General features: G+C 72.9%; 62 protein-coding genes and 1 riboswitch (2 of these 63 only partly in view). Of the genes, 26 read left to right on the forward strand and 36 right to left on the reverse strand.

What is annotated here, in order from left to right; translation table 11 throughout:
- Positions 1-68 carry the 3' portion of a CoA-binding protein gene (locus SAM23877_RS06330; protein ID WP_053127749.1) on the forward strand. The gene continues 340 nt to the left of window position 1, outside the view, so 68 of the gene's 408 nt are visible here — the last part of the coding sequence; its start codon lies beyond the left edge, outside the window; its stop codon occupies positions 66-68.
- A gap of 115 nt (positions 69-183) precedes the next feature.
- Positions 184-375, forward strand: coding sequence for a hypothetical protein (locus SAM23877_RS06335; RefSeq protein ID WP_053127751.1), 192 nt, complete (start codon positions 184-186; stop codon positions 373-375).
- Positions 376-411: 36 nt separating this feature from the next.
- Here the strand turns inward: SAM23877_RS06335 and SAM23877_RS06340 are convergent, their stop codons facing one another.
- The 3 genes from SAM23877_RS06340 to SAM23877_RS06350 form a co-directional block, all read right to left on the reverse strand.
- Positions 412-969, reverse strand: coding sequence for a YbaK/EbsC family protein (locus SAM23877_RS06340; RefSeq protein ID WP_053127753.1), 558 nt, complete (start codon positions 967-969; stop codon positions 412-414).
- A gap of 43 nt (positions 970-1,012) precedes the next feature.
- Positions 1,013-1,585, reverse strand: coding sequence for a helix-turn-helix domain-containing protein (locus tag SAM23877_RS06345; protein ID WP_053127755.1), 573 nt, complete (start codon positions 1,583-1,585; stop codon positions 1,013-1,015).
- A 214-nt stretch (positions 1,586-1,799) separates the two neighbouring features.
- Entirely contained in the window at positions 1,800-2,603 is an 804-nt protein-coding gene (locus tag SAM23877_RS06350; protein WP_053142218.1) for an acyltransferase, read from the reverse strand.
- Positions 2,604-2,710: 107 nt separating this feature from the next.
- On the opposite strand from SAM23877_RS06350, the gene SAM23877_RS06355 reads away from it, so the two are divergent.
- Entirely contained in the window at positions 2,711-3,247 is a 537-nt protein-coding gene (locus tag SAM23877_RS06355; protein WP_053142221.1) for a gamma carbonic anhydrase family protein, read from the forward strand.
- Positions 3,248-3,288: 41 nt separating this feature from the next.
- Here the strand turns inward: SAM23877_RS06355 and SAM23877_RS06360 are convergent, their stop codons facing one another.
- Positions 3,289-3,915, reverse strand: a complete 627-nt coding sequence (locus SAM23877_RS06360; RefSeq protein WP_053142223.1) for a DedA family protein — start codon at positions 3,913-3,915, stop codon at positions 3,289-3,291.
- A gap of 108 nt (positions 3,916-4,023) precedes the next feature.
- Positions 4,024-4,461 (reverse strand): DUF4442 domain-containing protein, encoded by a 438-nt coding sequence (locus SAM23877_RS06365; RefSeq protein WP_053127757.1) that lies wholly within the window; start codon positions 4,459-4,461, stop codon positions 4,024-4,026.
- Between the two features lie 153 nt (positions 4,462-4,614).
- Here SAM23877_RS06365 and SAM23877_RS06370 point away from each other — a divergent pair, with 153 nt between their 5' ends.
- Entirely contained in the window at positions 4,615-5,637 is a 1,023-nt protein-coding gene (locus SAM23877_RS06370) for a DUF8017 domain-containing protein (protein ID WP_053127759.1), read from the forward strand.
- Positions 5,638-5,654: 17 nt separating this feature from the next.
- On the opposite strand, the gene SAM23877_RS06375 is transcribed toward SAM23877_RS06370, so the two are convergent.
- From SAM23877_RS06375 to SAM23877_RS06385, 3 genes are all read right to left on the reverse strand, one after another.
- Positions 5,655-6,500: a spermidine synthase gene (locus SAM23877_RS06375; protein WP_053127761.1), complete on the reverse strand. Its 846-nt coding sequence runs from the start codon at positions 6,498-6,500 to the stop codon at positions 5,655-5,657.
- 316 nt (positions 6,501-6,816) lie between these two features.
- A complete protein-coding gene (gene tuf / locus SAM23877_RS06380) occupies positions 6,817-8,007 on the reverse strand; it encodes an elongation factor Tu (protein ID WP_053127763.1) in 1,191 nt (396 codons plus the stop codon).
- A gap of 269 nt (positions 8,008-8,276) precedes the next feature.
- A complete protein-coding gene (locus SAM23877_RS06385) occupies positions 8,277-8,999 on the reverse strand; it encodes a DNA alkylation repair protein (RefSeq protein ID WP_053142225.1) in 723 nt (240 codons plus the stop codon).
- Between the two features lie 49 nt (positions 9,000-9,048).
- On the opposite strand from SAM23877_RS06385, the gene SAM23877_RS06390 reads away from it, so the two are divergent.
- The 3 genes from SAM23877_RS06390 to SAM23877_RS37125 all read left to right on the forward strand — a co-directional run bounded on the left by SAM23877_RS06390 (position 9,049) and on the right by SAM23877_RS37125 (position 11,200).
- Positions 9,049-9,828, forward strand: a complete 780-nt coding sequence (locus SAM23877_RS06390) for a TVP38/TMEM64 family protein (RefSeq protein WP_053127765.1) — start codon at positions 9,049-9,051, stop codon at positions 9,826-9,828.
- Positions 9,829-10,081: 253 nt separating this feature from the next.
- Complete coding sequence (locus SAM23877_RS06395; RefSeq protein ID WP_053127767.1) at positions 10,082-10,957, forward strand: undecaprenyl-diphosphate phosphatase; 876 nt, start codon at positions 10,082-10,084, stop codon at positions 10,955-10,957.
- A 63-nt stretch (positions 10,958-11,020) separates the two neighbouring features.
- On the forward strand, positions 11,021-11,200 hold the full coding sequence (locus SAM23877_RS37125; protein ID WP_079030047.1) for a hypothetical protein: 180 nt from the start codon (positions 11,021-11,023) through the stop codon (positions 11,198-11,200).
- A gap of 95 nt (positions 11,201-11,295) precedes the next feature.
- Here the strand turns inward: SAM23877_RS37125 and SAM23877_RS06400 are convergent, their stop codons facing one another.
- Entirely contained in the window at positions 11,296-12,045 is a 750-nt protein-coding gene (locus SAM23877_RS06400; RefSeq protein ID WP_053127769.1) for an SDR family oxidoreductase, read from the reverse strand.
- 177 nt (positions 12,046-12,222) lie between these two features.
- Between SAM23877_RS06400 and lnt the strand changes: the two genes are divergently transcribed.
- Positions 12,223-13,797, forward strand: coding sequence for an apolipoprotein N-acyltransferase (gene lnt / locus SAM23877_RS06405; protein ID WP_053127770.1), 1,575 nt, complete (start codon positions 12,223-12,225; stop codon positions 13,795-13,797).
- Here lnt and SAM23877_RS06410 read toward each other — a convergent pair.
- Positions 13,721-14,626, reverse strand: a complete 906-nt coding sequence (locus SAM23877_RS06410) for a Gfo/Idh/MocA family protein (RefSeq protein WP_053127772.1) — start codon at positions 14,624-14,626, stop codon at positions 13,721-13,723. The genes lnt and SAM23877_RS06410 overlap by 77 nt on opposite strands.
- 19 nt (positions 14,627-14,645) lie before the next feature.
- Positions 14,646-15,821 (reverse strand): FAD-dependent monooxygenase, encoded by a 1,176-nt coding sequence (locus SAM23877_RS06415; RefSeq protein WP_053127774.1) that lies wholly within the window; start codon positions 15,819-15,821, stop codon positions 14,646-14,648.
- A 95-nt stretch (positions 15,822-15,916) separates the two neighbouring features.
- On the opposite strand from SAM23877_RS06415, the gene SAM23877_RS06420 reads away from it, so the two are divergent.
- The 3 genes from SAM23877_RS06420 to SAM23877_RS06430 all read left to right on the forward strand — a co-directional run bounded on the left by SAM23877_RS06420 (position 15,917) and on the right by SAM23877_RS06430 (position 17,691).
- On the forward strand, positions 15,917-16,525 hold the full coding sequence (locus SAM23877_RS06420; RefSeq protein ID WP_053127776.1) for a TetR/AcrR family transcriptional regulator: 609 nt from the start codon (positions 15,917-15,919) through the stop codon (positions 16,523-16,525).
- A gap of 43 nt (positions 16,526-16,568) precedes the next feature.
- On the forward strand, positions 16,569-17,081 hold the full coding sequence (locus SAM23877_RS06425) for a DinB family protein (protein WP_053127778.1): 513 nt from the start codon (positions 16,569-16,571) through the stop codon (positions 17,079-17,081).
- Positions 17,082-17,193: 112 nt separating this feature from the next.
- A complete protein-coding gene (locus SAM23877_RS06430; protein WP_342342857.1) occupies positions 17,194-17,691 on the forward strand; it encodes a hypothetical protein in 498 nt (165 codons plus the stop codon).
- Positions 17,692-17,801: 110 nt separating this feature from the next.
- Here the strand turns inward: SAM23877_RS06430 and SAM23877_RS06435 are convergent, their stop codons facing one another.
- The 5 genes from SAM23877_RS06435 to fabG form a co-directional block, all read right to left on the reverse strand.
- Complete coding sequence (locus tag SAM23877_RS06435; RefSeq protein ID WP_053127780.1) at positions 17,802-18,344, reverse strand: hypothetical protein; 543 nt, start codon at positions 18,342-18,344, stop codon at positions 17,802-17,804.
- 122 nt (positions 18,345-18,466) lie between these two features.
- Positions 18,467-19,150 carry a uracil-DNA glycosylase gene (gene ung / locus SAM23877_RS06440; protein ID WP_053127781.1) on the reverse strand — a complete coding sequence of 228 codons (684 nt, stop codon included), beginning with the start codon at positions 19,148-19,150 and terminating at the stop codon, positions 18,467-18,469.
- Positions 19,151-19,233: 83 nt separating this feature from the next.
- The gene (locus SAM23877_RS06445; protein ID WP_053127784.1) at positions 19,234-20,820 is read right to left on the reverse strand and encodes an ABC transporter substrate-binding protein; all 1,587 of its coding nucleotides are present in this window, start codon (positions 20,818-20,820) and stop codon (positions 19,234-19,236) included.
- 208 nt (positions 20,821-21,028) lie between these two features.
- Positions 21,029-21,790: an SDR family oxidoreductase gene (locus SAM23877_RS06450; protein WP_053127785.1), complete on the reverse strand. Its 762-nt coding sequence runs from the start codon at positions 21,788-21,790 to the stop codon at positions 21,029-21,031.
- Positions 21,791-21,825: 35 nt separating this feature from the next.
- Positions 21,826-22,587, reverse strand: a complete 762-nt coding sequence (fabG, locus tag SAM23877_RS06455) for a 3-oxoacyl-ACP reductase FabG (RefSeq protein WP_053127787.1) — start codon at positions 22,585-22,587, stop codon at positions 21,826-21,828.
- Positions 22,588-22,858: 271 nt separating this feature from the next.
- Here fabG and SAM23877_RS06460 point away from each other — a divergent pair, with 271 nt between their 5' ends.
- Positions 22,859-23,668, forward strand: a complete 810-nt coding sequence (locus tag SAM23877_RS06460) for a hypothetical protein (RefSeq protein WP_053127789.1) — start codon at positions 22,859-22,861, stop codon at positions 23,666-23,668.
- 20 nt (positions 23,669-23,688) lie between these two features.
- Here SAM23877_RS06460 and SAM23877_RS06465 read toward each other — a convergent pair whose 3' ends face one another.
- Both SAM23877_RS06465 and SAM23877_RS06470 read right to left on the reverse strand, forming a co-directional pair.
- Entirely contained in the window at positions 23,689-24,072 is a 384-nt protein-coding gene (locus tag SAM23877_RS06465; protein ID WP_053127791.1) for a DUF3037 domain-containing protein, read from the reverse strand.
- Complete coding sequence (locus SAM23877_RS06470) at positions 24,069-24,830, reverse strand: HipA family kinase (protein WP_053127793.1); 762 nt, start codon at positions 24,828-24,830, stop codon at positions 24,069-24,071. The genes SAM23877_RS06465 and SAM23877_RS06470 overlap by 4 nt, the downstream gene beginning before the upstream one ends.
- Before the next feature lie 191 nt (positions 24,831-25,021).
- Here SAM23877_RS06470 and SAM23877_RS06475 point away from each other — a divergent pair, with 191 nt between their 5' ends.
- Both SAM23877_RS06475 and SAM23877_RS06480 read left to right on the forward strand, forming a co-directional pair.
- A complete protein-coding gene (locus SAM23877_RS06475) occupies positions 25,022-25,516 on the forward strand; it encodes a Rieske (2Fe-2S) protein (protein ID WP_053127795.1) in 495 nt (164 codons plus the stop codon).
- Positions 25,513-25,980 (forward strand): pyridoxamine 5'-phosphate oxidase family protein, encoded by a 468-nt coding sequence (locus SAM23877_RS06480; protein ID WP_053127797.1) that lies wholly within the window; start codon positions 25,513-25,515, stop codon positions 25,978-25,980. The genes SAM23877_RS06475 and SAM23877_RS06480 overlap by 4 nt, the downstream gene beginning before the upstream one ends.
- A gap of 35 nt (positions 25,981-26,015) precedes the next feature.
- On the opposite strand, the gene SAM23877_RS06485 is transcribed toward SAM23877_RS06480, so the two are convergent.
- On the reverse strand, positions 26,016-26,918 hold the full coding sequence (locus SAM23877_RS06485; RefSeq protein WP_053127799.1) for a LysR family transcriptional regulator: 903 nt from the start codon (positions 26,916-26,918) through the stop codon (positions 26,016-26,018).
- Between the two features lie 75 nt (positions 26,919-26,993).
- Between SAM23877_RS06485 and SAM23877_RS06490 the strand changes: the two genes are divergently transcribed.
- Positions 26,994-27,965: a DMT family transporter gene (locus SAM23877_RS06490; protein WP_053127801.1), complete on the forward strand. Its 972-nt coding sequence runs from the start codon at positions 26,994-26,996 to the stop codon at positions 27,963-27,965.
- Between the two features lie 205 nt (positions 27,966-28,170).
- Here the strand turns inward: SAM23877_RS06490 and SAM23877_RS06495 are convergent, their stop codons facing one another.
- The gene (locus SAM23877_RS06495) at positions 28,171-29,508 is read right to left on the reverse strand and encodes an aminotransferase class I/II-fold pyridoxal phosphate-dependent enzyme (protein ID WP_053127803.1); all 1,338 of its coding nucleotides are present in this window, start codon (positions 29,506-29,508) and stop codon (positions 28,171-28,173) included.
- 35 nt (positions 29,509-29,543) lie between these two features.
- Here SAM23877_RS06495 and SAM23877_RS06500 point away from each other — a divergent pair, with 35 nt between their 5' ends.
- Complete coding sequence (locus tag SAM23877_RS06500; protein ID WP_053127805.1) at positions 29,544-30,230, forward strand: pyridoxamine 5'-phosphate oxidase family protein; 687 nt, start codon at positions 29,544-29,546, stop codon at positions 30,228-30,230.
- 163 nt (positions 30,231-30,393) lie between these two features.
- Here the strand turns inward: SAM23877_RS06500 and SAM23877_RS06505 are convergent, their stop codons facing one another.
- The 3 genes from SAM23877_RS06505 to SAM23877_RS06515 form a co-directional block, all read right to left on the reverse strand.
- The gene (locus SAM23877_RS06505) at positions 30,394-31,356 is read right to left on the reverse strand and encodes a DMT family transporter (RefSeq protein WP_053127807.1); all 963 of its coding nucleotides are present in this window, start codon (positions 31,354-31,356) and stop codon (positions 30,394-30,396) included.
- Positions 31,357-31,544: 188 nt separating this feature from the next.
- Positions 31,545-32,549 (reverse strand): EamA family transporter, encoded by a 1,005-nt coding sequence (locus SAM23877_RS06510; protein ID WP_053127808.1) that lies wholly within the window; start codon positions 32,547-32,549, stop codon positions 31,545-31,547.
- A 110-nt stretch (positions 32,550-32,659) separates the two neighbouring features.
- Positions 32,660-33,199 carry a Clp protease N-terminal domain-containing protein gene (locus SAM23877_RS06515; RefSeq protein WP_053127810.1) on the reverse strand — a complete coding sequence of 180 codons (540 nt, stop codon included), beginning with the start codon at positions 33,197-33,199 and terminating at the stop codon, positions 32,660-32,662.
- A 218-nt stretch (positions 33,200-33,417) separates the two neighbouring features.
- Between SAM23877_RS06515 and SAM23877_RS40170 the strand changes: the two genes are divergently transcribed.
- Positions 33,418-33,585 (forward strand): hypothetical protein, encoded by a 168-nt coding sequence (locus tag SAM23877_RS40170; protein WP_079030049.1) that lies wholly within the window; start codon positions 33,418-33,420, stop codon positions 33,583-33,585.
- 71 nt (positions 33,586-33,656) lie between these two features.
- On the opposite strand, the gene SAM23877_RS37135 is transcribed toward SAM23877_RS40170, so the two are convergent.
- The gene (locus tag SAM23877_RS37135) at positions 33,657-34,313 is read right to left on the reverse strand and encodes a PadR family transcriptional regulator (protein ID WP_079030644.1); all 657 of its coding nucleotides are present in this window, start codon (positions 34,311-34,313) and stop codon (positions 33,657-33,659) included.
- Between the two features lie 171 nt (positions 34,314-34,484).
- Between SAM23877_RS37135 and SAM23877_RS06530 the strand changes: the two genes are divergently transcribed.
- The gene (locus SAM23877_RS06530; protein WP_053127816.1) at positions 34,485-35,294 is read left to right on the forward strand and encodes a PhzF family phenazine biosynthesis protein; all 810 of its coding nucleotides are present in this window, start codon (positions 34,485-34,487) and stop codon (positions 35,292-35,294) included.
- An 85-nt stretch (positions 35,295-35,379) separates the two neighbouring features.
- Here the strand turns inward: SAM23877_RS06530 and SAM23877_RS06535 are convergent, their stop codons facing one another.
- Positions 35,380-36,207 carry a CPBP family intramembrane glutamic endopeptidase gene (locus SAM23877_RS06535; protein ID WP_053127818.1) on the reverse strand — a complete coding sequence of 276 codons (828 nt, stop codon included), beginning with the start codon at positions 36,205-36,207 and terminating at the stop codon, positions 35,380-35,382.
- 128 nt (positions 36,208-36,335) lie between these two features.
- Complete coding sequence (locus SAM23877_RS06540) at positions 36,336-37,853, reverse strand: glutamate-cysteine ligase family protein (RefSeq protein WP_053127820.1); 1,518 nt, start codon at positions 37,851-37,853, stop codon at positions 36,336-36,338.
- Positions 37,854-38,408: 555 nt separating this feature from the next.
- Here SAM23877_RS06540 and SAM23877_RS06545 point away from each other — a divergent pair.
- From SAM23877_RS06545 to SAM23877_RS06575, 7 genes are all read left to right on the forward strand, one after another.
- Complete coding sequence (locus tag SAM23877_RS06545) at positions 38,409-38,993, forward strand: hypothetical protein (RefSeq protein WP_053127822.1); 585 nt, start codon at positions 38,409-38,411, stop codon at positions 38,991-38,993.
- Positions 38,994-39,265: 272 nt separating this feature from the next.
- Positions 39,266-39,469 carry a DUF5999 family protein gene (locus tag SAM23877_RS06550; protein WP_053127824.1) on the forward strand — a complete coding sequence of 68 codons (204 nt, stop codon included), beginning with the start codon at positions 39,266-39,268 and terminating at the stop codon, positions 39,467-39,469.
- 279 nt (positions 39,470-39,748) lie between these two features.
- Positions 39,749-40,144, forward strand: a complete 396-nt coding sequence (locus SAM23877_RS06555; RefSeq protein WP_053127826.1) for a TOBE domain-containing protein — start codon at positions 39,749-39,751, stop codon at positions 40,142-40,144.
- 210 nt (positions 40,145-40,354) lie between these two features.
- Positions 40,355-41,194 (forward strand): molybdate ABC transporter substrate-binding protein, encoded by an 840-nt coding sequence (modA, locus tag SAM23877_RS06560; protein ID WP_053127828.1) that lies wholly within the window; start codon positions 40,355-40,357, stop codon positions 41,192-41,194.
- The gene (locus SAM23877_RS06565; RefSeq protein ID WP_053127830.1) at positions 41,191-42,078 is read left to right on the forward strand and encodes an ABC transporter permease; all 888 of its coding nucleotides are present in this window, start codon (positions 41,191-41,193) and stop codon (positions 42,076-42,078) included. Before modA ends, SAM23877_RS06565 begins: the two co-directional genes overlap by 4 nt.
- Positions 42,075-43,169: an ABC transporter ATP-binding protein gene (locus tag SAM23877_RS06570; RefSeq protein WP_053127832.1), complete on the forward strand. Its 1,095-nt coding sequence runs from the start codon at positions 42,075-42,077 to the stop codon at positions 43,167-43,169. The genes SAM23877_RS06565 and SAM23877_RS06570 overlap by 4 nt, the downstream gene beginning before the upstream one ends.
- 26 nt (positions 43,170-43,195) lie before the next feature.
- Complete coding sequence (locus SAM23877_RS06575) at positions 43,196-43,615, forward strand: TOBE domain-containing protein (protein ID WP_053127834.1); 420 nt, start codon at positions 43,196-43,198, stop codon at positions 43,613-43,615.
- Between the two features lie 61 nt (positions 43,616-43,676).
- On the opposite strand, the gene gcvP is transcribed toward SAM23877_RS06575, so the two are convergent.
- A complete protein-coding gene (gcvP, locus tag SAM23877_RS06580) occupies positions 43,677-46,562 on the reverse strand; it encodes an aminomethyl-transferring glycine dehydrogenase (protein WP_053127836.1) in 2,886 nt (961 codons plus the stop codon).
- A gap of 178 nt (positions 46,563-46,740) precedes the next feature.
- A riboswitch (glycine riboswitch) is annotated at positions 46,741-46,836 on the reverse strand.
- A gap of 138 nt (positions 46,837-46,974) precedes the next feature.
- Here gcvP and SAM23877_RS06585 point away from each other — a divergent pair.
- Positions 46,975-47,352, forward strand: coding sequence for a PRC-barrel domain-containing protein (locus SAM23877_RS06585; protein WP_053127838.1), 378 nt, complete (start codon positions 46,975-46,977; stop codon positions 47,350-47,352).
- Positions 47,353-47,373: 21 nt separating this feature from the next.
- On the opposite strand, the gene SAM23877_RS06590 is transcribed toward SAM23877_RS06585, so the two are convergent.
- The 9 genes from SAM23877_RS06590 to SAM23877_RS06630 all read right to left on the reverse strand — a co-directional run.
- Positions 47,374-48,810, reverse strand: coding sequence for a DNA polymerase IV (locus SAM23877_RS06590; RefSeq protein ID WP_079030053.1), 1,437 nt, complete (start codon positions 48,808-48,810; stop codon positions 47,374-47,376).
- Positions 48,811-48,855: 45 nt separating this feature from the next.
- A complete protein-coding gene (locus SAM23877_RS06595) occupies positions 48,856-49,539 on the reverse strand; it encodes a MerR family transcriptional regulator (protein ID WP_079030054.1) in 684 nt (227 codons plus the stop codon).
- Between the two features lie 193 nt (positions 49,540-49,732).
- Positions 49,733-50,206 (reverse strand): bifunctional nuclease family protein, encoded by a 474-nt coding sequence (locus SAM23877_RS06600; protein ID WP_053127842.1) that lies wholly within the window; start codon positions 50,204-50,206, stop codon positions 49,733-49,735.
- Positions 50,207-50,290: 84 nt separating this feature from the next.
- Positions 50,291-51,028: a transcriptional regulator FtsR gene (gene ftsR, locus SAM23877_RS06605; protein WP_053127844.1), complete on the reverse strand. Its 738-nt coding sequence runs from the start codon at positions 51,026-51,028 to the stop codon at positions 50,291-50,293.
- Positions 51,029-51,071: 43 nt separating this feature from the next.
- On the reverse strand, positions 51,072-51,899 hold the full coding sequence (locus tag SAM23877_RS42060) for a zinc-ribbon and FHA domain-containing protein (protein WP_079030055.1): 828 nt from the start codon (positions 51,897-51,899) through the stop codon (positions 51,072-51,074).
- Positions 51,900-52,089: 190 nt separating this feature from the next.
- Positions 52,090-52,962: a DUF881 domain-containing protein gene (locus SAM23877_RS06615; protein WP_053127848.1), complete on the reverse strand. Its 873-nt coding sequence runs from the start codon at positions 52,960-52,962 to the stop codon at positions 52,090-52,092.
- Between the two features lie 5 nt (positions 52,963-52,967).
- Positions 52,968-53,300 carry a small basic family protein gene (locus SAM23877_RS06620; RefSeq protein ID WP_003977440.1) on the reverse strand — a complete coding sequence of 111 codons (333 nt, stop codon included), beginning with the start codon at positions 53,298-53,300 and terminating at the stop codon, positions 52,968-52,970.
- Positions 53,297-54,133, reverse strand: coding sequence for a DUF881 domain-containing protein (locus SAM23877_RS06625; protein ID WP_053127850.1), 837 nt, complete (start codon positions 54,131-54,133; stop codon positions 53,297-53,299). Before SAM23877_RS06625 ends, SAM23877_RS06620 begins: the two co-directional genes overlap by 4 nt.
- A gap of 167 nt (positions 54,134-54,300) precedes the next feature.
- Positions 54,301-54,522 carry the 3' portion of a mannose-1-phosphate guanyltransferase gene (locus SAM23877_RS06630; RefSeq protein WP_053127852.1) on the reverse strand. The gene runs 2,274 nt beyond the window's last position, so only the last 222 of its 2,496 coding nucleotides appear in the window; the start codon falls outside the window, past its right edge; it ends in the stop codon at positions 54,301-54,303.

Genomic DNA, 54,522 nt, shown 5'->3' on the forward strand with positions numbered 1-54,522 from the left:
CCCGGGCGGCGGGCCTGGACATGGTGATGGACCGCTGCCCGGCCATCGAGATCCCGCGGCTCGGCTGAGCCGGCGGACCCTCCCCGCCGGGCGGTCACCGAGGTGACCAGGGCGCGCCGGCGGCCCGCGCGGGGGCGACGCCCGGGAGGGGCGACGACACGGCCTGTCCGGCTGCTCGGCCGCGTGTCCCACCCGGGTGTGGTGTGGGACCGCCAGGAGTTCTCCCGGCTGCTCGCCGGGCTGTACCACGGCACGGCGTCGGGCGATCGGCACCGGGCGGGCGCCGCGCCGGCCCGGCTCCGGCGCCTGTTCGACTCGCCCGTCGCGGTGGCGGCGTTCACCGAGCCGTACGCCGGCGCCCGCACCACCGGCTGAGCCCGCCCGTCACACGCGGCGCGGACCCCCGCCCGGTCAGGCGACGCCGAGCCCCTCCAGGACCACCGCGCCCGGCAGTTCGGCGAAGGCCTTGCCCGGCACCAGCAGCTTGCCGCGCCGGCGTCCGCTGCCGACAAGGACGTACGGCAGGTCGACGACGGCCGCGTCCACCAGCACGGGCCAGTCTCCGGGCAGGCCGACCGGGGTGATGCCGCCGTACTCCATGCCGGTCTCGCCGGTCGCCGTGTCCATCGGGGCGAAGGAGGCCTTGCGGGCCCCGAGGTGGCGGCGAACGACACCGTTGACGTCGACCCGGGTGGTGGACAGGACCACGCAGGCGGCCAGGGTGCTGCCGCCGCCCCGCTTGCCGGTGACCACCACGCAGTTCGCGGACTGTTCGAGCAGCTCCCGGCCGTAGTGCTCGACGAAGACGGCGGTGTCGGCCCACTGCGGGTCGGTGTCGACGTAGAGCAGCTGGTCGGCGGGGGTGCCGCCGCGCCAGTGGCGTACGGCGTCGGCGACCGGGCGGGTCAGCTCGTCGAGGCGGTCCGGGGCGGGCGTGGCGCTGTCGAAGTTCCCGATGGGTGGGTGCATGGCGGCACGCTAACAACGGCGGGCGGTGCGCAGGACGGCCGTCTCAGCGGACGGGCGGCACCGAGACCGCCATGACCATCTCCATCGGCCCGTCGCCCTCGTTGCCGTAGGTGTGCGGGGTGTCCGACTCGAAGGAGGCGCTGGCGCCCGTCGGCACGCGGTGGGGCACTCCGTCGACGGTGAGGGTCAGTTCCCCGGCCGTGACGTGCACGAGCTCGACCGTCCCGGTGGGATGCGGGTCGGACGGGCTGCTCTCGCCCGGCATCAGCCGCCACTCCCACAGCTCCAGCGGGCCGGGTGCCTCCACACCGGCGAGCAGCCGGCTGAAGCTGCCGGCGTCGGTGTGCCAGAGCCGGATCGCCCGCTCCGCGGGCACGACGCGCACCGTGGGCCCCTGTTCCCGGTCGAGCAGCGTGGTGATGCTGATCCCGAGCGCGTCACCGATCTTCACCACCGTGCCGAGGCTGGGATTGGTGCGGGCCTGCTCGATCTGGATGAGCATGCCGCGACTGACGCCGGCCCGGGCGGCGAGCGTCTCCAGGGTGAAGCCGCGCTCCCCGCGCCAGCGCTTGACGTTGCGCGCCAGGGACTGGGTCAGCAGGTCGAGGTCCGCCACGTTCCGTCCAGATCCTTGTCCACTGTTTCGGGTGCCGCGGTGCAGTCCGTCGGCATACGGTCGGCTGCACCCGGACGTTCACCGCACTGTACTGCGGGGCGACCGGACCATGACAGCGCCGTCCGCCCTGGCCACCAGCCTTCCGTGAGGTCCGGCCGACTTCGGCGGCGGTGCCGGGTTCCCTTTCCGGCGACGGGCCGAACCGGGCGAACGCTCAGCTCTCGGCGGCCGGTTCCGCGACCCTGCCCGCCGGTCCGGCCCGGTCGTCCAGCTCGGCGAGGCGTGCCACCGCCTCGTCGTCCAGCTGCGACAGCGCCCGCAGCTCCCCCGGCGTGACCCCGGCGGGGATCGGCACCGGAGCCGGGGTCCGCAGCGGCGGCTGCCAGCCCTCCTCGGGCGTCCAGCGCCGTACGACGCGGGCGGGCGCGCCCGCCACCACGGCGTGGTCGGGCACCGCGCCCCGGACCACGGCTCCGGCCGCCACCACCACGTTCCGCCCGATCCGCGCGCCGGGCAGGATCACCGCACCGGTGCCGACCCAGCAGCCGGAGCCGATCTCCACCGGGTCCATCCTGGGCCACTGCTTGCCGATGGGCTGGTGCGGATCGTCGTAGGAGTGGTTGGTGGACGTGACGTAGACGTACGGGCCGAAGTAGCAGTCGCTGCCGATGCTGACCGTGGTGTCCGCGATGACGTGGCTGCCGCGCCCGAGGACGACCCCGTCGCCGATGCGCAGGATCGGCTCGGGGCCGAGGTCCAGGTCCGGCATGAGGCCTGCGGTGAGGGTGACCTGCTCGCCGATGATGCAGTGGGCGCCCACGTGGATCCAGGGCTCGCCGAAGACCGTGCCGAGCGGGAAGGCCAGTCGGGTGCCCGTGCCCAGGGCGCCGAAGCGGAAGCGGCCGGGGTGCGCGGCGGTGACGGAGCCGGTGCGCTGCACCCAGGCCCAGCCCGCGTGGACGGCCCGCTGCGCGAGGCGGCTTCGCCAGGACGAGAACGTGTTCTTGCGCTTCGGCACCCGCTCACGGTAGTCGGCGCGCGGTGCGGGCACGGTGCGGGAGTGCTGTGATCTTCACCCCACCGGGTGGCGTACGGTGCCGTACATCACCCGAGCAGGAGGCGATGATGACGCAGAAGGCGCTGATCACGGGCATCGGTGGCAGGGAACCGAAGGTGGACGCGGAGGCCTTCGTGGCGCCGACGTCCTCGATCGTGGGGGACGTGACGCTGCACGCGGGGGCGAGCGTCTGGTACGGGGCGGTGCTGCGCGGCGACGTCGAGCGGATCTCCGTCGGCGCGAGCAGCAACATCCAGGACAACTGCACGCTCCACGCCGACCCGGGCTTCCCCGTCACCGTCGGCGAGCGGGTCTCCGTCGGGCACAACGCCGTGGTCCACGGAGCGACCGTCGAGGACGACTGCCTGATCGGCATGGGCGCCACGGTCCTCAACGGCGCGGTGATCGGCGCCGGTTCGCTGGTCGCGGCCCAGGCCCTGGTCCCGCAGGGGATGCGGGTGCCCCCGGGTTCACTGGTCGCCGGGGTGCCGGCGAAGGTGAAGCGGGAGCTGACGGAGGAGGAGCGTCAGGGGGTCACGCTGAACGGCACCATGTACGCGGCCCTTGCCGTGGAGCACCGGGCGGCGGTGGGAGAGGGCCGGTAGCGGGGAGGACAGGAGCGGCCCGCGCCCCGAGGCGTGCGCCGCTACTCGGCGGCGGCGGCGAGCGGCTGGGCCCGCTTCGCCTTCCTCTTCAGGACCAGCATCGAGGTCACACCGATGGCCACGGCGAGCACGAGGCCCAGCCAGGAGAACCGCTTCAGCCAGGACTCGGCGACGACGCCGACGTAATAGATGACCGCGGTGGTGCCGCCCGCCCAGACGATGCCGCCGAGGACGTTGGCGATCAGGAACTTCCAGTACGGCATCCGCAGCACACCGGCCAGCGGGCCGGCGAAGATGCGCAGCAGGGCGACGAAGCGGCCGAAGAAGACGGCCCACATGCCCCACTTCTGGAAGGAGCGTTCGGCGGTGGCGATGTGCCCCTCGCTGAAGTGCCTGGGGAACCTGCGGCCCAGCCGGGCCAGCAGTGGCCGGCCGCCCTTGCGGCCGATGGCGTACCCGATGGAGTCGCCGATCACCGCACCCGTGCTGGCGCAGACCCCCAGGACCAGCGGGTCGACGCCGCCGTGCTGGGAGGACAGCAGGGCCGCCGAGACCAGGATGATCTCGCCCGGCAACGGGATGCCCAGACTCTCCAGAGCGATGACGAGTCCGACGACGGCGTACACGGCCGCCGCGGGCACCGTGTCGAGCCACTCCTGGACGTGCAAGGCCACACCCTCCGATTCGCACCCCTGCTGCGTTCCGGGTGGGCCTTCCGCCGCTTCCCGGGTCTCCTGGATCGAGGAGACCCGGGAAGCCTACCGGTTCACCGGGCGTCAGCCGTTGGGGCGCAGGGTCCAGGTGACGGTCATCTCGCCGGTCACCGCGCCGTCCTCCCGCTGGATGGCGACGCTCACCGGGAACTCCGGGCGGCTGCCCGCGTCCAGCTCCGCGACCACGTCGGCGACGGGGCGGCCCAGCGTCGCGGTGGCCGTGACCGGCCCGAGCGCGATCTTCTTGAAGGCGATCTCCGCGGTGACCGGCAACGGCACCGCCCGGGAGAGCTGGTCGCCGAAGGCTGCCAGCACGATCGCGCCGCTCGCCGACTCGCCGAGCGTGAACATGGCTCCGGCGTGGGGTCCGCCGACGTGGTTGCGGTACTCGCTCTGGTCCGGCAGGGCCAGCACGGCCTTCTCCGGAGTGGTCTCCAGGTACTCGAGGTTCAGGGTCCTGACCATCGGCACCGTGGCGGCGAGCAACTCGCCGATCGACATCTGATCTGCGCTCATGGCAGCAGGTTACCCACGAGTAGCAATCGAGGGCCAGGCGTCCGGGGGGATCGCCGCGGGCTCGTCCGCCACTTCGGTACGTCCCTGACAAGGCCCGGTGACCGAATCGTGTCCTGGGCGGCATTAGGGTGACTGCTCATGTGGCCAGGACAGCAGCCGCCCGGGGGCGAGCAGAACCCGCAGAACAATCCGTACCAGCAGCCGGGGTACCAGCAGCCGAATCCCTATCAGCAGCCGGGATACCAGCAGCAGCCCGGCCCGTACGGGCAGCAGCAGTGGGGCGCTCCGCAGCCCCCGACGGCTCCGCAGCCGTCCGCGGGCGGAGGCGGCGGTGGCGGCAACCGGACCAAGGTGGTCGCGATCGTCGCGGCGCTCGCCGTGGTGGTGGCCGCCGGCGTCACCGGGTTCCTGGTGCTGGGCGGTGACAAGGACGACCAGGCGGACGGGGGCAAGGACGACAAGCCTTCGGCCAGCGCGTCCGCGAGCAAGTCCGAGACCCCTTCCACCGACCCGAGCGCTTCCGGTGGCGAGGACAATCCGCGCGGCGGCGACGACGTGAAGGCGACCGTCGACGGCTGGAAGGTCGTCGCCAACCCGCGCTTCGGCACCATGTTCGACGTGCCCGCGGACTGGGAGATCGACAGCACGGACACGAGCGTCGGCTTCGAGTGGGAGGAGGACGGCAAGACCGAGCGCACGACGGTCACCGCCCCGGCCTACCTGAAGTCCGAGTGGTGCACCACCGACGAGAACAAGGACGGCCGCAAGGAGAGCACCTCCCTCGCCACCGCGGGCACCCGCGGGGAGAGCGGCGCCAAGGACGCCGCCCAGGCGGCCGAGACGCGGGTGCCGTGGTGGATCTACGGCGGGTTCACCGAGCCGGACAAGAAGAGCGTGAAGTACGGCAAGCCGAAGCCGTACACCACGACGTCCGGCATCGAGGGCAGCGTCATCACGGCGCACTCGGAGGGCGCGCCCAAGAAGGGGAAGTGCGACACCGAGGGCAAGGCGATCACCTTCGCGTTCAAGAACGGCGCGGGCGACTTCGTCACCTGGAACCTCTACGGCGCGAAGGGTGTCGACGAGGAGATCCCGGAGGCGACGGTGCAGAAGATCCTGAGCACCGTGCGCCTCACGGAGGCCCCGCCGACCGACACGTAGCCCGCCGCGCGGCGCCTCTAGCCGATGCCGAACGCCCCGGCGGGCGGTTCCGGCGACGGCACGGCGTCCTCGTCCCGCACCGGCCGCGCGTCTCCGACGAAGGCCCGCAGGGCGGACCCGTGCTCGACCCTGGCCGGGAAGGCGTCGGCGGCCGTACGCCGGGCCAGGGTCGCGGTGTCGAGCGGCCGGTGCGCGGCGACGAGGACCGCGTTGCCGAAGCGGCGCCCACGCAGCACACCCGGTTCGGCGATCAGCGCCAGCTCCTCGAAGAGCGTCGCGAAACCCGCCAGCTGGGCCCGCAGGAAGGGGAACGGCGCCGCGTCGGCGAGGTTGGCCACGTACACGCCGTCGGCGCGCAGGACCCGTGCCGCCTCGCGGACGTAGCCCACGGAGGCCAGGCGCGCGGGCACCCGGGAGCCCCCGAAGACGTCGGCGACCAGGACGTCGGCCGAGTCCGCGGGAGCGGCTTCCAGCCAGGCGCGGGCATCGGCCCCGTGCGTGGTGACGCCGGCGCCGTCCGGGAGCGGCAGGTGCTCGGCGACGAGGTCCAGCAGGGCCCGGTCGGCCTCCACGACGTCCTGCCGCGAGCCCGGCCGGGTCCGTGACACGTACCGGGGGAGGGTCATCGCACCCCCGCCCAGGTGCAGCACCTCCAGCGCACGCCCCGGCTCGGCCACGGTGTCCAGGACGTGGCCGAGCCGGCGCGTGTACTCGAACTCCAGGTGCTCCGGCTCGTCCAGGTCGACGTACGACTGCGGGGCCCCGTCGACGGTGAGCAGCCAGGCCCGCCTCCGGTCGACGTCGGGCATGAGCTTGGCGGTGCCGTGGTCGGTGACGCGGCTGACGGGTATGGCTTCGTTCACCCCCCGATTGTGCCTGGGGCCGAACGCCCCGGCAGGAGCGGCTCCGCCGCGGACCCGACGGCCACACCGGACCCGCGGCGTCCCGCGCCCCGGACCACGTTCGGGCCACGGACCCGCGACGTCCCCCGCGCCCGGCCGCTCCAGGGCGGCAGGACCGCGACGCCGCGCGCGCCCGGCCACGGAGCGGCCACCGACCCGCGAACCTCCCGCACGCTCGGCCACCGACCCGCGACATCCCGCACGCCCGACCACGAAGCGGCCACGAAACGGGCACGGGCCGGCCACCGCCGCGACGCCCCCGCGCCTCCGGCCGCGTTCAGGCCACGGCGGTCACGGTCCCCGCCGCCACGGTCCGCCCGCCCTCACGCACGGCGAACCCCAGACCGGACTCCAGCGGCACGTCCCGGCCCAGCTCCACCGTCATCGTGACGGTGTCCCCGGGCCGGGCGACGGCCACCTCACCGAGGTCCACGTCCCCGACCACGTCCGCGGTCCGGATGTAGAACTGCGGCCGGTACCCCGTGGTGACCGGCGTCGACCGCCCGCCCTCACGCGCCGACAGCACGTACACCCGCGCCGTGAAGCGCCGGCCGGGCACCACACTGCCGGGGGCGGCGACCACGTGCCCGCGCCGCACCGTGTCGCGGGCCACACCGCGCAGCAGCAGCGCCACGTTGTCCCCGGCCTGCGCCTCCTCCATCGGCTTGCCGAAGGTCTCCACGCCGGTGACGACCGTCTCGACCCCGGCGCCGAGGACCTCCACGCGGTCGCCGACGCGGACGGTGCCGCGCTCGACCGCGCCGGTCACCACCGTGCCGCGGCCGGTGATGGTGAGCACGTTCTCCACCGACAGCAGGAACGGCGCGTCCAGGTACCGCTCGGGCATGGGCACGTAGGTGTCCACGGCGTCGAGCAGCGCTTCGACGGACGCCGTCCACCGCGGGTCGCCCTCCAACGCCCTCAGCCCCGAGACCCGGACGACGGGCACGGCGTCACCGCCGTAGCCGTGCGCGGTGAGCAGGTCCCGTACCTCCAGCTCGACCAGGTCGGCCAGCAACGCGTCCTCCCCGTCCTCGACGGCGTCGGCCTTGTTGAGCGCGACCACGATGTGGTCGACGCCCACCTGCCGCGCGAGCAGGACGTGTTCGGCCGTCTGCGGCATGACCCCGTCCAGCGCGGAGACGACGAGGATCGCCCCGTCCAGCTGGGCGGCGCCGGTGACCATGTTCTTCACGTAGTCGGCGTGGCCCGGCATGTCCACGTGCGCGTAGTGGCGGGTGTCGGTCTCGTACTCGACGTGCGCGAGGTTGATGGTGATGCCGCGCGCCGCCTCCTCCGGGGCCCGGTCGATCCGGTCGAACGAGACGTACCGGGTGCCGCTGTCGGCACCGCGCTCGGCGAGGACCTTGGTGATGGCGGCGGTCAGGGTGGTCTTGCCGTGGTCGACATGGCCCATCGTGCCGATGTTGAGATGCGGTTTGGTGCGGACGTACGCCGTCTTGGACATGGCGCTACCTCGAAGCCTCGTGGCGGTGGTGGGACCCCGGTGACCGTCCGACCCTCCCCCTGCGGGGTCCGCCGGACGATCCGGGGAGGGTCAGCTTCGGGCGCCGTCGGCCGCGGCCGTGAGGAAGAGGACGGCAGCCTTCGGGGCATCCGCGACCGCGGATGCTGCGAGGGGGAAGGCGTACCGGAACATGACGCCGATCATCGCCGAGCTCCCGCCCCGCGTCGAACGGTTTTCACGGCACGGGAGTTCGCGGACGCCCGGGTCCGCTACGGCCCGATGTTCCGCAGTGCCTCGCGCACGGACAGCGGTGCCAGGCGCCGCCCGTTCTCGGCCACGAAGGCGCGGACGGCGTCCGGGTCCGTCCGGGCGTACTCGCGCAGGCACCAGCCGACGGCCTTGCGCACGAAGAAGTCCTCGTGGCCGCCGCGGCGCAGGCAGTACCCGAAGAGCCGGCCGGTGTCGGTGCCCTGCCCGTAGCGCAGTTGGTGGAGCAGGGCCGCCCGGACCAGCCAGGGGTCCGCGTCCTCGATCCAGGCGTCCGTCTCGGCCGTGAGGCCGCGGTCGGCCGCGACCAGGCCTCCGACCACGTGCGCGGAGAGCGGGTCGACCGTGTCCCACCAGGGCACCGTGGTGAGCAGATGCCGGACCACCGGCAGGAGACCGGACGAGCATTTCGTCACATGCCGGCGCAGCAGGTCCACGGCGAAGTAGGGGTACTCGCGCTCGGGCAGCCGCCAGCAGCGCAGGGCGATCGCGGCGAGGTCCCGCTCGTCGGGGCGGGGCATCCCCGCGAGGACGGTGCGGGACAGCGCGCGTCGATCAGGGGAGGTCAGGCCCAGGAAAGGAGCCACGTCCCTCATGTACGCCCGCCGGCTCACGGCCCGTCCGGGATCGGCCGCGGCGGCGTACACGGAGGTGAGCCGTTCCAGCACGGTGTCGGCGAGCGGACTGTGCGGAACGTCCGGAACTCCCTTGGCTGTGACGCTCATGAGACGCACCATACGGCGATCACACACATTTGTCGGTTAGTGTCACCGGATGCTCGATGCCACCACCCGCTCTGGGGGCACCGCCACGGTCTCTCCCCGGGCCACCGCAACGGAGCTCGCCGTCGCCACCGCCGCCGGGCCGGCCGCACCGACCGGCCTCGCCGCCCGCGTGACGAGAGTCCTGCTCTCCCCGTGGTCCCGACTCTCCCTGCTCCTCGCCCTGCTGGCCTCGGCCGCGACGACGGTCCTGCTGTTCCGGCCGCAGGAGTTGCTGACCGACGGGTGGCCACCGCAGCTCGGCGGAGCCACGGCGGCGCTCGCCTACGCGGTGGCGTACGGACTGTGCACCGTCGCCTTCGTGCCCCGTCCCCTGCTCAACCTGGCCGCCGGTGCCCTGTTCGGCTCGCAGCTGGGTCTCGCGTCGGCGCTGGCGGGGACGGTGCTCGGCGCCGGGATCGCCTTCTGCCTCGGCCGGGTGCTGGGCCAGGAGGCGCTGCGTCCGCTGCTGCGGGGCAAGTGGCTGAAGGCCGCGGACGGACAGCTCAGCCGGCACGGTTTCCGTTCGATGCTGGCGGCACGGCTGTTCCCCGGGGTGCCGTTCGCGGCCGCCAACTACTGCGCGGCCGTCTCCCGCATGGGCCTGCTGCCCTTCCTCCTGGCGACGGCCCTCGGCTCCATCCCCAACACCGCCGCCTACGTCGTCGCCGGGGCCCGCGCCTCGACGCCCACGTCGCCGGCCTTCCTCATCGCGCTGGCCTGCATCGCCCTGCCGGGGCTGGCGGGTGCCGCGGTGGCCTGGCGCAAGCGGCACCGGCTGCGCGGACACTGACAGGGGCACGTACGTCGCCCGGGCCCGGCGCCGGCGTCGGCGTCGGCTGATCGCGCGTACGGTCGCGTCGGCCGTCGCGTGAGCCGTACCGTGACCGGCCCGGCCGTGCGCGGGAGCCCTTCCACCCCTGTGGGCCGATCTTCACTTTGGGACGCTACGCTGCCCCTCGGCACGCCAGATCCTGATCACCGCGCACGGCGGTTCGGTGTGTCCATCGACCGTTTCTCGATCGGCACTTGGACTCCGTAACCTCATGTCTTGGTTTGAATCCCTCATCCTCGGACTCGTCCAGGGGCTGACCGAGTTCCTCCCCGTCTCCTCCAGCGCGCACCTGCGGCTGACCGCGGCGTTCTCCGGCTGGCACGACCCGGGCGCGGCCTTCACGGCGATCACGCAGATCGGCACCGAGGCCGCCGTGCTCATCTACTTCCGCAAGGACATCGGGCGGATCCTCTCGGCGTGGACGCGGTCGCTCACCGACAAGTCGATGCGCCGGGACCCCGACGCCCGCATGGGCTGGCTCGTGATCGTCGGCTCGATCCCGATCGGTGTGCTCGGCCTGACCCTGAAGGACCAGATCGAGGGACCGTTCCGGGACCTGCGGATCACCGCGACCATGCTCATCGTCGTGGGCGTGATCATCGGCATCGCGGACCGGAGGGCCGCCCGGGACGAGAAGGGCGGCCGGCACCGCGCGCCCCAGCAGCGCAAGGAACTGGAGAACCTGACCGTCCGGGACGGCCTGATCTACGGCCTCTGCCAGGCCGCGGCCCTCATCCCCGGTGTCTCCCGCTCCGGGGCCACCATCAGCGGCGGGCTCTTCATGGGCTACCGGCGCGAGGCGGCGGCCCGGTACTCGTTCCTGCTCGCCATCCCGGCGGTGCTCGCCTCCGGCCTCTTCGAGCTCAAGGACGCGATGGAGAACGATCACGTCTCCTGGGGACCGACGCTGTTCGCGACGGTCATCGCCTTCGCCACCGGCTACGTGGTCATCGCGTGGTTCATGAAGTTCATCTCCACCAAGAGCTTCATGCCGTTCGTCTGGTACCGCATCGCCCTCGGCATCGTCATCATCGTCCTGGTCACGGCGGGCGTCCTCAGTCCGCACGCCGCGGAGTCCGCCGGCTGACGGCGCCCGGTTCTGTAGCCGTCCGGTAGCGCAGGGTCAGCGCTTGCCCCTAGGCTTGTCCGCATGTCCCCCGATTCCATGATCCCTGGTTCCGTGCGGTCCGCCGCGGAGCTCAACGACGAGATCCGTGCGCTGTGGCGGCGTGCGGGCGGATCCCTGTCGGCGCAGGAGCGCGTGGAGTACGAGTTGCTCGTGGTCGAGTGGGCGTCCGCGATCCGCGGCGAGGTCATCGAGGCGGCCTGACCGGCCCGGGCCTCCCCGCCGCGGCCGGCCCGGCCGCGGCACAGGGCGGCCCGAGCCCCGTCCGGACCCGGCCCCCGTCCGGACCCGGCCCGGCGTCAGCGCCCGCCGGCGACCCGTAGCACCGTCCCCGTCGTGTACGACGCGTCCGTCGACATCAGCCAGGAGATCGCCGCGGCGATCTCCTCGGCCCGACCCGCGCGGCCCAGGGGAACGGCGGCCCCCATGCGCCCGGCGCGCTCCGGGTCGCCCATCGCGGCGTGCATCCCGGTGTCGACGACCCCCGGCGCGACGGCGTTGACGCGGACACCGTCCGGGCCGAGCTCCTTGGCCAGGCCCAGGGTCAGGGCGTCGACGCCCGCCTTGGTGGCCGCGTAGTGGACGTACTCCCCGGGGCTGCCGATGGTCGCGGCGCCCGAGGACACGTTCACGATCGCCCCGCTCCCCCGCGCGGACATCAGCTGGGCGGCCCGCCGGGCGCACAGCAGCACGCCCAGCAGATTGACGTCGAGCACCCGGCGCAGGTTCGCGGTGTCGCTGTCCGCCAGCCGCCCGAGCGGACCGGTCACCGCCGCGTTGTTGACCAGTCCCGTCACCGGCCCGAGCCGCTCCTCGGCCACCTCGAAGAGCCGCTCGACCTCGGCCTCGACCGATGTGTCCGCCCGCACGGCGACTCCCCGTCCGCCGGCCTCGCGTACTCCTGCCAGCACCGTCTCCGCGGCGGCGGAGTCCCGCGCGTAGCCCACCACGAGGTCGTGCCCGTCCGCCGCGAGACGCAGACAGGTGGCCGCGCCGATCCCCCGGCTGCCGCCGGTGACCACCGTGACGGGACGCTCCGTACGCTCCATGAGTGCCTCCTGCAGAGGATCGGCTGACCCGGGCCCGACCGGACCACCCATTTGATCGATCATCGATCATCCTAGGTGAGGCCCCGCCTCCCGGGAAGCGGTCATCCCATGTGATCAACTGCAATCCGCCCTCGCAGAGAGCGCACACTGAAAGGACCACGGGGTAGGGAGGCGCCTATGAAGACGCTCGACCACTGGACGGCCTCCCCGTGGCGGCGCTCGGGCACGGCCGTGCTCGCCGGCGCCCTGCCCGTACTGGCCTTTCCGGGGCCCGCCCTGTGGTGGTGGGCCTGGGCCGCCCTGGTGCCCTGGCTGCTGCTGGCCCGGACCGCACCGGGCGGGAGGCGGGCCGCGTACGACGGGTGGTGCGGCGGCTTCGGGTTCATGCTGGCCATGCATCACTGGCTGCTGCCCAACCTGCACGTGTTCACGTTCGTCATCGCCGCGCTGCTGGGCGCGCTCTGGGCACCGTGGGGCTGGCTGGTGCACCGTCTGCTGGGCGGGGCACCCTCGCTCCGCCGGGCCGCGGCGGCGCTCCTGGTGCTGCCCTCGGGCTGGCTGGCGGTGGAGCTGGTGCGTTCCTGGGAGGGGCTCGGCGGACCCTGGGGCGTGCTCGGCGCGAGTCAGTGGCAGGTGGCGCCGGCGCTGCGGCTCGCCTCGGTGGGCGGGGTGTGGCTGCTCAGCTTCCTGGTGGTGGCCGTCAACGTCGCGGTCGCCGTGCTCGTCGCCGTCCGCCGGGCCCGGACGCCCGCCCTGGTGGCACTGCTCGCCACCGCCGCCGCCACCTCCGCGGCCTGGGTCTGGTCACCGCGTCCCGACACCGACGAGCGGGCCGCGATCGCCGTGGTGCAGCCCGGCGTCGTCGCCGGGGCGGACAGCCCCGACCGGCGCTTCGACCGCGAGGAGCAGCTGACCCGCGGTCTCTCCGGCCGGGACCTCGACCTCGTCGTCTGGGGCGAGAGCAGCGTCGGCTTCGACCTGGACGACCGGCCCGACCTGGCACGGCGGCTGGCGGCGCTGTCCCGGGAGACCGGCGCGGACATCCTGGTGAACGTGGACGCCCGGCGCTCCGACAAGCCGGGCATCTACAAGAGCTCGGTGCTCGTCGGCCCCGACGGACCGACCGGCGACCGGTACGACAAGATGCGGCTCGTCCCGTTCGGGGAGTACGTCCCGGCCCGCTCGCTGCTCGGCTGGGCCACCTCCGTGGGCGAGGCGGCGGGCGAGGACCGCAGGCGGGGCACCGAGCAGACCGTCATGAGGGTCGGGGACGGGCTGCGGATCGGGCCGATGGTCTGCTTCGAGAGCGCGTTCCCGGACATGAGCCGCCGACTGGCCGCCGACGGGGCCGAGGTGCTCCTCGCCCAGTCGTCCACGTCCACCTTCCAGCACACCTGGGCGCCCGAGCAGCATGCCTCGCTGGCCGCCCTCCGCGCCGCCGAGACCGGCCGGCCCATGGTGCACGCGACACTGACCGGGGTCTCCGCCGTCTACGACGCGAACGGCACCCGGGTCGGCTCGTGGCTCGGCACCGACGCGAGCGCCTCGCGTGTCTACGAGGTGCCGCTCACGCACGGCAGCACGCCGTACGTCCGCCACGGCGACTGGACGCCGCACGCGGCGCTGCTGATCCTCGCGGCCTGGGCCGCCGCCGAGGGCGTACGGGCGGTACGGCTCAGGCGGAACCCTCCCGCACGGCCCGTACCACCCGCTCACACAGCTCATGGGTCTCCAGCGCGTCCCGGGCGCTGAGCACCTTGCCCGCGCGCACGGCGTCGAGGAAGGTGAGCACCGCCTGCTCGATCCCGCGCTGACGGGCCACCGGCACCCAGTCGCCGCGCCGCCGCACGGTCGGCTGGCCCTTGTGGTCGATCACCTCGGCGAGGTTGACCACCTGGCGCTTGGTGTCCTGGCCGGAGACCTCCAGGATCTCCTCCGCCGATCCGCTGAGCCTGTTCATGACGCCGAGCGCGGTGAAACCGTCCCCGGCGAGCTGGAGCACGACGTGGTGGAGCAGCCCGTTCTCGACGCGGGCGCGCACGGTCACGTCGTCGACCGGGCCGGGCACCAGGAAGCGCAGGGTGTCGACGACGTGGATGAAGTCGTCGAGGATCATCGTGCGCGGTTCCTCGGGCAGTCCCGTGCGGTTCTTCTGCATGAGGATCAGCTCGCGCGGGTGCTCGGCGCACTGGGCGTAGCCGGGGGCGTGGCGCCGGTTGAAACCGACGGCGAGGCTGGTGTCCCGCTCCTCGGCGAGGGCCACCAGGCGTTCGGAGTCGGCCAGTTCGTAGGCGAGCGGCTTGTCGACGTAGGTCGGGACGCCGGCTTCCAGCAGCCGCGTCACGATCTCGGGGTGGACGGCCGTCGGCGCGTGCACGAAGGCCGCGTCGAGGCCCTCGGCGATCAGTGAGCCGAGGTCGGCGTGGCGCTGTCCGGCCGGGAGGCGGAGGCTGTCGGCGACGCGGGCGAGCGTCGCGGGCGTGCGGGTCTGCACGTGCAGTTCGGCCCCGGGCAGGGCGCCGAGCACCGGCAGATAGGCCTTCTGCGCGATGTCACCGAGTCCGATGCAGCCGACCTTCACGGGGTGTGCTCCTCTGACGCTAGCCGACCTGGGTGTGCTCGGAAGCATACGGGGGCTGCGGGGGGCGCCAGTCGGCGATGCCGTCGAAGCCCCGCAGGAACAGGGCCGGTCGGGCCTTCGAGAGGCCGGCGATCGCGGTGTCGCGCACGGCGGTCCCGACCCGGCCGGTCATCAGGTTGAGCCGGGCGATCCTGACGGCCTGGCGGGCGACGGCCGTCGTGCGGGGCAGGCGCGCGGCGGTGTAGGCGCCGAGGTCGTCGTGGTGGTGGGCGAGCACGATCGCGTCCTCGACGGCCTGGTTGCCGCCCTGCCCGAGGGTCGGCGGCATGGCGTGCGCGGCGTCCCCGAGGAGCGCCACCCTGCCCCGGTGGAAGGCGGGCAACGGCTCGGCGATGTGGTGCACGTCGTGACGCAGGACGTCCTCGGGGCGGGCGGCGGCGAGGACGGCGGGGATCGGGTCGTGCCAGTCGCCGTACCGGTGCAGCAGCTCCGCCCGCTCGTCGGTCGCGTGCCCGCCCGCCGGAGTGACGGCGGCGGCGTAGGCGTAGACCCGGCCGTCCTTGAGGGGGTGCGTGCCCCAGATGCGGCCCCGGCCCCAGGTCTCGTGCGAGGCGAAATCGACGCCGGGCACCGGGATCAGCAGGCGCCACGTGGTGAAGCCGGAGTAGACGGGGCCGGGGTGGCGGGGGAAGAGCGTGCCGCGCACGGCGGAGCGGAGGCCGTCGGCGGCGACGACCAGGTCGGCCGCCAGCTCCCCGTCGGGTGTACGCACCCTGGCCGGCCAGTTCTCGTCACCGGGGTCGACGAGCCGGGCGTCGGCGGCCGTGCGGACGGTGTCCGGCGGCAGCTGCGCGGCCAGGTGGTCGATGAGGGTGGCCCGGTGCAGCAGCACCAGCGGGCCGCCGAACCGTTCCGCCGCGGCCCGTGCGCTGGAGCGGGAGAGCCAGCGCCCTCCCGGCGTGCGCACTCCCCCGTCGCCCTGCCACGCGGCGAGGTCGCGGATCGGGTCGCCGAGGCCGATGACGTCGAGGGCGCGCAGGGCGTTGGGCGACAGCGAGATGCCCGCGCCGACCGGCTGGAGCGAGGGCGCCCGCTCCAGCACGGTGACGTGCAGACCGCGGCGGTGCAGGGCGGCCGCCGCGGTCAGGCCGCCTATGCCGCCGCCGATCACGACGGCCCGCTCGGTTCGGGTCATGGCTCCTCCTCGGACGCGCCACACGAACACTACAGATGTAGTGTCGTCGTGTCCCGACTGTACTACAGCCGTAGTGGGACAGGTAGGTTGACCCCATGTCCGCATCCACCGCATCCCCTTCGCCCCCGACCGGCGTCTCCCGGGCCGACCTCGTCGCCGATGCCGCTCTCGCCCTGCTCGCCGAGCGCGGGATGCGCGGGCTCACCCACCGTGCGGTCGACGAGGCGGCCGGGCTCCCGCAGGGGTCCACGTCCAACCTCGCGCGAACCCGGCAGGCACTCCTGGAGCTGGCGGTACGGCGCCTGGCCGACCGGGAGGCCCGGGTACTGGCGCTGGAGGAGATGCCGGACCCGCGGGCCGGCCTGGACTCCCTGGTGGACGCGCTGGCGCTGGCCGCACACCGCGCGCTCACCCACCACCGCGAGCTGACGCTGGCCCGCTACGAACTGGCCCTGGAGGCCACGCGCCGGCCCGAACTGCGCGCCCACTTCGACGCGGCGGGCGCCCGCTTCCGGGATGGGCTCGGCGCCCTCGTCACGGCGATGGGCTCCACCGACCCGGCGCGGCACGTGCTGTCCCTGACCGCCTGGGCGGACGGGTTGCTGTTCAGCTGCGTGGCCGGCTCGTTCCACGCCGAGGTGCCGGGCCTCGATGAGGTGCGGGCGGACCTGCGGGAGGTCCTGGGCGGCATGCTGGGCGGCTGAAAACCCCTCGTGGAACGGCACCCCCGTGCACGAGGATGCGGACATGACGACGAACCGCCTCGAACCCGCCCCCGACGCCGACGAACGCGCCATGCTGGAGGGCTGGTTGGAGTACCACCGGCAGACCCTCGCCTGGAAGTGCGAAGGTCTCACCGACGCCCAGCTGAGGACGGCCGCCGTGGCGCCCTCGGGCTTGTCCCTCATGGGACTGGTACGGCACCTGGCGGAGACGGAGCGGAGCTGGTACCGCAGGGTGCTCGCGGACGAGGACGCGGGCCCCCTCTACTACTCCGACGAGGACCCCGACGGCGAGTTCCACCTGACCGAGGCCGACACCTGGCACGAGGCCCACGCCACCTGGCAGGCGGAGATCGAGGCCGCCCGACGCCACGCGGCGGGCTTCCACCTGGACGAGTTGTCCCGCGGGAAGCACCGGCGCACCGGCGCACGGCCCAGCCTGCGCTGGATCCACACCCACATGATCGAGGAGTACGCCCGTCACAACGGGCACGCCGACCTGATCCGCGAGTGCCTCGACGGCACCACGGGAGACTGACGTCACCCTCGGCGGCCCCCGGGCCTCCGTACGGGGCCGGAGATCACCCGTGCGAGGCAACCTCCGCTCGTCCGGCACCGCGGCCGGGACCCGAACCACCAGAGTGGCGCGGGTGCATCGAACGACGACCACCGCAACGCTCCTGGTGACCATGGCCGTCTCGGCCCTGGCCGGCTGTACGACGGTCCACGGGCCGGTGCCGGCCGGCCCTTCGGCGGCCGGCACCCGCTCGTCCGGGCCACGCCCGGACGGCCCGGCCGAGCCGCGCGTCGTGCAGGCCCCGGCCCGGGAGGCGCTGGAGATGATCGGCCCCTCCAAGGCCCCCGACCGGGCGTCCGGTGAACCGCGTCGCGCGGCGCCACCGGCCGACCCGCCCCGGGAGCGGCCGCCGGCCGCCCGCGCCGGACAACAGCCGCGGCCCGGGCGGCCGGCGGCACCGAAGGGGACGCGCCCGCCCGAGCGGCCCGGCGCCGGCGTCCCCTCCGTCCCTCGGCCGCCCGCCCCGGTGACCGGCGGGAGGACGGACGTGTGCTCGCTCGGCAGGACGTACGGCGGGTGGCGCCCCGGCAGCCCGGAGGCGGTCATCTGCGAGCGGGCGTACGGACACTGATCTCACACCCATGAGGACCGGTACGGGTGGGCGGTCCACCGTGGCGGACCGGGCAGGTGGGCCAGTCCGCCACGGTCAGGTCAGCTCAGGTCACCTCACCTCAGCTCAGGTCAGGGCCGCTGCCGTGGTGGCCCCCACCATCCGTCCGGGCGTTCGGGTCCGTCCGTGGCGGGGTCGGCGGCGGTCAGCCGTGACTCCAGCCGGTCGATCGCCGCGCGTACCCCCTCGCCGTAGCGGTCGGGGGCGAGGGACTGGGCGGCACCGCGGGCGCGCCTCAGATGCAGGCGGGCGGCCTCGCGGTGGCCGAGCCGGTCGTAGTCGGCGGCCAGGTTCAGGTGCAGCGACGGGTAGAGGGCACGCGCGGCGAGCGCGCCCTCCTGCCGGCCGGCGGGCCTCTCCCGTGTGAGCTCATCGGCGGCCGACAACGCCCGCAGGTCCCAGGCCAGTTCGTCCCCCGGGTCGTCCTGCGTGTCGGCCAGGTAGTGGGCCAGGGTGCAGCGGTGCAACGGGTCGCCGTGCTCACCGATCTCCGCCCACAGACCGAGGAAGCGGTGCCGGGCCTCCTCGCGGTCGCCCGCGTGATGCAGCATGACGACCTGCCCGATCCGCGTCAGCAGGGCGTCCGGCGCCGTCTGCTCCTGTCCCTTGGCCACCGCGTCCTCCGTGCCCGTCGTCGGCTGTCCCCGACGACGCTAACCGCACATGCCGGAAATGCCGGTCAGGCGGCCCGTGACGCGCGCGGACGGTCCGGTGGCCGTGCGGCCCGCGCGGAGGATCAGCCCAGGTTCGGGATGGTCCAGTCGATCGGCTCGTGGCCCTGCTTCGCCACCGCCTCGTTGATCTGCGTGAACGGACGGGAACCGAAGAACTTCTTCGCCGACAGCGGCGAGGGGTGCGCGCCCTTGACGACCACGTGCCGCGTCTCGTCGATCAGCGGCAGCTTCTTCTGCGCGTAGTTGCCCCACAGCACGAACACCGCCGGGTCGGTCCGGTCGGCCACCGCGCGGATCACCGCGTCGGTGAACAGCTCCCAGCCGCGGGCCTTGTGCGAGTTCGCCTCGCCGGCGCGCACCGTGAGCACCGCGTTGAGCAGCAGGACGCCCTGCTTCGCCCAGGGCATGAGATAGCCGTTGTCCGGGATCGGGGTGTCCAGCTCGGCGTGCATCTCCTTGTAGATGTTCCGCAGGGAGGGCGGTACCTTCACCCCCGGCCGGACCGAGAAGCACAGGCCGTGGCCCTGCCCCTCGCCGTGGTACGGGTCCTGGCCGAGGACCAGCACCTTCACCCGGTCGTACGGCGTGGCCTGAAGAGCGGCGAAGACCTCCTCGCGCGGGGGGTACACGGGGCCGTTCGCCCGCTCCTCCTCGACGAACTCCACCAGCTCCTTGAAGTAGGGCTGCTGCAGCTCGCCCCCCAGCACCTCGCGCCAGGACTCGGGCAGCATGGCGATGTCGGTCACGTCAACTTCCTTACGCTGTGCGGTCGCTTCCGGTCCTCAGAAATCTACCGGCGACCACTGACATCGGAAGCCGCTGCCGGCGTCTACCAGCTGGTCTTCCGGTACAGCTGCCACATCATCATGATCGTCGAGGGGTCCATGGCCCCCTCCGCCCCCGAGATGTCCGCACTCGCCGCCACGTACTGCTTGCCCTGCCACAGCGGCAGCAGCCGGGCGTCGTTCACCAGGATCTGCTGCGCCCGCTCGAAGTCCTTCTCCACGTTGGCGCGGTCGGTCTCACGGCGGGAGCGCGGCAGCAGCTCACCGGTGATCTCCGGCGCGAGGTAGGGGGTGCCCAGCGCGTTCTGCTCGCCGACGAAGGGCGCGATGAAGTTCTCCGCGTCCGGGAAGTCCGGGGACCAGCCGCGGCCGAACACCGGGTACTCACCCTTCTGGTAGCCGGCGACGTAGGTCTTCCACGGCCGGTTCTCCAGGGTGACCTCGAACAGGCCGGAGGCCTCGAGCTGGCGCTTGATCTCCCCGAACTCCTGCGCCGTCTCCGAGCCGTAGCGGTCGGTGGTGTACCAGAGGGTGAGCGGGACGGGCTCGGTGATGCCGGCGCCGGTGAGGATCTTGCGGGCCTTGGGGACGCTGGGGTCGCCGTAGTCGTCGAAGAAGCCCGTGGTGTGACCGGTGAGGCCCTTGGGGACCATCGAGTACAGCGGGTCGACGGTGTCCTGGTAGATCTTGTGGGCGATGGCCGCGCGGTCGATCACCTGGGCGATGGCCTGGCGCACTTCCTTCCGGCCGGCCCAGGGGTCCTCGGGGTTGAAGACGAGGTAGCGGATCTCCGTACCGCTCCCCTCGACCAGCTGGAGGTTCTCGTCCTTGCTGGCCTTGCCCTGCAGGGTGATCACGTCGTCGGCCGCCAGCCCCCGGTAGGTGACCTGGATGTCCCCGTCGCGCAGCGCCTTGACCATGCCGGCGGAGTCCTTGAAGTAGCGGACGGTCACCGCGTCGTTGTGGCGTTCGGCGAAGCCCTTGTACTTGTCGTTGCGGACGAGTTCGGCACGCTCGCCGTCCGTGTACGACTGGAGCTCGTAGGGTCCTGAGCCGACGACCTCGCCGTCCTCGCGCAGGGCGTCGGCCGGGTAGCCACCGGGTTCGACGATCGACATGGCGGGTGTGGCGAGCACGAACGGGAAGGTCGCGTCCGGCTTGTCGAGGTGGAAGACCACCTCGCGCTCGCTCGGCGCCTGGACCCGTTCGAGGGTGCCCAGCAGACCGGCGGGGCCGCCGTTGACGTTGATCTTCTTGACCCGGTCGATCGAGTGCTTGACGGCCCGGGCGTCCAGCGGGTCCCCGTTGGAGAAGGTCAGGCCCTTGCGGAGCTCGCAGCGGTAGACCTGGTTGGAGGCGTCGGTGAAGGCGCACTCCTCGGCGGCGTCGGGCTGGGGCTCGGTCGCACCGCCCGGGTAGCTGAGCAGCGTCTGGTAGATGTTGCGGAACAGCTCCCAGGAGCCGTCCCACGAGGCGGCCGGATCCAGGGTGCTGGGGGCGCTGGTCGTTCCGACGACGATGGGCCCCTCGTCGTCCGAGCTGTCGGACGACAGGATGCCGCATCCGGTGACCAGCGACGATATGGACACGATGGCCGCGACCCGCCGCAGGCCTCGCTTCCGGTTGAACACGCGCACGCTCCTCGATCCGCCGTACCAAGGGTCGGCAGACCATACCGCAGCACCACGCCCCCTGAACCCCCTTCTGAACAGGGGTTTTGATCATTTGGCGATGACTACGTTGTCATGGCCCCGGTGATCTCGAAACGCGGACACGGGCGCCGTCGTGTCGACGGCGCCCGTGCGCGTGTGCGTCCCGGTGGGACGGCGACGATCGGTATCAGGCCACGCCGGCGTTCAGGAAGATGCCACCGTCGACCACCAGCGTCTGCCCGGTGACCCAGTCGGACTGAGCCGAGGTGAGGAACGCGGCGGCGCCGCCGATGTCGGAGGGCACGCCGAGCCGGCCCAGCGGGTAGCCCGCGGCGGCCTCCTCCTCGCGGCCCTCGTACAGGGCGGCGGCGAACTTGGTCTTCACGACGGCCGGGGCGATCGCGTTGACCCGCACCTTGGGCGCGAACTCGTGCGCGAGCTGCGCGGTGAGGTTGATCAGCGCGGCCTTGCTGACGCCGTAGGCGGCGATGAAGGGCGAGGGCGACAGGCCCGCCACCGAGGCGATGTTGACGATCGCGCCGCCGTTGTCCTTCTGCCAGGCGTGCCAGGTGCGCTGGGCGAAACCGAGCGCCGAGATGACGTTGGTCTCGTAGACCTTGCGCGCGACGTTCAGGTCGAGGTCGGCGATCGGCCCGAACACCGGGTTGGTGCCGGCGTTGTTGACCAGGAAGTCGACGCGGCCGAAGGCCTCCATCGTGCGCTCGACGGCGACGGCCTGGTGGGCCTCGTCGTGCGCCTTGCCCGCGACGCCGATGACCCGGTCGGAGCCGAGCTTGTCGACGGCCTCCTTGAGGGCTTCCTCGTTGCGTCCGGTGATGCAGACGCGGTCGCCGCGCGCGACGAGCGCCTCGGCGACGCCGTAGCCGATGCCGCGGCTGGCGCCGGTGACGAGCGCGACCTTGCCGGAGAGTCCGGGGAGTTCAGTCATGTCAGTGTTCCCTAGGTTCCCTAGTCTCCGCGCCCCTAGTCGAGCGGTCCGCCGGCCACGTACAGCACCTGGCCGGAGACGAAGCCGGCGGCCTCGCCGGTGAAGAAGGCGATGGCGTTGGCGATGTCCTCGGGCTCGCCGACGCGCGCCACCGGGATCTGCGTGGCCGCCGCGGCCTTGAAGTCGTCGAAGCCCATGCCGACGCGGTCGGCGGTGGCCTTGGTCATCTCGGTGGCGATGAAGCCGGGGGCGACGGAGTTGGCGGTGACGCCGAACTTGCCGAGCTCCTTGGCGAGGGTCTTGGTGAAGCCCTGCAGACCGGCCTTGGCGGCGGAGTAGTTGACCTGGCCGCGGTTGCCGAGCGCCGAGGACGAGGACAGGTTGACGATGCGGCCGAAGCCGGCGTCCACCATGTGCTTCTGGCAGGCCTTGGACATCAGGAAGGCGCCGCGCAGGTGCACGTTCATGACGGTGTCCCAGTCGGAGACGCTCATCTTGAACAGCAGGTTGTCGCGCAGCACGCCCGCGTTGTTGACCAGGATCGTCGGCGCGCCCAGTTCCTCGGCGATCCGCGCGACGGCCGCCTCGACCTGCGCCTCGTCGGAGACGTCGCAGCCGACCGCGATCGCCTTGCCGCCGGCCGCGGTGATCTTCTCCACGGTGTCCTTGCAGGCCGCCTCGTCGAGGTCGAGGACGGCGACGGCGCGGCCCTCTGCGGCCAGTCGTACGGCGGTGGCGGCACCGATGCCGCGCGCGGCTCCGGTGACGACGGCGACCCGCTGCTCAGTGGTGGACATTGCTGCTTCTCCTCGTCCTGGGGATGCGGCCCATGCGGGGCTCCGCGAGGCGCCCAGTGGTGAGCGACCGCTTAGTACCTTCCGCAGACGTGACGCTAGAAGCCCTGGCACCCGGTGTCAACGGGACACCGGGCCGGTGTGATCCATCACCCGGGGTTCCCGGCGGGTCGCCATGCCCGCCCCACCCGATCGGCCCACCGCTGCGGGCCCTCGCGCCACCGGCCCCCTAGCGTCGGAGCTCGAGCCACTCGTGGCCGGAAAGGAGGCGTCCATGCGCCGTCGTACCGGTGCCGCAGGCATAGCCGTCGCGATCGCCGCGATCGTGCCGCTGGCCGATCCCGCACACGCCCAGGAGACGAGCTCCTGGAACCTCACCCACCTCAAGGCGCCCCAGCCCGTCCTGGGCAGTGTCCCTGGTGACGACCCGTTCACCACCGACCCCTTCGCCACCGACCCCTTCGCCCCCGACGGCCTGTCCCCGGACGCACTGCCGCCGGACGCCCTCACCGGAGACCCGCTGGACGGGGGCGGGCCCGACGGGGGCGGGCTCGACGAGTACCGCCCGGACCAAGGCGGGCCCGACGAGTTCCGCCCGGACCAAGGCGGGCCCGACGAGTTCCGCCCGGACCAGGGCGGGCCCGACGGGACGGGAGCCGGTCAGGGCACCGGCCAGGGCGGTGACGGCGGAGGCCGGCCCGACGGGGGCCGACCCGACGAGGGACCGAGCGGTCAGGGACCGGTCGACCAGGCCGGGGCCGGGGCCGGGGCCGCCTGGCAGGCCGACGGCGGCTCCGCCGAAGGGTCGCCACCGCGGCGGGACTCGCTCCCGACGATCTCCGCGACCTCCAAGCCGAGTCCCGCCCCCACCACACCGGCCCCGGTGGCCACCCCCACCCAGAGCCCCGCCGTACCGGGTCCCGCGACCTCCCCCGCCGTCGCACCGACGCTCGGCACCCAGGGCGGGCTGGGCGGCGCCTCGGGCACCGGGCCCAGCGACTGGGACCTCGGCATCGGCCTGACCTGCGTCGCGAGCGCCGCGCTCGCCGCCGCCTACGTGCTCAGGCGCCGCCGACGGGTGTGACCCCCGGGCACGGGGGCCGCCTACCGCACCAGCAGGTCGAGGAGCCGTTCCGTCTCGGCCGCCGGGTCGGCCGTGAGGCCGGTGTGGACCGGGCCGGGCTGCACGATGGTGGAGCGGGGGGCGATCAGCCAGCGGAAGCGGCGGCCGGGGTCGTCGTGGGCCGCCTGGCCCGCCGCGTCCCCGCCGGTGCACAGGCTCTCGACGGCACGCAGCGCCGCCCGCACGCCGGGCAGGTCCACGTGCCGGTCGAGGGCCAGCAGCCGGCCCTCGTCGAGGTGGGTGCGAGCGCCCACGTAGGAACGCGCCCGGCAGTACACGAGGACTCCGGCGTTGACGCACTCCCCGCGCTCGACCCGGGGCACGACGCGCAGCAGCGCGTACTCGAAGACATGACGGTCACTCACCGGTGTCCCCCACTCTGGATGCGTTCGTGGACGCCGGCGGCCCGGGCCAGCAGCGGCCGGGCGTAGGCGCGCCGCAGCTCGTCGGGCGTGGCGAAGCCGGGCTCGTCCAGCAGCCAGACGTCCGGGATCTCGGCGGTGACGTCGGCGATGAGTTCCTCGGTGACCAGCGGGGCGAGCTCGGCGGCGGCCGCGCGGACGTCCGGGGCGAAGCGCGCCAGGGCGTGGTCCGAGGCGTCGTAGGGCCGGGCGGCGGAGGTCTCGGCGCCGGGCCAGTTGTGGTGCCAGATCATGGTGGCGCCGTGGTCGACGAGCCACACCTCGCCCCGCCACCGCAGCAGGTTGGGGTTCCGCCAGGACCGGTCGACGTTGTTCACCAGGGCGTCGAACCACACGATCCGTCCGGCCTCCTCCGCGCTCACCTCGAAGGCGAGCGGGTCGAAGCCGAGGGCGCCGGACAGGAAGTCCATCCCGAGGTTGGTGCCACCGCTCGACTTGAGCAGTTCCTGCACCTGCTGGTCGGGTTCGCCGAGCCCCAGCACCGGGTCGAGGCCGACCGTCACCAGGCGCGGTACCCGCAAGCCCAGCCGTCGGGCGAGTTCCCCGCAGACCACCTCGGCGACGAGCGTCTTGCGGCCCTGTCCCGCGCCGGTGAACTTCAGCACGTAGGTCCCGAGGTCGTCGGCCTCGATCAGTCCCGGCAGCGAACCGCCTTCACGCAACGGCGTGATGTAGCGGGTCGCGATGACTTCCTTGAGCATCGCCCCAGGTTACCGGCGGGACGTGACGGAGCGGACCTCGGGCGGGACGCGGCCGACAGCGGATCGACAGCCGTGGTTTACGCCCGTCCGACCGCCGACCCGACAGCATCTCGGCACGGTCTGAACAGCATGTGCACCGGGCCCGTACCTCTCGGCAGATCATCACGCATCCACCCCGGAAGGGACCCAGCATGACCAGCGCATCGTTCCACCCCGCAGCCGGACCGGCTCGTCGTACCGTCGTGGCCGCGGCCGGAGCGGCGGGGCTCGCCGTCGCGCTGACCGCCTGCGGCGGGTCCGACGACGACGCGTCGGGCGACACCGGCGCCGCACCGTCGGCCCCCTCCGCCGAGTCGACGGACGGCGGCGGCTCGGGCGGCGACGACGCCGGTGCCGGCGCGGCGCTCGCGGCGACCGCGGACATCCCCGAAGGCGGCGGCAAGGTCTTCGCCGATCAGAAGGTGGTGGTCACCCAGCCCGCGGCGGGCGAGTTCAAGGCGTTCTCGGCCACCTGCACCCACCAGGGCTGCGCGGTGAAGAGCGTGGCCGAGGGTGTCATCAACTGCCCCTGCCACAACAGCAACTTCTCCATCACCGACGGCAGCGTGCAGAGCGGTCCGGCGCGCAAACCGCTGCCGGCCGTGCAGATCACGGTCAGCGGTGACTCGATCCGGCTGGCCGGATGACCGTCGCTCAGCGCCGGGGCCGGAAGATCATGATGACCCCCGGTGAGCTGGACGCGTTCCTCACCGTCCAGCGCACCTGCCGGGTCGCCACGGTCTCGGCCGACGGCGCCCCGCACGTGAGCACGCTCTGGTTCGCCTGGGACGGCTCCTCGATGTGGCTCTACTCGGTCGTGCGCAGTCGGCGCTGGACGGATCTGCGGCGCGACCCCCGGGTGGCCGTCGTCGTCGACACCGGGGAGGAGTACGACGAGCTGCGGGGCGCGGAGCTGTCCGGCCGGGTGGACTTCGTGGGCGAGGCACCCCGCACGGGCGAGCTGTGCGCCGAACTCGACTTCCCGGAGACGCTCTTCGCCCGCAAGAACTTCGGGCTGGAGGAGATGCCGCACGACGGCCGCCACGCCTGGCTGCGGCTGACCCCCGAGAAGGTCGTCTCCTGGGACTTCCGCAAGCTGGCCTCGCCGTGAGCTGAGCACGGCGGGCGAGCCGCACGCGGGGGCTGTCAGCGGAGCCGTCCCGCCGTCGCCCGCAACGCCTCCACCGCCGCCCGGATCGACGGGCGGCGGTCGGCGTCCGCGCGCCAGACGACGTACACGTGCCTGCGCACCCGTTGCCTCAGCGGCGAGGTGACGACCCCGTCCGGCACCGGATGGCGTCCGAGCAGGGGGGCGATGCACACCCCGAGCCCGGCGGCGACCAGCCCCAGCTGGGTGTGGGTCTCGGCCGCGCGGTGGCCGATGATCGGCTCGATGCCCTTCGAGCGCAGCGTGAACATCAGCCACTCATGGCAGAACTCGCCCTCTCCCCAGGTGATCCACTCGTCCTCCGCGAACTCGGCGAGGTCCACCTCGTCCCGGCCCGCGAGCGGGTGCCCGGCCGGCATGGCCACGTCGGCGGGGTCGTCCAGGAGCTGTGCCTTGACCAGGCCGTCGGGCAGCGGCATCGGCTTGTTGTACCAGTCGAGTACGACGGCCAGGTCGAGGTCACCGCGCACCACGCCGGAGATGCCGCGTTCCGGTTCCAGCTCGCAGGAGCGGATGCGCAGGGCGGGGTGCTCGGTGCGCAGGGCGGACAGCGCCGCGGGGAAGAGTCCGCGGGCGGCCGTGGGGAACGCCGACAGCCTCAGTTCGCCCGCCACCTGGCCACGCTGCGCCTCCAGGTCGGCCTGGGCGAGCTCGACCTGGGAGAGGATGCGGGCCGCGTGCTCGGCGAGCAGCCGCCCGGCGTCCGTGAGCCGCACACCGCGGCCGTTCTTGGCGAGCAGTCGCTGCCCGGCCTCGCGCTCCAGCTTGGCCATCTGCTGGGAGACGGCCGAGGTGGTGATGTGCAGGCCCGCGGCGGCTCCGCTGACCGATCCGTGCCGGGCCAGGGCATCGAGGGTGCGCAGGCGCTCCAGGTTCAACATGTAAGCAATACTACGAGGTACTGCGTGCGAAATCTCGATTGTGCTACGAGGACGGGGTGCGTCATCGTGGTCCGCATGAGTACCCCGGTCACGCACTCCCCCGCAGTCCGCCGCGCCGTCGACTGGCGGCTGCGCTTCGGCCTGCTCTCCCTCGTCTGGGGCTTCAGCTTCCTCTTCATCAAGGTGGGGACCGAGGCCTTCGCCCCGTTCCAGGTCACGCTGGGGCGGCTGGTGTTCGGGACGGCGGTGGTCGTCGTGGCGATGGCCGTGAAGCGGGAGCGGCTGCCGCGCGGGGCGTGGACCTGGGCGCATCTGGCGGTCGCCGGGTTCCTGCTCAACGCGCTGCCGTTCTCCCTGTTCGCCTTCTCGGAACTGACGATCCCGTCCTCGCTCGCCGGCATCTGCAACGCGACCTCGCCGCTGTGGGGCATGGCCCTGTCGCTGGTCGCCCTCTCCGAGGACCGCCCCACCCGGCGGCGGGTGGCCGGCCTGGGCATCGGCTTCCTCGGTGTCCTGACGGTGCTGGGTGTCTGGCAGGGCTTCCACGGCCTGGACGTCACGGGCACGGCCCTGGCGCTGCTGGCCTCGCTCAGCTATCCGATCGGCTGGATCTACGTCCGCCGCACGCTGGCCGGCTCCAGCCACTCCCACCTCTCCCTGACCGGCGCGCAGTTGTCCCTGGCCACACTGCAACTGGCCTTCGTGACCCCGCTGTTCACCTCGATGCCGAGCAGCTTCCCGCTGCTTCCGCTGCTGTCGGTCGCGGCGCTGGGCGTCCTCGGGACGGGGCTCGCCTTCCTGATCCAGTACGACCTGGTCGCCGAGGTCGGCCCGACGACGGCCCAGATGGTCACGTACTTCACCCCGGTCATCGCCACCGCCGCGGGCGTCGTCCTGCTCGGGGAGTCCCTGTCCTGGTCGACGCCGCTGGGGGCGGTGATCGTCCTCGCGGGCGCGGCCCTCACCCAGTCGCGGCCCAGGGCCACCGCGGAGGGCACGGCGCGGCGGACCCTCCGCAGGCCGGAACGCGAGAAGGCCCCGACGTAGGTGGGCGGCTCCCCCTCGCCCGGGCACGGAACGGACGCCCTCGGCCCCGCCGACGTCCCGCCCGCACGACGTCGGCGCGAAGGGGCTCGGGCGGCCCGGCACGGCCGACGACGCTCCCGCGAGAGCCCCGCGCCGGCCTTTCGCCCCGGCTCACCGGCTCACCGGCTCACCGGCTCACCGGCTCACCGGCTCACCGGCGAGCACCTCACACGTGGCTCCTGAGCCGCCCCGTCCTCGCCCCCACCGCCTCCGCGACCGCGTCCGCCAGCGGCCCGATGTCGCCCTCGGTCAGCGTCGAGACGGTGATCCGGACGCCCGGCGGGGCGGTCAGCCGGAAGCGCGCGCCCGGTGCCACCGCCCAGCCGGCGTGCAACAGCCGGGCGACGGCGCCGGTCTCGTCCGGCACCGGGACCCACACGTTCATGCCGCTGCGCCCGTGCGCGGTGATCCCGCGTTCCGCGAGAGCGCCGAGCAGCGCGTCCCGGCGTCGCCCGTAGGCCACCGCCACCGCCTGCGGGTCCACCGAGCCGTCCACCCACAGCCGGGCCACGGCCCGCTGGGTGATGCGGCTGACCCAGCCGGGGCCCAGCCGCTGCCGCCCGCGCACCCGGTCGAGCGTGACGGCGTCCCCGGTGAGCACGGCGAGCCGCAGGTCGGGGCCGTAGGCCTTGGCGGCGGAGCGGACGAAGGCCCAGTGGCGCGTCGTACCGGCGAGGGGATGCAGGGGCAGGTCGACGATGCGGTGGCCGTGATCGTCCTCGATCAGCAGCGTCCCGGGGTACTCGCCCAGCACGGCCCGCAGCGCACGCGCGCGTGCGGCGCTCACCGCGGCGCCCGTCGGATTCTGCGCCCGGTCCGTGACGACCAGGGCCCGGGCACCGGCCGCGAGGACCCGGCGTACGTCGTCGGGCAGCGGCCCCTCGTCGTCGACCCCGACGGCCACCGTGCGCAGGCCGAGCGCGGGGACCAGGTCGAGGAGGCTGCCCCAGCCGGGATCCTCGACGGCGACGGCGTCCCCTGCCCTGAGGTGGGTCGCGAGCACCCGTTCCATGGCGTCCAGCGAGCCGGACGTGACGGCCACGGGCCCGTCCGGCACCCCGTCCGCGTCCAGTTCGGCCCGGGCGACGCGCAGCAGCTCCGGCTCCACGGCCGCGTGCCCGTACAGCACCGGCTCCCGGTCGCCCTGCTCGGCCGCGGCGGCGAACGCCGGGCCCAGGGCGGGCAGCAGGGCCGGGTCCGGGTTGCCGTCGGACACGTCGCGCGCCCCCTCCGGCACCTCCACCCGGATGAACTCGCGCCCGGTGGTGGCAGGAGTGGCACGCACCCGGCTGCCCCGCCGCCCGGCCGTCTCGATGACCCCGCGCTCGCGCAGGGTGCGGTAGGCCGCGGCGACCGTGTTCGGGTTCACCCCCAGCTGCTCCGCCAACTCCCGCATCGGCGGCAGCGGTTGCCCCGGTTCGAGCTCGCCCGCGCCCACCGCGCGCTCGATGCTCGCCGAAATCTCTGCTGCGCCCCGCCCCGTGAACCTATATTCTCCTAGCACAAAGCAGATTATGCACTAGTACAATGGAGAGCACCATGCAGGGGACCACACGGACGCCGTCGCAGCCCACCAACGCCTACCAGCCCACCGACCGCACCGTCCCCACCCGCTCCCCCGACCGGGCCTCCTACGACAAGGAACTGGTGCACTCGATACTCGACGAGGGTTACGTCTGCCATCTCGGCTTCGTCCGCGACGGCGCCCCGGTGGTCCTCCCGACGCTCTACGCGCGGGTGGGCGACCGCCTCTACGTCCACGGCTCGACGGGCTCCCGCCCACTGCGGATGACGGGCGCCGCCGACCCGGGCCTGCCCGTGTGCCTGACGGTGACGCACGTGGACGCGCTGGTGCTGGCCCGCTCGGCCTTCCACCACTCGATCAACTACCGGTCGGTGGTCGTGCACGGCAGCGCGTACGACGTGACAGACCCGCAGGAGAAGCGCACGGCCCTGGACGCGCTGGTCGACCACGTCGTCCCCGGCCGCTCCGGCGACTCCCGGCCGGCCGACAAGAAGGAGCTGGCCGCCACCGCCGTGATCCGCCTGGACCTGGACGAGGTCTCCGCCAAGCTGCGCACCGGCGGTGTGAACGACGAGCCCGAGGACCTCGCCCTCCCCCACTGGGCCGGTCTCCTCCCGCTCCGCAAGGGCTACGAGGCCCCGATCGCCGACCCGGGCCTGGCCCCCGGCACCGGTCTGCCCGGCTACCTGTCGGCCCTGTGACGCCGGTCCGCTCCGGGAACGGGCCGGGGTAGGACGCCGGGGTGACGGCGGCCACCGCCGGACGCGGCGCCGCCGCCGCGCCCGCGGTGCCGCGGCGGCACCTGCCGTGCCGCCGCGCGGCAGGCCGATCACCCCGGCGCTTCCCGCCGCGAGGCCGCCCCGGTCACACCGGCGCCGGTCGCGTCCCTGCCTCCCGGGCCTCCCTGGCCTCCCTCGCCTCCGCCACCGCGAGCCCGGCGACCGAGCCGAGCATCAGCAGCGTGCCGGCCAGCGTCGCCGCGGTGAGATGCTCACCCAGCACGAGGACGGCGAGCCCTGCCGCGCTGACCGGCTCGAGGAGCATGATCACGGAGACGGTGGCGGACCGGACGACGGCCGCTCCGGCGAAGTAGAGCCCGTAGGCGAGAGCGGTCGGGACGGCGGCGACGTACACCAGCAGCCACAGGAGCCGGGCCGGCTCGGCGGTGTGCGGCACCACCCCCTCGACCAGGGCGAACGGCAGCAGGCAGAGACTGGTGACGGCGAACGCCCCGACGGACGTGCTCCCGGCGTCCGCCCCGCCGTCGCGTCCCCACCAGCGGGTGAGCAGGGTCATCAGCGAGTACCCGGCCGCGGACAGCAGGGCGAGGAGCACACCGGACAGGCGGACACTCGCGGTGCCCCCGCCGAGTACGAGCACCGCGAGTCCGGCGAGCGCCCCGAGCACGGCGGTGGTTCCGCCCCACCCCAGACGCTCCCCCAGGGCGAGGCGCGCGCCGAGCGCGATCAGCACCGGGCCGGCCCCGAGGGTCACGACGGTGGCCACGGCCAGGCCGGTGGACCGCACCGCGGCGAAGTAGGCGGTCTGGAAGACCGCGAGGCCGAGACCGGTGACCAGGGCTCGCCGCGCCGTGCGGGCGAACGGTGCGCGGACCGCGCCACGGGGCCGGCGTGAGGTCAGCGGACGGACGGCGAGCAGCAGCGCGAGCCCGACGGCGCAGCGCCAGAACGACAGGGCGACGGGCCCCATGTCGCTGGCCCGGTAGACCAGCGAGGCGGCGGCCCCGGCGGTGCCCCAGGCGACACCGGCGACGATCAGATACAGGAGGCCACGCCCGACGGGCAGGCCGGTGAAGGCATTCGACACGAGTTCTCTCCGCAGACGCGCACGGGGCGCGGGAGTTGGAGGCGGCCCCGGAACGACCGGGGGCGCGGGGACTGCGTCTGCGGGCAGCACCGTCCGGCCCGGCGACAGCGCGCCGGGCTGGTCCAGGGGGCCCGCCTCAGGCGGCCGGAGGCGGGAGGACGAGTGCGTCGGAATGCATGATCGGCACCCTAGGCCGCGGTTCCCCGGCCGGACAACTCCCTTTCCGCCCCGCCGCCCGCCAGCGGCTCGGAGGAGCCCTTGGTCGGCGCCGGGGACTGGGCGATGAAGGCGCCCACCAGGACCACGACGCCCCCGACGATCTGCGGGGCGGAGAGGTGCTCGCCGAGCAGGACCCAGGCCAGGACGGTCGCGACGACCGCTTCGAGGCACGCCACCACGCCGGCGACCTGGGGCGAGAGGCGGCGGACGGCGACGATGCCGGTGACGTAGGCGAGGACCGTGGCGATGAACACGATCCAGGCCAGCAGCAGGGCGGCGGCGACGGGGGTTCCGTTCATGGGCGCGGTGTCCGTGAGCAGGGACCAGTCCATGGTCCAGGGACGGGCGACCACGGTGAGCACCGCGGCCCCGACGAGCAGGCCGTAGGCGATGACACCGAGCGGGTCGGGCGCCTCTTCGCCGGCGTCGCTGCCCTGGTCGGACAGGACGAAGTAACCGACCTGGCAGCAGGCGGCACCGAGCGCGAGGAGCAGTCCGAGGGCGTCGAAGCCCAGCCCTGCCCAGACCTCCACCACGCAGGCGAGGCCGCCGACCGCCAGGACCACGCCCAGGGCCGCGGCCCGCGTCACCGGCCGCCGCTGCACGAACCGCACCCAGCCGAGCACCAGGGCGGGCGCCAGGTACTCGACGAGCAGCGCGACGCCCACGGGGATACGGGAGATGGCGGCGAAGTAGCAGGCCTGGACACCGGCCACGGCGAGCAGCCCGAAACCGGCGAGCAGCCCGGGACGGCGGCGCAGCAGCGCGCGGTGGCGCACGGCGAGCGGCAGCATCACCAGGGCCGCGCCCGCCACCCGCAGCCAGACCACGTGGAGCGGGTCGAGTCCCGCCTCGATCAGCGGCTTGGCCGCGACCCCGGACCCTCCGAAGGCGACCGCGGAGGCAAGCGCCAGGCCGAGCCCGGCGCCCCCTCCGCGACTGCCGTGAGCGCTGTCAGACGTATGCACCGGCACATGATGACAGGGGACGACATGACCGTCATCCTTGATGACACCTGTCTCACCGACTGGACGTCCACGGCCCGCCGGAGCGCGGCCCGGGACCGGGGCCAGGGCCGGGCGGGTCAGGGCGTCGGCTCGAAGTGGCTCTCCGCACGGGCGAGCACCGCATCCGGCTCGACGGCGGCGCGGCCCAGCACCTCAACGGCCCGGGTCCGCGGGTCCGCCACGAGGGCGGCGAGCAGGTCGACGCCGACGGCCCGGTCCGCTCCCCGGCGGGCGGCGCGGGCGCAGGCGTCCTCCATGACCGCGGAGGCCAGCGGCGAGAACCCGGCGGCGCCGGTCACCTGGGGCACGGCCCCGGAGTCCTCCACGCTGCCCTGCCAGCGCAGGCCGTAGCCGATGCTGCGCTGCACGAGATAGCCGAGCAGCCGGGCGATCTGCGGCCCTTCGCCGAGGACGGCGCGCGCCTGGGGGTCGTACTCCAGGAGGGAGTGCAGCAGATGCGCCGTGTCGATGTGCCGGTCGCCGTCCCGCACCACTCTGCGGCGGGCACCGGAGACCACCGATGCCAGTTCCGCGCTGAACCGGGCATCGACGTCGGCGCCTTCCGGGCCTCGGCCGCCTTGCTCGCCGGCCGACTGCCGGGGGATACGGGAGTGCACTGCCCCAGCTCATCAGTCCGGTCCGGTCCGGTCATCCCCGAGGGGAAGCATTTCGGCGTCCCACGCAGAGTGGACCCGCGCGGACGGAATCTCCTCCTTGCGGATGAGATCAAGCCGTTTCGTCCCAGCGGCCGCGCGTCGCCTTGCCGTGTGCCCTCCGGGCAACCGAAAGGCGCCGTCGCGGGTCCGACAGGGACATGAGGAGCGAGTGCTGGCTCGTGTCCCTGCCGGCGGTCGACGGCAGGCAGTACGTGTACCGGGTGTACGCCCCGAGGGACGCGCTGCCCGCCGACCTGTTCTGGGAGGCGTGGCACTGCCACGACGAGAGCGCCCTCCCGCGCGCGTGGGACCTCTTCGACGCGGCGGTGATACGGCGGGTCGGCTGAGGGCGCCGGCACACGAGAGGTGCCCCGCGGATCGCTCCGCGGGGCACCTCCGGTCCGGTGGCCGTACCGGGTCAGTCCTCGTCGGCGAGGATCAGGTACAGCTTCTTGCGGGCGTCGCCGATGACGGCGAGCGCCTTCTCCCGCTGCTCCTTGCTGCCGGTCTTCCAGACCTGGCCGAAGGCCTCCATCAGTCCGAAGCCGGCTTGCCGGATGTCGTTCAGAGCCTCCCAGTCGACTCCCCGCGAGGCCTCTTCCCAGGGGGCGTCGGGACCTTCCTCGGCCGCGGTGCGGCCCGCCTCGGTGAGCGCGAACAGCTTCTTGCCGCCCTCGCTCTCGCTGGCGATCAGGCCCTCGTCCTCCAGCAGCTGGAGGGTGGGGTACACCGAACCCGGGCTGGGCTTCCACGCCCCGCCGCTGCGCTCGGCGATCTCCTGGATCATCTCGTAGCCGTGCATCGGACGGTCCTTCAGGAGGGCCAGTATCGAAGCCCGTACGTCGCCGCGCCGTGCCCTCCCCCCGGGTCCACCACGACCACGACCGCCCCAGGGGCCGCCGTGTCCGAAGCCGGGTCCGAAGGGACCGCCGGGGCCGCCACCGGGACCGCCCGGCCCGAAGGGGCCGAAGGCCGCGCGCCGGCCGTCGAAGCCACCGTGCCCGAAGGGGCCGCCGGGGCCGCCCTCTCCTCGGCCGTGTCCACCGTGTCCACGCTCGTATCCGTGGGAACGCATCGCCATCACTCCATTCGCTTGATCCGTCTTAGGTCCATCGCGTATCGATCGCGATGCCTCAACGATATATCGGAAACTATCGCGCAGCAAGCACTCGGTCGTTCGGAATCAGGTCCAGAGCTCGCGGATTGGCCTTGGCCGGGGGCGCCGGGGAGCGTCTAGCGTCGCGGCATGCGTATCCGAATCGTCGACGCCTTCACCGACCGGCCCTTCGCCGGCAACCCCGCCGGAGTCATGCTCCTCGACGCCTTCCCGGACGACGAGCGGCTCCAGCAGGTGGCCCTGGAGGTCAATCACGCCGAGACCGCGTTCGCGCACCCCCTGCCAGAGGGCGGGGAGGCCGACTGGGCGCTGCGGTGGTTCACCCCGGTCACCGAGGTCTCCCTGTGCGGTCACGCGACACTGGCCGCGGCCCACGTGCTGCACACCACGGGCGCCCACGAGGGGCCGGTGCGGTTCGCCACCCGCGGCGGCGTCCTCGTCGCGACGCCCCGCGAGGACGGATCGATCACCCTGGACTTCCCGACCGCGCCGCTCACCCCGGTCGAGCCGCCCACGGGCGTCGCCGAGGCCCTGGGCGCCGAGCCGCACACGGTCCTGGACACCGGGCCGGACATCGGCGACCTGCTGGTCGAGGTCGCCGACGAGAAGACCGTGCACGGCCTGGCCCCGGACCACAAGGCGCTGGCCGCCCACTCCGAACGCGGCATCATCGCCACCGCGCGGGCGGACGACCCGGCACGCGGCTACGACTACGTCTCCCGCTGCTTCTTCCCGAACGTCGGCATCGACGAGGACCCGGTCACCGGCAGCGCGCACACGGCCCTCGCGCCCTTCTGGTCCGAGCGCCTCGGCCGCACCGACCTCACCGGGCTCCAGGCCTCGCCCCGCTCCGGTCGCGTCCGCACGGAACTGCGCGGCGCACGCACGCTGCTGAGCGGACGCGCGGTGACGGTGATCGAGGGCGAACTGCTGGTCTAGCTGTTCCGTCCGGGGAGGGAGCCGGCTGTTCGGTCCGGGGAGGCGGGGGCGCGGGGAGCCTTCCGCGCTTGCGCGCCCCTCCCCGTCACGCCGTGGGCAGCCAGTCCACCTTCCCGGCCAGCAGCGCGTAACCCACGAAGGCACCGATGTCGAGCAGGGAGTGCGCCACCACCAGCGGGCCCACCCGCCCCCACCGGCGGTACAGGTACACGAACACGACGCCCATCACCATGTTGCCGATGAAGCCGCCGATGCCCTGGTAGAGGTGGTACGAGCCGCGCAGCACCGAACTGGCCGCCAGGGACGCGCCCGGGCTCCAGCCGAGCTGGTCGAGCCGGCGCAGCAGGTACCCGACGACGATGACCTCCTCCAGTACGGAGTTCTGGACCGCCGAGAGGATCAGCACGGGGTACTTCCACCACACGTCCGGCAGCGCCTCGGGCACCACGGTGAGGTTGAAGCCGAGCCCCCGGGCGGCCAGGTAGAAGGCGATGCCGGTGCTGCCGATCACCGCCGCGACGGGGGCCCCGCGGGCCAGGTCGGGCCACGGCCGGGTGCGGTCGAAGCCGAGCGTGCGCAGGCTCCGTCCCTCACGCAGCAGGAAGTGCGCGACGAGGGCGACCGGGACGAGCGCCGTGGTGATCCCGAAGAGCTGCCAGGCCAGATCCAGCCAGGGACGGCCGGGCGCGGCGGAGGCGTTGAGCGTAGCCGCCTGGTCCTTGAGCCCGCCGGGGCGGGTGAGCGAGCCGACGAAGCTGATGAGGGCGGACACCCCGCTGGCGCCGAGCGACAGCGCCAGGACGAGCAGGGTCTCGTCGCGGAGGATGCGTCGCGAGGGACGCTCCTCGGCGACCGGCTCCCCGCGCACTGGTTTCTGAGGGAACGAATCGTCCACCGGGCCCGCCTCCGCCATGCACACCTGCCTCCAGCTGGGACGTCACAGCTTGCCCGATCAGTATGAGGCGGCGTGCGGCGGGGCGGGTCCGGGGTGCCGTGACGGGTCCGGGGTGCCGTGACCTCCGCGCCCCCTTCCCCGCGCGGTCAGCCCAGCCGCGCCGGCTCCGGCAGTCCCACCGGCCAGAGGTGGACGGGGTCGCCCTCGCGCATGAGCTCGCAGTAGCGGCGGGTCGTGGCGGCCAGCGCGGCGTCCCTGGACAGCCCCGCCTCCAGCCCCCGGTGGAAGGTGGCCGCCTGCCACGACGCACCGTTGACCCGGCGCCGGCACCGCTCCTCGATCACGCCGAGGTACAGGTCCCGGTCGGCGGGCTCCACGCCCCACGCGTCCAGCCCGGCCTCGGCGAGCGGCAGCAGCTCCTCCCGTACGAGGACCGCGGCGTCGACCTCCGCGGTGCCGCCCAGCCTCCCCCGCCGGGGCCACTCGAAGCGGGCGTCGATGCCGTGGCGGCACGCGGCCTCGAAGTTGGCGGCGGCGGCCTCGAAGGGGAGCCGGGTCCAGATCGGCCGGGGCTCCTCGGCGAGCGCGCGCACGACACCGTAGTAGAAGGCCGCGTTGGCGATGACGTCGGTGACGGTGGGGCCGGCGGGCAGGACCCGGTTCTCCACGCGCAGGTGGGGGACGCCGTCGGCGATGTCGTAGACGGGGCGGTTCCAGCGGTAGACGGTGCCGTTGTGCAGGACCATCTCGGAGAGCGAGGGCACGCCACCCGCGTCCAGGACCTCCAGCGGGTCCTCGTCGTCACAGATCGGCAGCAGGGCCGGGTAGTAGCGCCGGTTCTCCTCGAACAGGTCGTAGGCGGAGGTCACCCACCGCTCCCCGAACCAGGTGCGGGGCCGGACGCCCTGGGCCTGGAGCTCGGGCGGGCGGGTGTCGGTGGACTGCTGGAACAGCGGCGGCCGCGACTCACGCCACAGCTCGCGCCCGAACAGGAAGGGCGCGTTGGCGCCGACGGCGATCTGCGCGGCGGTGACCGCCTGGGCCGCGTTCCACACGTCCGCGAAGCGGTCCGGGGTGACCTGCAGGTGCAGCTGCACCGAGGTGCACGCGGCCTCCGGTGCGATGGACTTGGACGTGCACGTCAGGCGTTCCACGCCCTCGATGTCGAGGGTGAAGTCCTCGCCGCGGGCGGCGACGATCTGCTCGTTGAGCAGGGCGTAGCGGTCGACGGCGGAGAGGTTCGAGGAGACCAGGTCGTCCCGGTCCAGCGTCGGCAGGATGCCGATCATCGCGATCGCCGCGTCGACCTCGCCGGCCTTGCGGTCCGCATAGGACAGCGAGGTGCGGATCTCCTCCGCGAGGCGGTCGAACACCCGGCCGCCCAGCCGGTGCGGCGCGATGTTGACTTCCAGGTTGAACATGGCGAGTTCCGTCTGGAAGTCACGGCTCGCGATACGTTCGAGGACTTGCGCATTCAACATTTTCGGCATGCCGTCGGCGCCGACGAGATTCAATTCGATCTCCAGCCCCATCAGGTTCTTGGGACGGTCGAACCGCTTCTCCGCCAGGAGCCGCTCCAGTCCCGTCAGGCACCGCTGGAGCTTCTCGCGGTAGCGCTGGCGATCGGACAGGTCGAACTGACCTGCCACGACCTTCTCCCCCATGGAAGCGTCCCTTCTCGGAGCGGTGTTGCGAAGATCCGGCCGCCGGTGGCCGGTCAGGGGGGATGATGCCCCGCCGAAGCGATCGATAACGTCCCCGCAGGGGCCCGGTACCCGCTAGGCTGTGCCGATGTGACCGGTGGCACATTCACGAGGCATGGCACATGGAGCAGTTTCCAGGTCCGTGAACTCGTGAAAAATGCCGATGACAATTGGCCGACCGCTCGGTGAGCATTTCCCGAGGTCAGCGTCGCACACCCGGTACAAAATCCGGAGGATTCCCGCATATCGGCGGCCGAATTCAACCTTGTACGTGTTGCCGGAATCGGCTAGCCGAAACACAGTCTGAACACATGTCGTATAAACTCCGCGGACGAGGCAGAAGACCGGCGCCAACGGTCGATGGATCCTGCCGTCGAGTCTGACGTTCGGCAGCCCTCACCCACTTCTCGGTTTTCCGGACGCCGGCCCCTGCCTCCCAGCCCTCGTGAGCCGACAGCGTCGTCCGCCCCGCTCCGCCCTCGTGCCACCGTGCCTTCGAATGAGAGGCGACCCATCATGCCCCTGCATGTCTTCCCGGCCCCCGCGCCCGCCCTGCGCTCCGTTCTCACCGCCCTCTCCTCTCCCACTGCGGTCCGCGAGGCCCGAACTCCCTCCCTGCTCGGCGCCCAGGGCCCCGTCACTCCCGAACTGCCGCTGCCCGTCCACGTCCTGGACCACATCACGGCGGAGGGCGTGGCGGTGACGCGGCTGACCGGGTGGCGGTTCCTCATCCGCTGCGGCGACCGTGCGGTGGCGGCGGCGGAGACCATGCTGACCCCCGACGGCTGGGCGTTCTCGCACTTCTTCGAGGGTCCCTACGTCGCCTCGACGGAGCTCGCGCTGCGCCAGGCCGAGTCGGTGCCCCAGTCCCACCAGCCGCGCCTGCTGTCGGTCCCGGGGCTGTACATGCTCACGCTCTGGCTGCACGGCGACCGCACCGCGGACGCCGCCGCCGGACACCCCGCGGCCACCGACCTGCTGGTGCCGCTGGCGCCGGCGCCGCCCGGCATCGCGGCCCATCGCCCGCACCGGGTCGCCGAGCTGCTGCCGGTCCTCACGCACCGGGTGACGCCGACCCGGCTGCTGCGCTCCCCCGCCTGACCCACCCCTCGCACACCCGCGCGGACTAGCCCCATCCGGCCATGCCGAACCACCCGAAGTGACAGTGCGGTGGGGATGAACCGTCCGCGCGGGTGATGCGTCATCAACCTGTGAGAAGCGGTGCAGCGAAATCCCTGCGGATCGAGGCCCGTAGGGCAACACTGGGTTCGGACCGACTTGGACAACGGGGGGCGGCCATGAACGACGCTTCACGCCGCGGGACAGACAAGACAGCACACTCACCCGACATCACAGACCGAGAGACCCCACTCATGTGTCAGCACCAGCCACCGTGCCCCTCAGCCGACTCCGCCGACCGGGAATCCGCGCGCCTCGCGGCGCATCACCCGGAGCAGGGTTGGAGCCTGCTGTGCAACGGCGTCGTCCTGTTCGAGGACACCGGTGAGCTCCTGCCGGACGGCCAGGTCATCGCTCCGCACCGCCCTGTCGGCGCGGGCCTGATGACCGCCGCCTGAGCAACGGCCGGGCGGCACTGCTCCGCCCGGCGCACCCCAGGGGCCGGCCCGCAGACCCGTCTGCGAACCGGCCCCCACGCGTGTCCGGGGCCGGTCACTCCCCGTGGTGCCCCGTGTCGTCTCGGTCGGCCCAGCCCTTCGTGGTGAGCCGGCGCACCCATACGGCGCGGCCCGCGCGCGCTTGACGCATCCCTTACGGCCCGACACCCGGGCATCCCGCACGGCCCGGCGGCCGCCCCTGCGTCCACCGTCGCCTCGGGGCGGCCTATCGTGACCGGCATGCAGTCCTACACGATCGGCCAGGCGGCGCGGCTGCTCGGCGTCAGCCCCGACACCGCCCGACGCTGGGCCGACGCGGGCCGGATCACCACCCACCGCGACGAAGCCGGCCGGCGCCTCGTCGACGGACGGGACCTGGCCGCGTTCTCGGTGGACCTCGCCCGCTCGGACGGCACCGGCGACGAGACCCCGTACACCTCGGTCCGCAACGCCTTTCCCGGCATCGTCACCGCGATCAAGCTCGGGGACGTGGCCGCCCAGGTCGAGATCCAGGCGGGCCCGCACCGGCTCGTCTCCCTGCTGACCCGGGAGGCGGTGGAGGAACTCGGTCTGGAGGTGGGCATGGAGGCCACGGCCCGCGTGAAGTCGACGAACGTCCATGTCGACAGGGCCTGACGCGCCACCCGGCCCCGGCCCCGGCCCGGCAGGGTCGTAGCAACGCACATGCGAGGGGTTTCCCCTCACCGCCTCGCTCATGCGATACGACAGGAGACTTCCGCCTCGCAGATGCGGAAGTATGATCGGTGCAACGAGGAGCCCGACACGGCCCGGCACCCGGCCCCGCCCCGTCGTACTCCTGCCTCAGCGGACAGAGGGAGTGGCCCCGTGAAGACCCGTTCCGTGCCCAGGAACCGCCGTGTCCGCCGGACCCTGCGGGCGAGCGGCGCGGGGGCCGCCGTGCTGCTGGCGCTGGGCGCCTGCTCGTCGTCCTCCGGCTCGGACCCGGCCTCGGACTCGGCCGGCTCCGCGTCGTCGTCCGGCGCGAAGGTCTCCGGCCAGGTCACCGTCTTCGCCGCCGCCTCGCTCAAGGAGAGCTTCACGGCGCTCGGCGACAGGTTCGAGAAGCAGCACCCCGGCACCGAGGTCGCCTTCAACTTCGGTGGCAGCGACACCCTCGCCGCCAGCATCACCAGCGGCGCCCCGGCGGACGTGTTCGCCTCGGCCAGCCCGAAGACGATGGCCGTCGTCACCGACGCCGGCGCCGCCGCCTCGACCCCGTCCACCTTCGTGCGCAACGAGCTGGAGATCGCGACCCTGCCGGGGAACCCCGACCGGATCGCCTCCCTGAAGGACCTCACCGCCTCCGGCCTCAAGGTCGTGCTCTGCGACGAGGCCGTGCCGTGCGGCGCCGCGGCGCGGAAGGCGCTGAAGGCGGGCGGTCTCGAGCTCACGCCGGTCTCGTACGAGCAGGACGTCAAGTCCGCGCTCACCAAGATCGAGCTGAAGGAGGCCGACGCCGCCGTCGTCTACAAGACCGATGTGAAGGCGGCCGGTGGCAAGGTGACCGGCGTGCCCTTCCCCGAGGCCGCCCGGGCCGTCAACGACTACCCGATCGTCCTCCTCGACGACGCTCCCAACTCCGTCGCGGGCAAGGCCTTCATCGAGCTGGTGAAGTCCGCCGAGGGGCAGCGGGTGTTGACCGGAGCCGGGTTCCGCACGCCGTGAGGAAGCGCACGACCCGGCCCGCCCCGGCCGAGTCCGTCGGGCGCGACGGCGCGGCCTCCGGCACCGTCGCGGGCGGCCCCGGACGCCCCCGTCGGCACGGACGGACCCGCACGGTACCGGTCCCCCTGCTGCTGCCCGCCCTCGTCGGCCTGGCGTTCCTGCTGCTGCCCCTGGTCGCCCTGCTGGTGCGGGCGCCGTGGCGCAGCCTGCCCGACCAGCTGACCAGCCCCGAGGTGTGGCAGGCCCTGCGGCTGTCCCTGCTGTGCGCCACGTCGGCGACCGCGCTGAGCCTGGTCGTCGGCGTGCCGCTGGCCTGGGTGCTGGCCCGCACCGAGTTCCCCGGGCGCGGCCTCGTCCGCGCGCTGGTGACGCTGCCCCTCGTGCTGCCCCCGGTGGTGGGCGGCGTGGCGCTCCTGCTGGCCTTCGGGCGCAACGGCGTGATCGGGCAGTGGCTGGACGTGTGGTTCGGCATCACCCTGCCGTTCACGACGACGGGCGTCGTCCTCGCGGAGACCTTCGTGGCCCTGCCGTTCCTGGTCATCAGCGTCGAGGGGACCCTGCGCGCCGCCGACCCCCGCTACGAGGAGGCCGCCGCGACGCTCGGCGCCTCCCGTTTCACCGCGTTCCGCCGGGTCACGCTGCCGCTGATCGCGCCGGGCATCGCGGCGGGCGCCGTCCTGGCGTGGGCGCGGGCGCTGGGCGAGTTCGGAGCGACGATCACGTTCGCCGGCAACTTCCCGGGCCGGACCCAGACCATGCCGCTGGCGGTCTACCTCGCGCTGCAGAACGACCCGGCGGCGGCCATCGCCCTCAGTCTGGTGCTCCTGGCCGTCTCCGTCGCCGTACTCGCCGGTCTCCGGGACCGCTGGATGAGGACGGCATGACCGACACCGGGGAACGGGCCACCATGGAACCCACCGGCGGGCAGACGCCCCGCGACGGCCTCGACGCCCGTCTCGTGGTGGACCGCGGCACCTTCCGCCTGGACGTCGCCCTCACCGCCGCGCCCGGCGACGTCGTCGCCCTGCTCGGCCCCAACGGCGCCGGGAAGAGCACCGCCCTGCGCGCCCTCGCCGGCCTGGAACCGCTCACGGACGGCCGTCTGCACCTCGACGGCACCCCGCTCGACCGTACGCCGCCCGAGTCCCGCCCGGTCGGCGTGGTCTTCCAGGACTACCTGCTCTTCCCGAACCTCTCCGCCCTCGACAACGTCGCCTTCGGGCCGCGCTGCGGGGGCGCGAGCAGGGCGCAGGCGCGGGCGCGGGCCACCGTGTGGCTGGAGCGCATGGGGCTGGCCGACCAGGCGGACACCAAGCCGCGGCGTCTGTCCGGTGGCCAGGCCCAGCGCGTCGCTCTCGCCCGCGCCCTGGCCACCAACCCCCGGTTGCTGCTGCTGGACGAGCCTCTCGCGGCGCTGGACGCCCGGACCCGGCTGGAGGTGCGGGCCCAGCTCCGCCGCCATCTGGCCGAGTTCGAAGCCGTCGCCGTACTGGTCACGCACGACCCGCTGGACGCCATGGTGCTGGCCGACCGGCTGGTCGTCGTCGAGGACGGCAGGGTCGTCCAGGAAGGCGGCCCCGCGGACATCGCCCGCCGCCCCCGCACGGACTACATCGCCCGGCTCGTCGGCCTGAACCTCTACCGCGGAACCGCCGACGGCCACACCGTGCGCTTCGACTCCGGCCCCTCCGTCACCACCACCGAGGACCTCTCCGGCCCGGTCTTCGTGGCGTTCCCGCCCGGCGCCGTGACCCTGTACGGGGAGCGCCCCACCGGCTCCAGCGCCCGCAATCTGTGGCGTTGCGAGGTCGCCGGCCTGGAGACGCACGGCGACCAGATCCGCGTGGACCTCACCGGGGAACTCCCGCTCGCCGCGGACCTCACCACGGTCGCCGCGGCCGAGCTGGGCCTCCACCCGGGCGCACCGGTGTGGGCGACGGTCAAGGCGACGCAGACACACGCATACCCGGCGTAGGGCCCTCTCCGGGCTACGTTGCCCCCATGAGCCTGAGCATCCGCAACCAACTCGCCGGCACCGTCACGGCCGTCACCCCGGGCGAGGCCATGGCGACGGTCAGGGTCCGCCTCTCCGGCGGCCAGGACCTCACCGCGGCGATCACCCGCGACGCCGCCGACGAGCTCTCCCTCGCCGCCGGCACCGCCGTCCGCGCCCTGGTGAAGTCCACGGAGATCGCCCTGGCCACCGGCCGCGTCGACGGCCTGTCCATCCGCAACCGGCTGCCCGGGACGGTCACCGCCGTCACCGCCGGCGAGGCGATGGCCTCGGTCCGGGTCGCCGTCGAGGGCGCCGAACTGACCGCCGCGATCACCAGGGAGGCCGCCGACGACCTGTCGCTGTCCGTCGGCGCTCCCGTCGTCGCGCTGGTCAAGTCGACCGAGGTGTCGCTGGCCACCACCTGACACGACGGGAGGCCCCGCCCAGCCCCCCTCGCGGGGCCGGACGGGGCCTCCCCGTCACGGCTCAGTCCTCGTAGGCGTCCAACGGCGGGCAGGAGCAGACCAGGTTCCGGTCACCGAAGGCCTGGTCGATACGGCGCACCGGCGGCCAGTACTTGTCGGCGGCGGACACCCCGGCCGGGAAGACGGCCTCCTCGCGGGAGTACCCGTGGTCCCAGTCGCCGCCCAGCGCACCGGCGGTGTGCGGCGCGCCCCGCAGCGGGTTGTCGTCCGCGGACCAGGCACCGGAGCCGACCTTCTCGATCTCCCCGCGGATGGCGATCATCGCCTCGCAGAAACGGTCCAGCTCGGCGAGGTCCTCGGACTCGGTCGGCTCGATCATCAGCGTCCCGGCCACCGGGAAGGACATCGTCGGCGCGTGGAAGCCGTAGTCGATCAGCCGCTTGGCCACGTCGTCGACGCTGACGCCGGTCGCCTTGGTCAGCGGACGCAGGTCGATGATGCACTCGTGTGCGACCAGCCCGCCCGGCCCGGTGTACAGCACCGGGAAGTGCGGCTCCAGGCGCTTGGCGATGTAGTTGGCGGACAGCACGGCCACCTGCGTGGCGCGCTTGAGCCCTTCGCCGCCCATCAGCCGGACGTACGACCACGAGATCGGCAGGATGCCGGCCGAACCCCACGGCGCCGCCGAGATCGGGCCGACGCCCGTCTGCGGGCCGGCCGCCGGCTGCAACGGGTGGTTGGGCAGGTAGGGCGCCAGGTGCGAGCGTACGGCGACCGGGCCGACGCCGGGACCGCCGCCGCCGTGCGGGATGCAGAAGGTCTTGTGCAGGTTCAGGTGCGAGACGTCGCCGCCGAAGTGGCCCGGCTTGGCGAGGCCGACCAGGGCGTTGAGGTTGGCGCCGTCCACGTAGACCTGGCCGCCGGCGTCGTGCACCCGGGCGCAGATGTCGGCGACGTGCTCCTCGAACACACCGTGCGTGGAGGGGTAGGTGATCATCAGCACCGCCAGCTCGTCGCGGTGCTGCTCGATCTTGGCGCGCAGGTCCTCGACGTCGATCTCGCCGTCCCCGGCGGTCTTCACGACGACGACCTTCATGCCGGCCATCACCGCGCTCGCGGCGTTGGTGCCGTGCGCGGAGGACGGGATCAGGCAGACGGTGCGCTGGTCGTCACCGTTGGCCCGGTGGTAACCGCGTACGGCGAGCAGACCGGCGAACTCGCCCTGGGAGCCCGCGTTCGGCTGGAGGGACACCTTGTCGTACCCGGTGACCTCGGCGAGCCGCTCCTCCAGCTCACGGATGAGGGTCAGGTAGCCCTGCGCCTGCTCGGCGGGCGCGAAGGGGTGCAGCCCGCCGAACTCCGACCAGGTGACCGGCTCCATCTCGGTGGTGGCGTTGAGCTTCATGGTGCAGGAGCCCAGCGGGATCATGCCGCGGTCCAGCGCGTAGTCCCGGTCGGCCAGGCGGCGCAGGTAGCGCAGCATCGCCGTCTCGGAGCGGTGCTGGTGGAAGACGGGGTGGGTGAGGAAGTCGTCCGTGCGCAGCAGCGCCTCGGGCAGCGTCTCCGCGGTCTCCGCGTCCAGCGCCTCGATGTCGCCCTCGACGCCGAAGGCGTTCCACACGCCGCCGACCTGGGCACGCGTGGTGGTCTCGTCGCAGGCGAAGGAGACGTGGTCCGCGTCGACGAGGCGCAGGTTGATGCCGTTCTCGCGGGCGGCGTGGACGATGTCGGCGGCCCGGCCGGGCACCCGCGCGGTGACCGTGTCGAAGTAGGCGCCGTGGACGATCTCGACGCCGCCGGCCGCGAGCCCCGCCGCGATGAGCGAGGCGTACCGGTGGGTGCGCCGCGCGATGGCCCGCAGTCCCTCGGGCCCGTGGTACACGGCGTACATGCCGGCCATGACGGCGAGCAGCACCTGGGCGGTGCAGATGTTGCTGGTGGCCTTCTCGCGGCGGATGTGCTGCTCGCGGGTCTGCAGGGCGAGGCGGTAGGCCCTGTTGCCGTCGGCGTCCACCGAGACACCGACCAGGCGGCCGGGCAGGCTGCGCGCGAACTTCTCGCGCACCGCCATGTAACCGGCGTGCGGACCGCCGAAGCCCATCGGCACGCCGAAGCGCTGGGTGGTGCCGACGGCGATGTCCGCGCCCAGCTCACCGGGCGACGTCAGCAGGGTGAGGGCGAGCAGGTCGGCGGCGACGGTGACGAGCGCGCCGAGTTCGTGCGCCCGGTCGATGACCGGCTTGATGTCGCGGACGGCTCCGGAGGCGCCCGGGTACTGGATGAGGACGCCGTTGATCTCCCGCTCGGCGACCTCGGCCGGGATGCCCTCGCTCAGGTCGGCGACGACGACCTCGACACCGGTCGGTTCGGCGCGGGTCCGTATCACGGCGACGGTCTGCGGCAGCGCGTCGGCGTCGACGAGGAACAGGCCCTTCTTGTTCTTGCCCATGCGCCGGGACAGCGCCATCGCCTCGGCGGCGGCGGTGCCCTCGTCCAGCAGCGAGGCGCCGGAGGTGGGCAGGCCGGTCAGCTCGGCGACCATCGTCTGGAAGTTGAGCAGCGCCTCCAGGCGGCCCTGGCTGATCTCCGGCTGGTACGGGGTGTACGCGGTGTACCAGGCCGGGTTCTCCATGACGTTGCGCAGGATGACCGGGGGCGTGAAGGTGCCGTAGTAGCCGAGTCCGATCATGGAGTCGAGGACCTGGTTGCGGTCGGCGAGCGAACGCAGTTCGGCCAGCACCTCGGCCTCGGAGCGCGCGCCGGGCAGGTCCAGCGCGTCGGCGTTCTTGATCACATCCGGCACCGCGGCGGCCGTCAGCTCGTCGAGCGAACCGTAGCCGACCTGCGCGAGCATCTTGGCCCGGGCCTCGTCGTCGGGGCCGATGTGGCGCTGCTCGAACGGCACTGCCTGTTCGAGCTCGGAGAGCGAAATGCGAGGGGCGGTCATTGCGGAGGCCTCCTGGTCTGACGACCTTCGAGGGGCACCACGGCACGGGTACCCGGACGGCCTCCCCCTCTGTCATCTCGACCTGAGAGCTTCACCGGGGCGGCCCGAAGGCTCCACCCGGCTTTCACCGTCGGTGAGAGCGGACGCCGTCGACACCCGCTCTGCTTTCCAGAGTGACCTCGTCCATGCGGTACGTGAGCCTGAGAGATTCCGGGGAGGATTTGCTCCTTCGGCGCCTCCGGAGGTGTCCGGAGGACTCTCCCGCACGGGGTCAGCAGCCGTTTGCCAGCGTACCAGCGCGCTCGCCGCACGGACCTTCGAGTGGCCGACCCGCCGTATGTGCTCTTTTGTAGTACTTACGGATGATTCGGCGGCTGGTGTGCGACCCCAGTGCGACCAAGTGGAGGGCCCCGTGCGTACTGACATCGACCCCCGGAACCTGATCGGCCGCAAGGCGTTCGACCGCAACGGCACCCGGATCGGCACCGTCGACGAGGTCTACCTCGACGACGCGACCGGCGCCCCGGAGTGGGCGGCCATACGCACCGGCCTGTTCAGCAGGGACGCCTTCGTGCCCCTGGAGCCGAGCGAACTGGTCGAGGGCGCGCTGCGGGTGCCCTTCGAACGGACGCTGATCAAGGAGGCTCCCGACTTCGGTGTCGGCCGCCACCTCTCGCCGGAGCAGGAACTGCAGCTCTACCACCACTACGGACTCGACGTGGCCGCGCCCGCCCCGCTCCCCGACCGCGACTTCGGCAAGCTGGCCGGTCAGGGCAAGGAAGAGAGCTGACGATCCCGCCCCCGGGACCCGTCACCAACCGGGAGCCGGACGCTCGTACCCCGACGCACCGGCGCCCGCCTCCGTCTCCGGGCCCGACTCGGCGGGGGCGGCCCCCGCGTCCCCGGGTCCTCGCGGCACGGCCGGAACCAGCGGCAGCGGATCCGCCGGCGTCAGATCCGGATCGTCCACCGGGAAGGTCCGTACCCGTCCGACCTGCGAGTACGGCGTTTCGAACCGCACGGTGACCCGCCCCAGTCCGCTGCCCTGCACCCACCCGTGCCCGTACTCCCTGTGCCGCACGTCGTGCCCCGGCGGCCACCGTCGCTCGGTGGGCGCCGGCGCGTGTCTCTCCTCGGCGGGCTCGGGCTCCTCGGCGAGTTCGCCGGAGCGGTCCCCGGCCGCCTGCGCGAACAGGTCCTCCTGCGTGTAGTCGGCCAGCCCGCTGACGCCGACCCCCAGCAGCCGTACACCGCCCGTGGTGTCCACCGAGTCCAGCAGCCGGGCCGCCGCCTCGCGCACCACCGCCGGATCGTCCGTGGGCCCGCGCAGGGTCTCGGACCGCGTCAGCGTGGAGAAGTCGAACCTGCGCACCTTGAGCACGATCGTCCGCCCGGAGAGCCCCGACCCGCGAAGCCGCCGCACACACCGCTCCGCCAGCCGTCCCACCTCCACACCGACCCGCACCCGGTCGTGGATGTCCACGTCGTAGGTGTCCTCGACCGACACCGACTTCGTCTCCCGCTCCGACACCACCGGCCGGTCGTCGCGGGCCAGGGCCATGGCGTACAGAGCGTGCCCGTGCGCCTTGCCCAGCAGCCGTACGAGCTCGTCCTCACCCGCCTCCGCCAGCTCGCCGACCGTGGTGATCCCGGCGCGCCGCAGGTGGTCGCCGGTCGCCGGCCCCACCCCGGGCAGCGTGCGCACGGACATCGGCTCCAGCATGGCCCGCTCCGTGCCCGGCCGGATCAGGACCAGGCCGTCCGGCTTGGCCTCCTCCGAGGCGATCTTGGCCAGCATCTTGGAAGCCGCGAGTCCCACCGATCCGGTGAGGCCGGTGAAGGCGCGGATGTCCGTGCGCAGCCGCGCACCGGCCAGCCGCGCCGACGCCGCGTCCCAGGCCGCCCCACCGGCCTCCAGGTCCACGAACGCCTCGTCCAGGCTCAGCGGCTCCACGAGGGGCGACAGCGCCCGCAGCAGCCGCATCACCTGCTCGCTGATCGACCGGTAGAGCTCGAAGCGCGGCACGAGGTACGCGGCGTGGGGCGCCAGCCGCCGGGCCTGGCCCATGGGCATCGCCGAGTGCACGCCGAAGACCCGCGCCTCGTACGAGCAGGTGGCGACCACCCCGCGCGGCCCCAGACCGCCCACGACCACGGCCTTCCCGCGCAGGCTCGGCTTGGACGCCTGCTCCACCGAGGCGAAGAAGGCGTCCATGTCGAGATGCAGGATCGTGGGCGCGGTTCTCACCCCTCCGATGCTGCCCTACGCCACTGACAACGCCGCGGGCGGTGTTCAGACCGCCCGGTTGCGACGCCGCGCCAGCTCGTCCGCCGGATTGTGCCCGACCAGGGTCTCCCCCGTGTCGACGCGCTCCCCGTGCAGCTGCGACAGCGCGCTCTCGACGTCCCGCCACACCACGCCCACGGCGATGCCGAAGATGCCCTGGCCGCCCTGGAGCAGGGCGTGCACCTCGTCGGGCGACGTGCACTCGTGGACCGTGGCGCCGTCACTCATCAGCGTCATCCGCTCCAGGTCCTGGAAGCCGCGCTCCCTGAGGTGCTGGACCGCGGTGCGGATGTTCTGCAGTGACACCCCGGTGTCGAGGAAGCGCTTGACGATCTTCAGCACGACGACGTCGCGGAAGCTGTACAGACGCTGTGTCCCCGAACCGTGCGCGGGCCGCACGCTGGGCTCGACGAGACCCGTGCGGGCCCAGTAGTCGAGCTGCCGGTAGGTGATTCCGGCGGCCGCGCAGGCCGTGGGCCCGCGGTAGCCGATCTGCTCGGACGCCATGGACGTCGCCCCTCCGCTGCTCGGCACGGCAGCCGGCCGCTGCGGAGCCGGGTCGGCCGCGCCACCCTGCTGGGGATACCCCCCGCTCGCGCGGAGCCGAGAGCTCGGGGGAGGGTACGGTCCACTCTCCCCGAGGCTGTGCCCGGGGCCACCCCCAGCCGTACCGTCGCCGCTGATTCTCACGCCGACCTCCGTCCTTGACCTGCCTCCTCGAAGGTAGGCAGTCACCAAGGGTGCGTCAACGATCGCCACACTCGGCACGCCGAGTGATAATCACCCTAAGAGTGGTTTCGCGTGCCCCAACACGGGGAATGGCTAGCCGAATGTGCCTGGAAGGGGCCGTACAGCACCGCGCTCCACCTCCGCCTCGCCCGGCTCACTGGTTGCTGGTCCCGAAGTCCTCCGGGGAGATCTGGTCGAGGAACTCGCGGAACTTCTCGACCTCGTCCTCCTGCTCGTCCGGGATGGCGATGCCGGCGTCGTCGAGCACCGCGTCGCTTCCGTAGATCGGCGTTCCGGTGCGCAGGGCGAGCGCTATGGCGTCGGACGGCCTGGCGCTCACCTCGACACCGCTGGCGAAGACCAGCTCGGCGTAGAAGACCCCGTCCCGCAGGTCCGTGATGCGCACTTCCGTGAGCTCCTGGCCGACTGCTTCCAGCACGTCCTTGAACAGGTCGTGGGTCAGCGGCCGCGCGGGGGACATCCCCTGCTGGGCGAAGGCGATCGCCGTCGCCTCCCCCGGCCCGATCCAGATGGGAAGGAAACGGTCGCCTCCCACCTCGCGCAGCAGCACGATCGGTTGGTTGGAGGGCATCTCGACCCGGACACCTACGACATCGAGCTCGTTCACACAGCAACCCTAGGCCGTGCTCGGGACCTTTGGGTAGTCGGGCCGGGATCGGGCGGGTGATCCGGCTCTCGGAGTACGTCCGTTTCAGGGCAGCCGCACGCCGAGGGCGGTCTGCACCAGCGCCGCGTGCAGCTTCACCGCCAGTCCCGCCAGCTCCTTGGTGCGGGCTTCCGCGTGTGCCCTGGTCTGGGGGTTGCGGTGACGCCTCAGCGGCGCGACCACCTGGTCGACGAGGCCCGCCTCGCGGTCGGCGGCGGCCTTCATGACGCGCAGGTGGCGCGGCTCGATCCCGAACCTTCCCAGTTCGACCACTAGCGACGCCACGGTGGCCGCCTCGGCGTCGTAGGCCCCGTCGGCCAGGGGAGCGACGAGTCCGTACGACTCCCACTCCTTCAGCTCCTGCTCGCCGATTCCGGCCGCGACGAGCAGCTCGTCCCGGCCGATCCTGGCGGCCGTGGGTCCGTCGGCCTGCTCCGGTCGGGCCTCTGCGTCCCGCTGCCTGCCCAGTGACGGCAGGGGCACGGCCTCGCCCCGCTCCATGGCGTCCAGATGCTCGCGGATCACCTTCAGCGGCAGGTAGTGGTCGCGCTGCATGCGCAGCACCTGCCCCAGGCGCTCGACGTCGTGCGCGCTGAACTTGCGGTACCCGGCCGGCGTCCGCCGCGGCTCGACGAGCCCTTCGGACTCCAGGAACCGGATCTTGGAGATGGTGATGTCGGGAAACTCGTCACGCAGCGCGTTCAGCACCGTGCCGATGCTCATCAGCCCACTGTCCGCGGCGGCGGCGCCGTGCCCGGCACCGCCGCTCGGTGTATGAAGCATGGACCTTCCCTGGGGGTTCCCCGGGTGGAGGCCCGGGGGCGGGTCAGTAACCCCGCTGGCTCGCGTAGAAGACCAGCCGGTACTTGCCGATCTGCACCTCGTCGCCGTTCGACAGGGCGACCTGGTCGATGCGCTCGCGGTTGACGTACGTGCCGTTCAGGCTGCCGACGTCGGCCACCGTGAACGAACCGTCCGGACTGCGGCGGAACTCGACGTGGCGGCGGGAGACCGTCACGTCGTCCAGGAAGATGTCGCTCTGCGGGTGGCGCCCGGCGGTGGTCAGCTCGCCGTCCAGCAGGAAGCGGCTGCCCGAGTTCGGGCCACGGCGCACCACCAGGAGCGCGGAGCCCAGCGGCAGCGCGTCGACGGCGGCCTGCGCCTCGGGCGAGAGAGCCGGGACCGCGGTCTGGCCGGTGACCTCGGCGTCGTACGCCTCCAGGCCGGAGATGGAGATCGTGGAGGTCGTCTCGGACGCACGCTCCGGGACCGCTCCGGCACGCAGCGGCGCACCGCAGTTGGAGCAGAAGCGGCTGTTCTCCGCGTTGCGGTTACCGCACCTCGTGCACACCAGGGCCGACATGGACGGATCCTCCTGCCGCGGCTGCCCCGCCGGGGCGTTCGACGCGTACGGGCCCGGGGGAAACCCTCCACCCGTACCTGAGGTCGACGGTTGTCCGAAACCTATGCCGCCGGACTGTGCAGGGTCAACAGACGGCGCGCCCTGACCACCCGAAATGTCCCCGCCCGGACCCACCTGGTCCCGGAACATCGGGCGTCGGCCCTCCGCGTCGGGCTGTGCGCGATGGCGCGCGGTCGCGTTGTCGCTGCCCTCTCGCGCGCTCTTGCCGAACAACTTCGCAAACAACTTCACGGGCGATTCCCCTTGACCGAAACAGACCCGCCCGTGGGGCAGGACGAACCCTGACTGAACCTACTGGCCGACCCGGACACCTTCACAACGTCCGTCTCCACCGGACAGTTTCCACCACGCACCACCCAATCGGTGCGCCGACCCCCCGCAACCTCATGCCCTGGCCGGACGTCCCCCATGCACCGCCGGTTCACTGGGAGGACGACCGAGCGTAGTCAGGCCGCTCCGCCGCTCGCAAGGCGTCCACGACGATCTTGCCCGACCGCTCAACAGTAACGGTGGCCTGTTCCTTCTCCAGAGTCTGCACCACTCCTCCAGGAATGTTGAGAGCCGGTTCGAGGTCCTGCGGCTTGCCGATGACCTGGAAACGATAGGGCGCGTTGATCTTGTTCCCGTCGACGCTCACGGACTTGCCGGCGTCCGTGAGGTACGTTCCGGCGACGACCCGCACACCGTTCACCTGGATCGCCTCGGCGCCCGCCGCACGCAGTTCCTGCACCGCGTCGAGCAGCATGTCCGCCTCGACCATCCCCTTCGTGTCCTGGATCGTCACCGTGATGCCGGGCCCCTGCGCGGCCACGGTGCCCGCGAGGACACCGAGTTGCCGCTCCTTCTCGAGCGTCTGCTTGCGGGCCTCCTCGGCCTGGTCGGAGCTGTTCTCCAGCTCGTCGCGCTGCTTCTCGAGGCCCTGCTTCTCGTCTTCAAGACGCTGAGTACGGTCGTCGAGTTCATCGAGGATGCGGACCAGATCCTCCTGCCGCGCGCCTCGCAGCGCGCTGTCCCCGTCGCTGTTCGACGCCACCTGGACGGCGAGGCCGAAGCCCAGTCCGAACAACAGCAGCGCGACGATGAGTTGGGCCCGGGTGAGACGCGGCGGCCACAGCCCCTTGACCAGCCGCTGCCTGCCGGTCAGCCCCGCCCTCGGCTCGTGCTGCCGTTCCGCCGGCGGCCCCTCCGAAGCGTCACCGGCCGCCGGGGCCTGCTCGGGCCTCTGCGACGGCGGTACCTCGTCGGGCAGCTCTCTGCGCAACCTGTTCGCATTCCGCTCGTCGTGGTCGCTCATCGGCCTCACGCCCGGAAGACGTGGCGGCGGATGGCCGCGGCGTTGGAGAAGATACGGATGCCGAGGACGACGACGACCCCGGTCGACAGTTGGGCACCCACGCCCAGCTTGTCGCCCAGGAAGACGATCAGCGCGGCCACCACCACGTTCGACAGGAACGACACCACGAAGACCTTGTCGTCGAAGATGCCGTCGAGCATGGCCCGCAGCCCGCCGAACACGGCGTCCAGCGCCGCCACGACGGCGATCGGCAGGTAGGGCTCGACGGCAGCCGGCACCTCCGGCCGGACCAACAGGCCGGCCACGACTCCCACGACGAGGCCCAGTACGGCGATCACGATGTGCCCTTCTCGGTTATCGGCTGTGCTGTACGTACGATCAGGCTCGGCGCGGCGGGCAGCTTGAGGTCGTCCGCGGCGGAGATGGCCGTCCGGATGCCGTAGTTCTCCTGCAGGGCATGCAAGTAGAGCCCGTCGGCGCTGTCCTGGAACCGGGTGCTGAGCCGCTCGCCGTCCCCCACTGCGAGCACCGTGTACGGCGGCACGAGCGGCCGGTTGTCGACCAGTATCGCGTCACCGGCGGCCCTGATCGCCGACAGAGCGGTCAGGCGCTGCCCGTTGATGGACACGGCCTCGGCCCCCGACTCCCAGAGCCCGTTGACGACGCGCTGCATGTCCCGGTCCCGCACCCGGCCGGTGTCGGAGAACCCGGAGGTACCGCGCGGCTGCCCGTCGCCGCCCGTGTCCGCCTCCTTGGCGTCGTCCACGACGAGTTTCACCCCGGGGCCGTGCACCTCCACCGCACCCGACAGGACGCCCATCAGGTCGGAGCGGCCGCCGTCGCCGTTCTTCTCGAGCGCCTCGCGCTGCCGTGCGCTCACGTCGTCACGCAGGGTGTCGACGCTCTCCTCGAGTCTGTCGGCCGCCGAGGTCTCTCCCTCTATGCGGTCGATGAGCTCTTCGCGTTCCTTCGCGACCGCGGGAGCGGCCACCCGTGCCTGAGCGGCACCGACCGTCACGACCAGGGCCGCCAGTACCAGCCCGGCGGCGAGTCCGAGCTTGGCCCGGAGGGTCCTCGGCATACCGCCGCTGCCGTCGGCCTTCTTCCGCGCGGCGGCTTCGGCGTATCCGTCGTCGAGGCTGTGGTCCATGACGTTGGTGATCAACGACATGGAGGCGTCCGGGCGTGCGGGCCGCGTGGGTGTGCTCCGAACGGGGGGTTGCTGCGGCATGCCGCACATCGTCGCACGCCACCGCCACTACCTCCGAATGGCCCCACCGGCGTGCCGGACAGGCCCCCTTGGGGACACTTGTCCGGCACGCACGCGTGCGGCCCGTACTACCGGCCCGCGCTGTCCACCACCGCGGACCACTCGTCGAGGAGCGCCTGTGCGGAGGCGTCGTCGGGGCCCTCGGCCCACAGGTGGGTGACCGCCTCGGCCGGGTCGGGCAGCACCATGACCCAGCGCCCGTCGGTCTCCACCACGCGCACACCGTCCGTGGTGTCCACGAACCGGTCTCCGGCCGCTTCGACGACGCGCCGCATGACCAGGCCCTTGAC

The sequence above is a fragment of the Streptomyces ambofaciens ATCC 23877 genome, assembly GCF_001267885.1.
Classification (GTDB): Bacteria; Actinomycetota; Actinomycetes; order Streptomycetales; family Streptomycetaceae; genus Streptomyces; species Streptomyces ambofaciens.

What these genes read in the sequence shown, in the direction of transcription:
- lnt (WP_053127770.1), top strand. Translation starts at nt 12,223, where the DNA reads ATGAAGACGCTCGACCACTGGACGGCCTCCCCGTGGCGGCGCTCGGGC.
- ftsR (WP_053127844.1), bottom strand. Translation starts at nt 51,028, where the DNA reads ATGCTTCATACACCGAGCGGCGGTGCCGGGCACGGCGCCGCCGCCGCG.
- SAM23877_RS06415 (WP_053127774.1), bottom strand. Translation starts at nt 15,821, where the DNA reads ATGACCCGAACCGAGCGGGCCGTCGTGATCGGCGGCGGCATAGGCGGC.
- SAM23877_RS06625 (WP_053127850.1), bottom strand. Translation starts at nt 54,133, where the DNA reads ATGTCGTTGATCACCAACGTCATGGACCACAGCCTCGACGACGGATAC.
- SAM23877_RS06470 (WP_053127793.1), bottom strand. Translation starts at nt 24,830, where the DNA reads ATGCTCAAGGAAGTCATCGCGACCCGCTACATCACGCCGTTGCGTGAA.
- SAM23877_RS06365 (WP_053127757.1), bottom strand. Translation starts at nt 4,461, where the DNA reads ATGTCGATCGGCGAGTTGCTCGCCGCCACGGTGCCGATGGTCAGGACC.
- fabG (WP_053127787.1), bottom strand. Translation starts at nt 22,587, where the DNA reads ATGTCCACCACTGAGCAGCGGGTCGCCGTCGTCACCGGAGCCGCGCGC.
- SAM23877_RS06550 (WP_053127824.1), top strand. Translation starts at nt 39,266, where the DNA reads ATGTGTCAGCACCAGCCACCGTGCCCCTCAGCCGACTCCGCCGACCGG.
- SAM23877_RS06555 (WP_053127826.1), top strand. Translation starts at nt 39,749, where the DNA reads ATGCAGTCCTACACGATCGGCCAGGCGGCGCGGCTGCTCGGCGTCAGC.
- SAM23877_RS06450 (WP_053127785.1), bottom strand. Translation starts at nt 21,790, where the DNA reads ATGACTGAACTCCCCGGACTCTCCGGCAAGGTCGCGCTCGTCACCGGC.
- SAM23877_RS06535 (WP_053127818.1), bottom strand. Translation starts at nt 36,207, where the DNA reads ATGGCGGAGGCGGGCCCGGTGGACGATTCGTTCCCTCAGAAACCAGTG.
- SAM23877_RS06485 (WP_053127799.1), bottom strand. Translation starts at nt 26,918, where the DNA reads ATGTTGAACCTGGAGCGCCTGCGCACCCTCGATGCCCTGGCCCGGCAC.
- SAM23877_RS06570 (WP_053127832.1), top strand. Translation starts at nt 42,075, where the DNA reads ATGACCGACACCGGGGAACGGGCCACCATGGAACCCACCGGCGGGCAG.
- SAM23877_RS06395 (WP_053127767.1), top strand. Translation starts at nt 10,082, where the DNA reads ATGTCTTGGTTTGAATCCCTCATCCTCGGACTCGTCCAGGGGCTGACC.
- SAM23877_RS06460 (WP_053127789.1), top strand. Translation starts at nt 22,859, where the DNA reads ATGCGCCGTCGTACCGGTGCCGCAGGCATAGCCGTCGCGATCGCCGCG.
- SAM23877_RS06545 (WP_053127822.1), top strand. Translation starts at nt 38,409, where the DNA reads ATGCCCCTGCATGTCTTCCCGGCCCCCGCGCCCGCCCTGCGCTCCGTT.
- SAM23877_RS06615 (WP_053127848.1), bottom strand. Translation starts at nt 52,962, where the DNA reads ATGAGCGACCACGACGAGCGGAATGCGAACAGGTTGCGCAGAGAGCTG.
- SAM23877_RS06500 (WP_053127805.1), top strand. Translation starts at nt 29,544, where the DNA reads ATGCAGGGGACCACACGGACGCCGTCGCAGCCCACCAACGCCTACCAG.
- SAM23877_RS06355 (WP_053142221.1), top strand. Translation starts at nt 2,711, where the DNA reads ATGACGCAGAAGGCGCTGATCACGGGCATCGGTGGCAGGGAACCGAAG.
- SAM23877_RS06340 (WP_053127753.1), bottom strand. Translation starts at nt 969, where the DNA reads ATGCACCCACCCATCGGGAACTTCGACAGCGCCACGCCCGCCCCGGAC.
- SAM23877_RS06400 (WP_053127769.1), bottom strand. Translation starts at nt 12,045, where the DNA reads ATGGAGCGTACGGAGCGTCCCGTCACGGTGGTCACCGGCGGCAGCCGG.
- SAM23877_RS06425 (WP_053127778.1), top strand. Translation starts at nt 16,569, where the DNA reads ATGACGACGAACCGCCTCGAACCCGCCCCCGACGCCGACGAACGCGCC.
- SAM23877_RS06385 (WP_053142225.1), bottom strand. Translation starts at nt 8,999, where the DNA reads ATGAGCGTCACAGCCAAGGGAGTTCCGGACGTTCCGCACAGTCCGCTC.
- tuf (WP_053127763.1), bottom strand. Translation starts at nt 8,007, where the DNA reads ATGTCCAAGACGGCGTACGTCCGCACCAAACCGCATCTCAACATCGGC.
- SAM23877_RS06530 (WP_053127816.1), top strand. Translation starts at nt 34,485, where the DNA reads ATGCGTATCCGAATCGTCGACGCCTTCACCGACCGGCCCTTCGCCGGC.
- SAM23877_RS06575 (WP_053127834.1), top strand. Translation starts at nt 43,196, where the DNA reads ATGAGCCTGAGCATCCGCAACCAACTCGCCGGCACCGTCACGGCCGTC.
- SAM23877_RS37135 (WP_079030644.1), bottom strand. Translation starts at nt 34,313, where the DNA reads ATGCGTTCCCACGGATACGAGCGTGGACACGGTGGACACGGCCGAGGA.
- SAM23877_RS06490 (WP_053127801.1), top strand. Translation starts at nt 26,994, where the DNA reads ATGAGTACCCCGGTCACGCACTCCCCCGCAGTCCGCCGCGCCGTCGAC.
- SAM23877_RS06390 (WP_053127765.1), top strand. Translation starts at nt 9,049, where the DNA reads ATGCTCGATGCCACCACCCGCTCTGGGGGCACCGCCACGGTCTCTCCC.
- SAM23877_RS37125 (WP_079030047.1), top strand. Translation starts at nt 11,021, where the DNA reads ATGTCCCCCGATTCCATGATCCCTGGTTCCGTGCGGTCCGCCGCGGAG.
- gcvP (WP_053127836.1), bottom strand. Translation starts at nt 46,562, where the DNA reads ATGACCGCCCCTCGCATTTCGCTCTCCGAGCTCGAACAGGCAGTGCCG.
- SAM23877_RS06420 (WP_053127776.1), top strand. Translation starts at nt 15,917, where the DNA reads ATGTCCGCATCCACCGCATCCCCTTCGCCCCCGACCGGCGTCTCCCGG.
- SAM23877_RS06370 (WP_053127759.1), top strand. Translation starts at nt 4,615, where the DNA reads ATGTGGCCAGGACAGCAGCCGCCCGGGGGCGAGCAGAACCCGCAGAAC.
- SAM23877_RS06540 (WP_053127820.1), bottom strand. Translation starts at nt 37,853, where the DNA reads ATGGGGGAGAAGGTCGTGGCAGGTCAGTTCGACCTGTCCGATCGCCAG.
- SAM23877_RS06475 (WP_053127795.1), top strand. Translation starts at nt 25,022, where the DNA reads ATGACCAGCGCATCGTTCCACCCCGCAGCCGGACCGGCTCGTCGTACC.
- SAM23877_RS06480 (WP_053127797.1), top strand. Translation starts at nt 25,513, where the DNA reads ATGACCGTCGCTCAGCGCCGGGGCCGGAAGATCATGATGACCCCCGGT.